This is a genomic window from Microbacterium sp. CFSPD4_SD4, assembly GCF_057364585.1.
In genome coordinates this window covers 1-57,103 of the sequence record NZ_JBNFOC010000013.1, presented here as the reverse complement: position 1 = coordinate 57,103, position 57,103 = coordinate 1, and the positions used below count along the sequence as shown (strand labels likewise).

The following is a 57,103-nucleotide window of genomic DNA, read 5'->3' as shown; positions in this document are numbered from 1 at the left end:
GGCCCCACGTGACGACGCCGACGACGGCCATCCCGACCGCGACGAGCGTGTGTCCGGTGGCGTGCAGCAGGCGGCTCAGCAGCCAGAACACCGCCACCCCGACGATCGCGAGCCCGAACAGGAGCCACTGCACGTCGTGCGCGAAGAGCACCGCGATGAAGATGATGCCGATGATGTCGTCGAGGATCGCGAGGGCCAGCAGGAACACCCGCACCCGGGACGGGAGTCCGCGTCCGAACATCGCCAGCACGCCGAGCGCGAAGGCGATGTCGGTGGCGGTCGGGATCGGCCACCCGGACGCCGTCTCCGGCCCTCCCGCGATCAGCAGGTACACGAGGATCGGCACGAGCACGCCGCCGGTCGCCGCGATGGCCGGCTGCACGGCCTTCCGCGGGGAGTCGAGCTCGCCGTGGGTGAGCTCGTGCCGCAGCTCGATCGCCACGACGAGGAAGAAGATCGCGAGCAGGCCGTCCGACACCCAGTGCGCGATCGACAGGTCCAGCGCCGTCCCCGGGACGGCGAGGTGCGTCTCCAGCAGTCCGGCGATCGCGTCGTGCGTCGGCAGGTTCGCGAAGAGGAGGCCGAGGCCGGCGGCCACGAGCAGGAGGACGGCCGGGAACTGCTGCCCGCGGAGGGGGTTCGCTGTGATGCGCATCCCGTCCATCGTAGGCCGCGGCGTCACACCGTCGTCATGCGTGCAGGACACCCCGATCCACCCGGCTACTCTCGGAGGGTGACCCCCGATTCCCCCGCTTTCTCCGAGCCGACGCCCACCGAGGCCATCCGCGTGATCGGTCGTTTCGAAGCCGGTCGCGGCATCCCCGATGCCATGCGCTCCGACGTGCGGATGCTGGGCCAGCTCCTCGGCCAGGTGCTCCGCGAGGCCGGCGGCGACGACCTGTTCGAGGACGTCGAGCGCCTGCGCCTCGCGACCATCCAGGCCTACGAGGACCACAGCTCCTACGCGTTCGACCGCGCCGCGGCGATCGCCGACTCCTTCACGATCGCCCGTGCCGACGAGGTCGCCCGCGCGTTCACCTGCTACTTCCACCTCGTGAACCTCGCCGAGGAGCACCAGCGCGTGCGCGTGCTCCGGGAGCGGGCGGGGCAGGCCCCTTCGGCAGGCTCAGGGGCCCAGGCGACGGACACGGTCGCGGGGGCGTACGCCCGGCTGCGCGAGGAGGTCGGCGACGACGAGGCCCGTCGTCGTCTGGACGGCCTGCGCTTCCACCCCGTCTTCACGGCCCACCCGACCGAGGCCCGCCGCCGTGCGGTCTCGTCGAGCATCCGCCGGCTCTCCGAGCTGCTCACCCAGCACGACGCAGCCAGCGCAGGCGGCTCCGAGGAGCACCGCGCCCGCCGCCGGATGCTCGAGGAGATCGACACCCTGTGGCGCACGGCGCCGCTGCGCGCGCAGAAGCCCTCCCCGACCGACGAGGTCCGCACCGTCATGGGCGTCTTCGACGAGACGCTGTTCACCACGGTCCCCCACGTCTACCGCCGGATCGACGACGCCCTGCGCGGCGAGGAGTCCGGCGCCAGCGCCCCGGTCGTCCCGGCGTTCGTGCGGATCGGCTCCTGGGTCGGCGGCGACCGCGACGGCAACCCGTTCGTCACCGCCGCAGTGACCCGCGAGGCGTCGCAGATCGCCTCCGACCACGTGCTCCGCGGCCTCGAGCGGGCGCTCGACCGGATCGGCCGCACCCTCACGCTCGCCGCGGACGACACCCCGCCCAGCGCCGAGGTCACCGCGCTCTGGGAGCGTTTCGCGGCCGCGGAGCCGATGGTCGCCGACGAGCTCGCAGCCCGTTCCCCTGACGAGCCGCACCGCCGGGTCGTCCTCGTCATGGCCCGCCGCGTGGCGGCCACGCGCCGCGGAGACGAGGAGGGCTACACGGGTCCGGAGGAGCTGCTCGCGGAGCTGCGCGCCGTGCAGTCCTCCCTCGTCGCCGCCGGGGCCCGCCGCCACGCGTTCGGCGGCGTGCAGCATCTGATCTGGCAGGTCGAGACCTACGGCTTCCACCTCACGGAGCTGGAGGTGCGCCAGCACTCCCAGGTGCACGCGAAGGCCCTGGCCGAGCTCGAGGCCGGCGGTCCGATCAGCACGCAGACCGAGGAGGTGCTGGAGGTGTTCCGCGCGATCGCGGACATCCAGCGCGACCGGGGTCTCCGCGCCGCGGGTCGCTACGTCGTCTCCTTCACGCAGGCGGCCTCCGACCTCGCGAACGTGTACGAGCTGGCCCGTCATGCGCTCGGCGACGACGCCCCGGTGCTCGACGTCGTGCCGCTGTTCGAGACCTTCGCCGACCTCCAGGCCGCCCCGGGGATCCTCGCCGAGGCCGTCACCTTCCCGGAGTTCCGCGAGCGGATGGCCGCGACCGGCAACCGGCTGGAGGTCATGCTCGGCTACTCCGACTCCTCCAAGGACGTCGGGCCCGTGGCCGCGAACCTCGCGCTGTACACGGCGCAGGAGAAGATCGCCCGCTGGGCACAGGAATCGGGCATCGAGCTCACCCTCTTCCACGGCCGCGGCGGTGCACTCGGCCGTGGCGGCGGCCCCGCCAACTCCGCGATCCTCGCGCAGCCCCCGCACTCCGTCGACGTCGGTTCAAGCTCACCGAGCAGGGCGAGGTCATCTTCGCCCGCTACGGCGAGCCCGCGATCGCGATGCGGCACATCGACCAGGTCGCCGCCGCGACGCTGCTCGCTTCCTCCCCCACGGTCGAGGAGCGCACGAGCCGCGCGGCCGCCCGCTACGCCGACGTCGCCGCGACGATGGACGCCGCCTCCCGCGAGCGGTTCTTCGCGCTCGTCAAGGCCGAGGGCTTCGCCCCGTGGTTCGCGACCGTGACCCCGATGGAGGAGATCGGCCTGCTCGCGCTCGGCTCGCGGCCCGCCCGCCGCGGCCTCTCGGTGGAGTCGCTGGAAGACCTCCGGGCCATCCCCTGGGTGTTCGCGTGGACGCAGGCCCGGATCAACCTCGCCGGCTGGTTCGGGCTCGGCACCGCGCTCGAGGCCGTCGGCGACGAGGAGCTGCTCACCGAGGCCTATCGCGAGTGGCCGCTGCTGCGCACGATGGTCGACAACGTCGCGATGAGCCTCGCCAAGACCGACGAGCGCATCGCCCGGCAGTACCTCGCCCTCGGCGACCGCGACGACCTCGCCGCCCTGGTGCTCGACGAGCTCGCGCTCACCCGTCGCTGGGTCATCCGCCTCACCGGAGGCGAGGGCCTGCTGGAGAACAAGCCCGTGCTGCAGCGGGCCGTGCAGCTGCGCAGCCCGTACGTCGACGCCCTCTCCCTCCTGCAGCTGCGGGCGCTCCGCGCGCTCCGGTCGGCACCGGAGCAGCCGGAGGGCTCCGGCGCGGACGCCGAACAGCAGCGCCTGCTCCTCCTCTCCGTCAGCGGGGTCGCCGCCGGCCTGCAGAACACCGGGTGACCGGAGCCCTCCCGCCGCGTGCGCGGAGGCCCTCGTCGCCGACGCTAGAGTGAAACCTCCGCCTCACCCGGCTCTGCTTTCGCGTGCGACACGATCGCCCGCACCCCATCCCCCATCAGAAAGCCCTCCCGCGTGACCGTCACCACCCCCACCGACTTCCACCCGCTCGCCGCCTCCGTGCAGCCCGTCTTCGACACGGTGCTGGCGCGCAGCCCGCACGAGCCGGAGTTCCACCAGGCCGTCCACGAGGTGCTGCACTCCATCGCCCCGGTGCTGGAGCGCCACCCGGAGTACGTGGACGGCGGGATCCTGGAGCGCCTGGTCGAGCCGGAGCGGCAGATCATGTTCCGGGTGCCGTGGGTCGACGATGCCGGGAAGCTGCAGGTCAACCGCGGCTACCGCATCCAGTTCTCCTCCGTGCTCGGTCCGTACAAGGGCGGCCTGCGGTTCCACCCGTCGGTCAACCTCTCGATCATCAAGTTCCTCGGCTTCGAGCAGATCTTCAAGAACGCGCTCACCGGTCAGGGCATCGGCGGCGGCAAGGGCGGCTCCGACTTCGACCCGCACGGCAAGTCCGACGCCGAGGTCATGCGCTTCTGCCAGTCGCTCATGAACGAGCTCTACCGGCACCTCGGCGAGCACACCGACGTCCCCGCGGGAGACATCGGCGTCGGCGGCCGCGAGATCGGCTACCTCTTCGGCCAGTACCGCAAGGTCACCAACCGCCACGAGTCCGGCATGTTCACGGGCAAGGGCACCGGCTGGGGCGGCGCCGAGGTACGGACGGAGGCCACCGGCTACGGCGCGGTGTTCTTCGCGCAGGAGATGCTCGGCGTGCACGGCGACTCCCTCGAGGGCAAGCGCGTCGGCATCTCGGGCTCCGGCAACGTGGCGATCTACGCGATCCAGAAGGCCGCCCAGCTCGGCGCGACCGCGGTGACGGCGTCCGACTCCTCCGGCTACGTCGTCGACGACGCGGGCATCGACCTCGACCTGCTGCGTCAGCTCAAGGAGGTCGAGCGCGCCCGCATCGTCGAGTACGCGAACCGCCGCCCGAGCGCCCGGTTCGTGGAGAGCGGCAGCGTGTGGGAGGTGCCCGTCGACATCGCGGTGCCCTCCGCCACCCAGAACGAGGTCAGCCTCGCCGATGCGGAGGCCCTGATCGCGAACGGGGTGCGCGCCGTGTCCGAGGGCGCCAACATGCCGTGCGTGCCCGAGGCCGTCGAGGCGTTCCAGAAGGCCGGCGTGCTGTTCGCCCCGGGCAAGGCCGCGAACGCCGGCGGTGTCGCGACCTCGGCCCTGGAGATGAGCCAGAACGCCTCGCGACAGCGCTGGAGCTTCGGCGACAGCGAGAACAAGCTCCGCGAGATCATGGGCGACATCCACCGCGCCGCTTTCGAGGCGGCCGAGCGTCACGGCGTCCCCGGCGACTACGTCGCGGGTGCCAACATCGCCGGCTTCGAGCGCGTCGCCGCGGCGATGCTCGCCCAGGGCGTCATCTGACCCATTCGAATCGCCTGAATGGTCCCAAATCCGGCCGAGATGCGACCATTCGGGCGATTCGAAGGGTGTGGGGTCAGACCTGACGGTCGTCGGCGTGCCGCGCGAGGGAGCTGCCGTAGCGCTCCGTGAGCTGCACCATGAGGTCGGGAGTGTCCCGGTCGACGCCGAAGACGTGTCCGGGGAAGTCGAGCTCGGGCTGGGCCGCCGCGATCTCCGCGTCCCGGTCGGGTGAGAGCAGCTGCACCGGATCGCCGACCGCGACCCACCCGATCGGCACCACCGTCCCCGATGGCAGCACGGCCCGGCGATGCACGATGGCGTTGACCCGCACCTCGCACCGATCCCCGACGAGCGCGCCGTTGAAGACCCGGGCTCCGGACGCGAAGAACACCTCCTCGCCCACGGTCGCCCCGGCGATGCTGGCCAGTGTCCCGACGAGGGTGTGCGCCCCGATGTGGACGGCGTTCGCCGCGGTCGCCCGGATCAGCGCGTTCTCCATCACGATGACGTGCGCGCCGAGGGTGATCGGGCCGCCCTCCGCGGTGATGACGGCGCCGTGCAGCACCTGGCAGCCCGGTCCGAGCTCCACGTCACCGGAGATGACGGCGGTGGGAGCGACGACGGCGGTGTCGTGGATGCGGGGGCGAGCCCCGAGGTGCTCGTACAACATGCGGCCAGACTAGTCCGCGGCGTCTGCGGCGTGCACGACTTCGGAGATCATCACCACCGGATCACTCGGGCTTGGCGGGCTCGGGGAAGATGGCGGTGAACAGCTGGTCGACCCAGGCGAGCAGCTCGGCGTCGGGCAGCGGCTCCACGCCCACGCCGACCGCCGCGGGCACCGTGGGCATCGGCACGACCAGGGCCTCCCCGCCGGAGACGAGCTTCGCCTTCGGATACAGCCGCTGCAGCCGGACCTTGATGGAGTCCTCGAGGCGGGCGGGCGCGAGGCGCAGGTTCGAGCCCATGGCCACGACGTCGGTGAGCCCGGCCCTGGCCGCCCGGCGCCGCAGCCGTGCGATCGACACGAGTCCGGTGACCTCCTCCGGCGGCGTGCCGTACCGGTCGACGAGCTCCTCCACCACGAGGTCGATGGCGTCGTCCTTCGCGGTCGCGGCCGAGGCGGCGGAGAGCTTCTGGTACGCCTCGAGCCGGAGGCGTTCGCTGTCGATGTAGTCCTCGGGGATGCGGGCGTCGAGCGGCAGCTCGAGGCGGAGCTCCTGCCCGGTCTCGACCTCCTCGCCGCGGAAGGTCGCGACGGCCTCGCCGATCATGCGCAGATACAGGTCGAAGCCGACCCCCGCGATGTGTCCGGCCTGCTCCGCGCCGAGGAGGTTTCCGGCTCCGCGCAGCTCGAGGTCCTTCAGGGCGACCTGCATTCCGGAGCCGAGGTCGTTGTTGACCGCGATGGTCTGCAGCCGGTCGGCCGCGGTCTCGCTCAGCGGCTTCATGTCGTCGTAAAGGAAGTACGCGTAGGCGCGCTCCCGTCCGCGACCCACGCGTCCGCGGAGCTGGTGGAGCTGGCTCAGCCCGTACTTGTCGGCGCGGTCGATGATGATCGTGTTCGCGTTGGAGATGTCGAGGCCGGTCTCGATGATCGTGGTCGAGACGAGGACGTCGAACTTGCGCTCCCAGAAGTCGTCGACGACCTGCTCCAGCGCGTGCTCCCCCATCTGCCCGTGCGCCACGGCGATCCGCGCCTCGGGGACCAGCTCGGCGAGCTCGGCCGCGACCCGCTGGATCGACTGCACGCGGTTGTGCACGAAGAAGACCTGGCCCTCGCGGAGGATCTCGCGGCGGATGGCGGCGGCGATCTGCTTGTCGCTGCGGGGTCCGACGAATGAGAGGATCGGGTGCCGGTCCTCCGGGGGTGTGGCGAGCGTCGACATCTCGCGGATGCCGGTGACCGCCATCTCCAGCGTGCGCGGGATCGGGGTGGCGCTCATCGCGAGGATGTCGACGTTGGTCTTCATCTTCTTCAGCGCGTCCTTGTGCTCGACGCCGAAGCGCTGCTCCTCGTCGATGATCATGAGGCCGAGATCCTTGAACAGCACCTGCTCGGTGAGGATGCGGTGCGTGCCGATCACCATGTCCACCGAGCCGTCGAGGAGGCCCTGCAGCGTGAGCCGCGCCTCCTTGTCGGTCTGGAACCGCGACAGCGGCCGCACCTTGACCGGGAACCCGGCGAAGCGCTCCGTGAACGTCTCGAGGTGCTGCTTGACGAGCAGGGTCGTCGGGACGAGCATCGCCACCTGCTTGCCGTCCTGGATGGCCTTGAACGCCGCGCGGACGGCGACCTCGGTCTTGCCGAAGCCGACATCGCCCGAGAGCAGCCGGTCCATCGGGATGGGCCGCTCCATGTCGGCCTTGATCTCGTCGATGGTCTGCAGCTGGTCCTGGGTCTCCGCGAACGGGAACGCCTCCTCCAGCTCGCGCTGCCAGGGGGTGTCCGGACCGAAGGCGTACCCCTTGGCGTTCATCCGGGCGGAGTAGAGCTTGACGAGTTCGACGGCGATGTCGCGGACCGCCTTGCGCGCCTTGCCCTTGGCCTGCGCCCAGTCGCTGCCGCCCATCTTCGACAGGGTCGGGGCCTCGCCGCCGACGTACTTCGACAGGAGGTCGAGCTGATCGGTGGGGACGAACAGCTTGTCGCCGGGGTAGCCGCGCTTCGACGGCGCATACTCCAGCACGAGGTAGTCGCGGACGGACTTCGCGGCGTTGCGGCCCCCGGTGGAGACCTCGCGCTGGGTCATCTCGACGAACCGGCCGATACCGTGCGTCGCATGCACGACGAAGTCGCCCTGCTTGAGCTGCAGCGGATCGACGACGTTCTTCCGACGGGAGGCGAGCTTCTTGACGACGCGCTGGTCGCCGCCGATGGTGCGGCCGTAGAACTCGTTGTCGGTGAGGACGGCGAGCTTCGCCTCCGGCACCTGGAAGCCGGCCTCGACGCCGCCGACGGTGAGGGTCGCGACCCCCGGGTCCGGCGCATCCGCGATGGTCTCGACGACCCGCGCCGCGATGCCGCGGTCGGACAGCACGTCCCGGGCGCGGTCGACGAGACCGTGTCCGGTCGCGAGCACGACCACGCGCCAGCCGTCGGCGACCTTCGCGTCGACGAAGGCGATGGCGCCGTCGACGTTGCCGTGGAAGGAGGGGATGACGGTGGCCGCCTCGACGCTCTCCGCGGTCGCATCGCCGATCCCGAACGGGCTCAGCCGCCACCACACGCCGCCCCGGTCGCGGACGACCTCGCGCAGGTCGGCGATGGTGAGGAAGTCGCCGGCGCCGAGATCGATGGGGGCGGAGGCACCGGAAGTCGCCGCGCTCCAGGCGGCGTCGAGGAACTCGCGGTTCGTCTCGCCGAGGGTGAGGGCGCGGGCGGTCGAGCGCTCCGGGTCGATCACGGCGGTCGCCGTGCCCTCGGGCAGGTACTCGACGAGCGACTTGAGGGGGCCGGCGACCGCGGGCAGCAGCGACTCCATGCCCTCGACCGGGATGCCCTCGGCCATCTTCTCGAGCATGCCGCTGATGGCCGGGAAGCCGCCGATGAGCGCCCTGGCGCGCTCCCGCACCTCGGCCGTGAGCAGGAGCTCGCGGCTGGGCGGGAGGTCGACGCGCGGCACGTCGCCGGGGAGCGAGCGCTGGTCCGCCACGGAGAACGCCCGGATCTGATCGATCTCGTCGCCGAAGAACTCCACGCGGTAGGGGTGCTCCGATGTGGGAGGGAAGACGTCGAGGATGCCGCCGCGGACGGCGAACTCGCCCCGTCGCGACACCATGTCGACGCGGGAGTACGCCCGTTCCACGAGCTGCTCGGCGACGTGGTCGAGCTCGTTGCCGCGGCTGCCCACGGTCAGCTCGAGCGGCACGATGTCGCCCAGGTTCCCGGCGATGGGCTGGAGCGCCGCGCGCACGGAGGCCACGACCGCGAGGGGGCGCTCCCCGGACCACTCGGCGACGCGCCGCAGGGTCTGCAGTCGCAGGCCGACCGTGTCCGGGCTGGGGCTGAGGCGCTCGTGCGGCAGCGTCTCCCAGGCGGGGAAGGTGAGCACCTCGGCGTCCGGGACGTACGTCTCCAGGGCCTGCGCGACCGATTCCGCGCGGCGCCCCGTGGGCACCACGGCCAGCAGCGCCGCCGGGTGGCCGGCCGCCGCGCGCTTGGCGAGCAGACCGGCGAGCACGGGCGCGTCGAGCCCGTCGACCAGGCCGAGGTCGGCGTCGGTGTGCGCCCAGGCGAGAGCGTCACGATACAGAGACGCCTCTTCCAAGGCGCGCAGAATCCCCGGAACAGTCACCGGACAAGCCTAATCGCGCCCACCGACACTGCGGTCGGCTTCCCTGCATCCCACCCGTTTCCGTGCCTCCCACCCCGTTACGGACGCGCGGAAGGGGCCGGGGCGAACCGAAGGGGCCGGGTCGAACGTTTTAGGCTGGACGGATGCTTCCGGTCACCCTCACCACCGCACGACTCGTCCTCCACGCCCCGACGGAGGCGGACGTCGACGCGATCACCGAGGCGTGCCAGGACCCGGAGATCGCGCGGTGGACGACGGTGCCCTCCCCCTACTTCCGGCAAGACGCGGAGGACTTCGTCGCCCTCGTCGAGCAGTGGTGGGAGGACGGCTCGCAGACCGTCTGGGGTGTCTACGCCGACGACGTCCTCGTGGGCATGGTCGGACTCCACCACATCGGGGAGCATCCGGCCGGGGGCCATGCCGAACTCGGCTACTGGGTCGTCGCCGACGCCCGCGGCCGCGGCTACCTCGTCGAGGCCGCGCGGGCCGTGCTCGATTGGGGCTTCGCGGAGCTCGGCCTCGCCCGCATCCGCTGGCAGGCCGTCGTGGGCAACGTCCCCTCCGCCCGCGCCGCCCGCGCCCTCGGCTTCCGCTTCGAGGGCACCATGCGCCAGGGACTCACCAGCCAGCGCGGACGGGACGACGGCTGGCTCGCCGGGCTGCTGCGCGAGGACGACCGGACGCCGGTCGAGTGGTCGGTGCTCTGACCGCACGTCCACGCGTGACAGCGTCGGACCCCGGTGACAGGATGGCTGCATGCCTGAGATGCCGGAGGTCGAAGGACTCGTCGCGTTCCTCGGCGAGCGCACCACCGGACGCACGATCACCCGTGCCTCCGTGGCCGCGATCGCCGCGCTGAAGACCTACGACCCGCCGATCTCGGCACTGGAAGGCGCGGCGATCACCGGCGCGGAGCGCCGCGGCAAGTTCGTGGTGCTGTCCTGCGGGTCCGAGCTGCACCTCATCTTCCACCTGGCGAAGGCCGGATGGCTGCGCTGGTACGACACTCTGCCGACCACGCTCCTCAAGCCGGGCAAGTCGCCCATCGCGCTGCGGATCGCCCTCGACGACGGCAGCGGCTTCGACCTGACCGAGGCCGGGACGAAGAAGTCGCTGGCCGTGTACGTGGTCCGCGACCCCGCCGAGGTGCCCGGCATCGCGCGGCTCGGCCCCGACCCGCTCGATCCGTCCTTCACGCGCGACGCCTTCGCCGCGCTGCTGGACGACCGTCGGATGCAGATCAAGGGGCTGCTCCGCGACCAGGGCGTGATCGCGGGCATCGGCAACGCCTACTCGGACGAGATCCTGCACGCGGCCCGCATGTCGCCGTATGCGATCGCCGGCACGCTGGACGACGCCGAGATCGACCGCCTGTTCGCGGCGATGCAGGAGACCCTCGCCGAGGCCGTCGCGGCCGCCGCGGGCAAACCTCCGGCTGATCTCAAGGACGCCAAGCGCCGCGGCATGCGGGTGCACGCCCGCCGGGGCGAGGCGTGTCCGGTCTGCGGCGATGAGGTGCGCAGCGTGTTCTTCGCCGACCGCTCCCTGGAGTACTGCCCCACCTGTCAGACCGGCGGCAAGGTGCTCGCCGATCGGCGGCTCTCCCGCCTGCTCAAGTGAGGGGCGGGGAAGGGCCCCTGCCACGGAATGAAACGGGCGCGGACGCGTTGAGTACACTCAGAGCAGCAACGTGCTCCGGGGTCGGTGGGAATCCGAACCGGCGGTGACAGTCCGCGAGCGTTCCGAGTGATCGGGATGCCGATCCGGTGGAATTCCGGAACCGACGGTGATGCGAGGGACACCTCGCTAGTCCGGAAGGGAGGCAGCACGAGGCGCACGCGCGTGCGTCCGTTCCGCCACCCTGCAGCGACCCCGAGGCCGCAGAGAGGACGACGGATGGCAGTGACCGCGACAGAGCGCCGCGCGATGGATCGCGCGCTCGCCCTCGCGACCCGTGGCCCCCGCGGAGTCAATCCGCAGGTGGGCGCCGTGCTCCTCTCCCCCGACGGCGAGGTGCTGGCCGAGGGCTGGCACCGGGGCTCCGGCACTCCGCACGCCGAGGTCGACGCGCTGTCGAAGCTCACCCCCGGCGCCGCACGCGGCGCGACCGCGGTCGTCACCCTCGAACCGTGCAACCACACCGGTCGCACCGGTCCGTGCGCGCTCGCGCTCATCGAGGCCGGGGTGGCCCGGGTCGTCTACGCCCTCGACGACCCGGGTGACGTCTCCGGCGGCGGCGCAGAGCGGCTGCGCGCCGCGGGCGTCAGCGTCGAGTCCGGCGAACGGGCCGCGGAGGCACGCGCGCTGATCGGCGACTGGCTCTTCGCGGCGCGACGCGGCCGTCCGCACGTCACCGTCAAGTGGGCGCAGAGCCTCGACGGCAGGGCCGCGGCGGACGACGGCACCAGCCAGTGGATCACCGGGCCCGAGGCGCGTGCCGACGTGCACCGGCGACGCGCCGCGGCCGACGCCATCGCGGTCGGCACCGGCACCGTGCTCGCCGACGACCCCGCGCTCACCGCCCGCGCCGGCGACGAGCTCCTGCCGCATCAGCCCGTCCCGGTCGTGATCGGCGCGCGACCCACCCCTGCGGATGCGGCGGTGCACCGTCATCCGCACACGCCGTTGTTCTTCGACACGCACGACCTGTCGGCGGTCCTCGCTGCGCTGCACGAGCGCGGCATCCAGACGCTGTTCGTGGAGGGCGGCCCGACGCTCGCCAGCGCGTTCCTCGCCGCCGGGCTCGCGGACCGTGTGCTCGCCTATGTCGCCCCGGTCCTCCTGGGCGGGAGCCGCCTGGCCGTGACCGACATCGGCGTCCGCTCGATCGACCAGGCGCGCCGCCTCGTCGTGGACGAATGGCTGCCGTTGGGCGCAGACCTGCTCGCGATCGCGCATCCTGCGGACGCGGACGACCCGGACCACGCGGGCCCGGAGAAGGAGGGAAGCCTCTGATGTTCACCGGAATCATCGAGGAGATCGGCGTGATCACCGCCATCGCCGAGTCGGGCGACGGCTGGCGGCTCACCGTCCGCGCCCCGAAGGCGGCCGCCGACGCCGTGCACGGGGAGTCGATCGCGGTCTCCGGCGTCTGTCTGACCGTCGTCGGCTCCACCGCCGAGACCTTCGACGCCGACGTCATGAAGCAGACGCTCGACGTCGCGGCCCTCGGTACGGCGAGCGTCGGGACCAGGGTCAACATCGAGAAGGCGATGCCCGTCGGCGCACGGCTCGGCGGGCACATCGTGCAGGGCCACGTCGACGGGACCGGTGTCGTGCTCGAGGTGCGCCCGGGCGCGCAGTGGAGCGTGCTCCGCATCAGCCTTCCGTACGACCTCGCGCCGCTCGTCGTCGACAAGGGCTCCATCTCGGTCGACGGCACCTCGCTGACGGTGAGTGCGGTGAGCCCGCCGGACCCTTCGACAGGCTCAGGGACCCAGGACGGCTCGGGGGCCCGGGGCGGGCACTGGTTCGAGGTGTCGCTCATCCCGGAGACCCTGGCGGCGACCACCCTCGGCACCCGCGCGGTCGGCGACCGCGTGAACCTCGAGACCGACATCCTCGCGCGGCACGTCGAGCGCCTGCTCGCGTTCCGCGCCGCACCGGAAGGGGGCTCGCGATGAGCCTGGCAACCATCCCCGAGGCCCTGGAGGCGCTGCGCGCCGGCCGGCCCGTGCTCGTGGCCGACGACGAGAACCGCGAGAACGAGGGGGACGTCGTCCTCTCCGCCGAGCTCGCCACCCCCGAATGGGTGGCGTGGACGGTGCGCTGGTCGTCCGGCTTCATCTGCGCGCCGATGCCCACCGACCTCGCGGACAGCCTCAACCTCCCGCCGATGGTCGCGGCCAGTGAAGACGCCCGCTCCACCGCCTACACCGTGAGCGTCGACGCCGCGGAAGGGGTGACGACGGGAATCAGCGCGAGCGACCGGGCGCACACCCTCAACGTCCTGGCCGATCCGTCCTCGACGGCGACGAGCATCATCCGCCCCGGCCACGTGCTGCCGCTCCGGGCCGTCGACGGCGGTGTGCGCGAGCGCAGCGGTCACACGGAGGCCGCGGTCGAGCTCATGAAGCTCGCCGGCCTCCGGCCGGTCGGCGCGATCGCGGAGGTCGTCGCCGAGGATGGCAGCATGATGCGGCTTCCCGGGCTTCTCGAACTGGGCGCCCGCGACGGCGTGCCGGTCATCACGATCGAGCAGCTGATCGCGCACCTCAACGAGATCGACCCGGACGGAGCGACACCGGCCGCCCAGCGTGGACGCCGTGTGAGCCTCCGTGCCGACGCCACCGTGCCCACCGACCACGGCACGTTCCGCTTCCTCGCCTACAAGGACCGCGTCACCGGCACCGACCACATCGCGGTCGTGTCGGGCGAGCCGACCGAGACCGCCCTCGTGCGCGTGCACTCCGAGTGCCTGACCGGCGAGGCGTTCGGCTCCCAGAAATGCGAGTGCGGGCCGCAGCTGGACGCCGCGCTGGACGCGATCGACCGCGAGGGCGGCATCGTCATCTACATGCGGGGGCACGAGGGACGCGGCATCGGGCTCATCAACAAGCTGCGGGCCTACAGCCTGCAGGAGGACGGCCTGGACACCGTCGACGCGAACCTGGCGCTGGGGCTCCCCGCGGACGCCCGCGACTACGCCGCGGCGGCCGGGATCCTCACCGACCTGGGCGTCTCGAAGGTCCGGCTGCTCACCAACAACACCGACAAGGTGAACAAGCTGCGCGAGCTCGGCCTCGACGTCGTCGAGCAGGTGCCGCTGATCGTGGGCGTGGGCCCGAACAACCACCAGTACCTGGAGACCAAGCGCGACCGCATGGGCCACATCATCGGCGAAGCAGAGCTCGCCGAGGCCCTCGCGGCAGGAAAGGACGAGGAATGAGCGGCGCCGGAGCACCGAAGACGGGGAACATCGACGGGCGGGGGCTGGAGGTCGTCGTGATCGCCGGCACCTGGCACGAGGTGATCTCGAACGGCCTGATCGCCGGCGCCCAGCGGGTGCTCGACGAGGCGGGGGCGACGCATCGGCTGGTGCGAGTGCCCGGTTCGTTCGAGCTCGCCGTGGCCGCACAGGCCGCCTTCGCCGGCGGTGCGGACGCGGTGGTCGCCCTCGGGGTCATCATCCGTGGCGGCACGCCGCACTTCGAGTACGTCTCAGCGGCGGCGACCGACGGCCTCACCCGCGTCTCCCTCGATGCCGGCAAGCCCGTCGGGTTCGGGCTCCTCACGCTCGACGACGAGAAGCAGGGGCTGGACCGCGCGGGCCTGGAGGGCTCGAAGGAGGACAAGGGGGCGGAGGCCGCGGACGCCGCGCTGCGCACCGCCCTCGTGATCCGCGAGCTGCGCGGCTGACCCCCTCCGCCTCGCGCCCGATCGCGGGCGCGAGGTCAGGCGTGCCTTGGTGGCGCGGAACGCCGCGCTCTCGTACGGTGAGGGCATGGAGACCCTGCGCCACATCGTGCTCTTCGTCCACCTCATCGGCTTCGCCGTGCTCTTCGGGGCCTGGGCGGCGCAGGCGTTCGGTGGCAAGCGGGTGTTCACGCGTCTGATGACCATCGGCATGACGATCGCCGCGGTCGCCGGCCTCGCCCTCGCCGCCCCGTGGGGCCTTCCCGAGGGCGTCGAGATGAACTACGCCAAGATCGGCACGAAGCTCGTCATCCTCCTCGCGATCGGCGCCCTGCTCGGGATCGGCACGGCGCGCCAGAAGCGCGACCAGGTGGTGCCGCCCGCGATCTTCTGGCTCGTGGGCATCCTCACCGCGGTCAACGCGGCCATCGCCGCGATCTGGCGCTGAGGCGCGGATCAGCGGAGGCCGCGCTCCCAGAGTGCGGCTGACTGCTCCCCGACCTCGGCCGTGCGGATGCGCTGGCCGTTGCGTCCCCCGCGGGCGAACGTGGCCGTGACGCCCGGCGGGACATCGGAAGGCGCCACCGGGCGCGAGGACCAGGTGCAGTCGCGCACATGCACGAGGTCTGCCGCCACCGCCGCCGGATCGTCGTCGTAGCGCCACGGCCCGGTCAGCGTCCCGAGCCAGAAGTACCCGTCGACGTCCTGCGTCCAGACGAGGGTTCCGGTCGGAAGCGCCGCGAACCGCTCCAGCCGCCGCGCCGCCCGCTCGCCATGACGGGCGTCGACGGCCGCGAGCCCCGCGGTCAGGGAGCGAGGCGGGCTGTCGAGCCGCCCGCCCATGCCGCACACACCTCCGGCGAGCGCGCGCTCGACGGCGACCCCCGGGGCGACGGCATCGTCGCGGGAGCGCATCGGGGCCCGGTAGGCGATCGGGACATCGGCTCCGCCGTCGGTCATCGGACCGGCACCAGGGTCGCCTCGACATCGCGTCCGTCGACCACGACGTGCATCATCGTGTGCACCGGCTGCCGGCGCCGGTCGGTGGGAGAGCCCGGGTTGAGCAGCCGCAGCCCGTTCGGTGTCACGGTGTCCCACGGGATGTGCGAGTGTCCGAAGACCAGCAGGTCGGAGTCCGGGAAGGCGAGATCCATCCGCTTCTCCCGCCCCGTCGCGGCGCCCGTCTCGTGGATGACGGCGACGGCGGTGTCCTCCACGGTGAACCGCGCGATCTCGGGCAGCACCCGACGGATCTCAGGGCCGTCGTTGTTGCCGTGCACGCCGTGGAGCACACGCGCGCGGGACTGGAGCAGCTCGACGGTGGCGAGATCGACCCAGTCCCCCGCGTGCACGACGACATCGGCCTCGTCGATCGCCTGGAGCACCGCGTCCGGCAGCCGCTTCGCCCGCTTCGGAACGTGCGTGTCGGCGAGGAGCAGCATCCGCGTGGTCATGGTCCTCCTCCGGCCGGCCTCCCCCGACTCTACGCGGGGCACCGACGCGCTCGACCCCGCCCCGTCATCAACGTCCAGCGAACTCCCAGGAAGGCGTAGACTCGCCCGAGTCCGCTGGTATACCGGCGGAGGATCGGAGACCCCTTGAGCACCGCCACCACCCCCGCGAACCCCCGCTCGCGCGTCATCACCGCGAGCCTCGTCGGCACCACCATCGAGTTCTACGACTTCTACGTCTATGCGACGGCAGCCGTGCTCGTCTTCCCCACACTCTTCTTCCCGAGCACGAACGACACCGCGTCGCTGCTGTCGTCGTTCGCCGTCTTCGGCGCGGCGATGGTCGCCCGCCCGATCGGCGCCGTCGTCTTCGGGCATTTCGGCGACAAGTTCGGGCGCAAGGCGACCCTCGTCGCATCGCTCCTCACCATGGGCATCGCGACCTTCGTGATCGGCCTCCTGCCCACCTTCCAGCAGATCGGCTGGGTCGCCCCGCTGCTCCTGCTGATCCTCCGTCTCGCCCAGGGCTTCGCGCTGGGCGGCGAGTGGTCGGGCGCGGCGCTGGTGGCCACCGAGAACGCCCCGAAGGGCAAGCGCGCCTGGTACGGCTCGTTCCCGCAGCTCGGCGCGCCGCTCGGCTTCATCATCGCGAACGGCATCTTCCTCGCCATCAACTTCGCACTCCCGCACCCGGAGGACCCGGCGCTGAAGTCCGAGGCCTTCCTCTCCTGGGGCTGGCGCGTGCCGTTCCTCTTCTCGGCCGTCATGGTCATCATCGGCCTGTGGGTGCGGCTCCGTCTCGTCGAGTCGGACACGTTCAAGAAGGCGGAGAAGACCGGGGCCATCCGCAAGCTCCCGCTCGCGACCGTGTTCCGGCACCACTGGAAGCAGCTCATCCTCGGCACGTTCATCATGCTGGCGACGTACGTGCTGTTCTACCTGATGACGAACTTCACGCTCACCTACGGCACGAAGGCCGCCGACCTGGAGACCGCCTCGGCCGCCGCCCGTGCTGCCGCGGAGGCCACCGGAAAGGACTTCGACCCGAGCGCCTTCGCGGCGCAGTTCTACCCGGGCCTCGGCTTCGGCTACACGGACTTCGTGCTCATGCAGATCATCGGCGTCGTGTTCTTCGGCATCTTCACGCTGCTGTCCGGGCCGATCGCCGACGCCATCGGGCGCCGCAAGCTGCTGCTGTGGGTCACCGGACTCATCGTCGTCTTCGGCCTGTCGTTCAACATCTTCCTGCTCCCGCAGGCGGACCCGAAGTTCACCGGCGCTCTCACTCAGGCCTTCCTCGTGTTCGGCTTCATGCTCATGGGCACGACGTTCGGCCCGATGGGCGCTCTCCTGCCGGAGCTCTTCCCGACGAACGTTCGCTACTCCGGCTCGGCGATCGCATACAACGTGTCGTCGATCCTCGGTGCGGCCGTGGCGCCGTTCATCGCGGTGGCCCTGTGGGCGGCCGTCGGCGGCGAGCCCTGGCTCGTGGGACTGTACCTCTCGTCGATGGCGGTGCTGACCTTCATCGCACTCATCTTCACCCCGGAGACGAAGGACCACGACTACGAGGACGACCTCGGTCTCGCCTCCGCCGTCGAGCTCTAGGCCGACCGAACGACAGGAACGGCTGCACTCCCTCGGGGGTGCAGCCGTTCCTGTCTTCCTGGCCAGACGCTCACAGCACCACGACGTCGCAGTACCGGGCCGCCGTCTTCGCCAGCCGGCGATCGGCCGTGAGCAGAGGGACGTCGAGGGCCTCCGCGAGCGCGACATAACCGGCGTTGTACGCGGAGACGTCATCGCGCAGCGACCAGATCCGCGGGATGAGCCGACGCAGCGGATGGCGGGTGATCTGCAGCGCTCCGAACGCGTCGAGAGCCTCACGAGCAGCATGCGCCGGCATCGAGGACCGCATCGTGAGGCGTCGGAGCACGGAGAGGACCTCGATATCGAGACCCGCGTGCGCATGGAACTCCTCGCCGTGCGTCCAGACCTCCTCGCCCAGCAGGGCCTCGATCGCCGCCGAGGCATCGAGCACGGCCGCCTCGGATGTCCCGCTCACTCGCGCTCGTCCCGTTCGCGATCACGGGCGGCGAGGATGCCCTCGCGCGTCAGGGAGACGCCGGCCGCGCGCGCCCGTGCCCGCGACGCCTCGAGGACCTCGGCATTGCTGCGGTACCGGACGAGGTCCTCCAGCTCGCGCGCGACGTAGTCCGACAGGCTCATGCGTTCCGCCGCGGCACGCTCTTTGAGCCGGGCGTGAACCTCATCGGGCAGGTTCCTCACTTGCAGCATGCGAGCCATTCTGTCAGCATCGCATGCGTTCCGCATGCGGGCAAGGCCGTGCTGTGGACAACGTACTCGTCAACACTTCTTGACACCAGCCCGCCGCGTCAACGAATATTGACGCGAAGGAGGTCCCCATGTCTCAACCGACCACCATCGCCGCGGCCGAGGGCGGCGAACCCCTCGCCGAGCTCCACCGCCTGGCCGCGCTGCGCAAGGAGCTCGCGCGCGCCGAAGAGGCGCAGGTCCGCCGCGCCCGCACGAGCGGCTACTCGTGGCAGGCGATCGCGAGTGCCCTCGGCGTCACCAAGCAGGCGGCACATCGGCGCTTCGGTCGCACCTGAGCCCATACAGCCGCCCCATAGGAAACGACCGTCCCCCGAGTACGGTCGAAGTACCATCTCCAGATCGAGGTCCCCCATGTCCCGCACGGCGACAGCACGCCGACGCGGACGGGGCGCACCGGCCGACGGGCCCCGCGCCACCTTCCGCCAGCTCCTCCCCTTCCTCTTCGAGCACAAGCGCACCCTCGTCGTCGTCGCCGTCCTCAGCGTGTTCGGCGCCGCGACCTCGCTCGTGCAGCCCCTCCTCGTCGGCCAGGTCATCGAGGCCGTGCAATCCGACGGCACGATCGGCGTGCTCGTGTGGCTGCTCGTCGGCTTCGTGATCGTGTCGTCGATCATCTCGGGGTTCCAGCACTACCTGCTGCAGCGCACCGGCACCGCGGTCGTGTACTCCAGCCGCCGCAAGCTCATCGCCCGCATCCTGCACCTGCCGACATCCGAGTTCGACGCACGGCGCACCGGCGACCTCGTCTCTCGCGTCGGCACCGACACGACGCTCCTCTACGCCGTCCTCACGCAGGGGCTCGCCGACGCGGTCGGCAACGTCGTGCTCTTCGCGGGGGCGCTCATCGCGATGCTGCTCATCGACCCCGTGCTGCTGCTGCTCATCGTCGTGGTGATCGGCGTCTCCGTCGTGGTCGTCGTCGCCCTCAGCGGCCGGATCCGCACGGCGTCCACCGCTCAGCAGGAGAAGGTCGGCGAGCTGGCCTCGGGCGTCGAGCGGGCCGTCGGCTCCATCCGCACCATCCGAGCCTCCGGCGCGACCGAGCGGGAGACCGCGGCGGTGACGGAGCGGGCCTCCGAGGCGTACGGCATCGGCGTGCGGATCGCGAAGATCTCCTCGCTCGTGGTGCCGGTCGCCGGCATCGCCCTCCAGCTCTCCCTGCTCGTCGTGCTCGGCGTGGGCGGCTTCCGCGTCGCCGCCGGAGCCATCTCGATCGCGGCCCTCATCTCGTTCGTGATGTTCCTCTTCCTGCTGGTGATGCCGCTCGCCTCGACCTTCGGCGCGATCACCTCCGTCAACCAGGCTCTCGGCGCGCTCGGCCGCATCCAGGAGGTGCTCGACCTGCCCACCGAGACCCAGGACGACGCGGCCACCGCCGCCGCCCTCCCCCGTGACGAGGAGCCCGGCGCGGACGCCCCCGCGCTTGAGTTCCGCGACGTGCGGTTCCGCTACCCGGAGAACGTCGTCGCGGCCCGCCGTGCCGCCGCGAGGGAGGCACAGACCCTGCTCGCCGACGCGCACCTGGAGCAGGCCGAGGCCGCCGCCGACCTCCAGGACCACGAGGTGCTCCGCGGGGTGTCCTTCGCGGTCCCCCGGGGGGCACGGGTGGCATTGGTCGGCCCCAGCGGGGCGGGGAAGAGCACCATCCTCTCCCTCATCGAGCGCTTCTACGACCCCACGGGCGGCTCCATCCGTCTGAAGGGACACGACACCCGCACCTACGCGCGCGACGAGCTCCGCGCCCACTTCGGCTACGTCGAGCAGGACGCCCCGACTCTCGCCGGCACCCTCGCCGAGAACCTGCGGCTCGCCTCCCCCGACGCCACCGATGCGGACTGCGAGCGCGTGCTCCGCGCCGTGAACCTCGGCGACGTGCTGGAGCGGAACCCCCTCGGGGTCGATGCTCCGGTCGGCGAGGACGGCGTGATGCTCTCCGGCGGCGAACGGCAGCGGCTCGCGATCGCCCGGGCGCTCCTCACCGACGCCCCGATCCTCCTGCTGGACGAGTCGACCTCGTCGCTCGACGGCGTGAACGAGCAGCGCATGCGCGAGGCCATCGACGCGGTCGCCACCGACCGCACGCTCGTCGTGATCGCGCACCGTCTGTCCACCGTCGTCGACAGCGACCTCATCGTGGTGCTGCAGGACGGCGTGGTCGTCGGACAGGGCACGCACGCCGAGCTCGTGGAGTCGACCCCGCTCTACCGCGACCTCGCCCGCCACCAGCTCCTCGCCTGACTCCCCCTCCCCCCTCTCCCCCCACCTACACCGCCGAGACCCCGCGTTTCCGTCGAGACCCCGCCTTCCGCACGTATGCGGGGCGGGGTCTCGACGCGAAACCGGGGTCTCGGCGGAAAGTGGGTGCCACGAAGGCGGGGCGTCGGAGACCACTCAGCCATGGGTTCGTCTCTGATGCCCCGCCTTCGCGGGTCTGTCTCGACCCGGAGGCCGAGGGTGCCGGCTCCCCCGAACCGGCACCGGTCTGGGGGCTACGCCTTCGCGAGGCGGTAGCGCAGCGACGCGAGCTCGGTGCGCAGCGCCGCCGGGACGCGGTCGCCGAAGGTGTCGTAGAACTCCTCCGTGAGGTCGGCCTCGGCCTTCCACGCCTCGGGGTCGACCGAGAAGAGCTCGTCGAGGTCTTCCGCGGGGATGTCGAGGCCGTCGAGGTTGAGGTCCTCCACGCGCGGCAGGCGTCCGATGGGGCTGTCCACCGCCGGCACGTCACCGGCCACGCGGCGGATGATCCAGTCGACGACGCGGGAGTTGTCGCCGAAGCCGGGCCAGAGGAACCGGCCGTCAGCTCCGCGACGGAACCAGTTCACCTGGAAGATGCGCGGTGCACGGTCGAAGCGCAGGCCGCGGCCGACCTTCAGCCAGTGACCGAAGTAGTCGGCCATGTTGTAGCCGCAGAACGGCAGCATGGCGAAGGGGTCGCGGCGCAGCTCGCCGACCGTGCCCTCGGCGGCCGCCGTGCGCTCGGAGGAGATGTTCGAGCCGAGGAACACGCCGTGGGTCCAGTCGGTGGCCTCGACCACGAGCGGCACGTTGCTCGCGCGGCGTCCGCCGAACAGGATGACGTCGAGCGGCACGGCCTCCTCCCAGTCCTCGGAGATCTGCGGGCACTGGGCCGCCGACACCGTGAAACGCGAGTTGGGGTGCGCCGCAGGACGGCCGGAGTCGGGCGTCCAGTCGTTGCCCTCCCAGTCGATGAGGTTCGCGGGCGCCTCGTCGGTCAGGCCCTCCCACCACACGTCGCCGTCGGGGCGGAGCGCGACGTTGGTGAAGATCGTGTTGCCCCACAGCGTCTCGACCGCGGTGACGTTGGTCGACTCACCGGTGCCGGGCGCGACGCCGAAGAAGCCGGCCTCGGGGTTGATCGCCCAGAGTCGTCCGTCCTCGCCCGGGCGGATCCAGGCGATGTCGTCGCCGAGGGTCTCGACCTTCCAGCCGGGGATCGTCGGACGCAGCATCGCGAGGTTGGTCTTGCCACACGCCGACGGGAACGCGGCGGCCACGTGGTACGCCTTGCCCTGCGGGTCGATCACGCGGATGAGGAGCATGTGCTCGGCGAGCCAGCCCTCGTCCCGGGCGATCACCGACGCGATGCGCAGCGCGAAGCACTTCTTCGCGAGGATCGCATTGCCGCCGTAGCCCGAGCCGTACGAGTAGACCTCGAGCGTCTCCGGGAAGTGCACGATGTACTTGTCGTCGTTGCAGGGCCACTCGACGTCCGGCTCGCCCGCCTCCAGCGGAGCGCCGACGGAGTGCACGGTCTTGACCCAGGGCGCGCCCTCGGCGATCTGGCGGGTGACCTCGTCGCCCACGCGGGTCATGATGCCGATCGACGCGACGGCGTAGGCGCTGTCGGTGATCTGCACGCCGATGTGCGACAGGGGGCCGCCGACGCGACCCATCGAGAACGGCACGACGTACATCGTGCGGCCGCGCATCGAGCCCTCGAAGATCTCGTCCATCTTCGCGTGCATCTCGGCGGGGTCGGCCCAGTTGTTGGTGGGGCCGGCGTCCTCCTCGCGCTCCGAGGCGATGAAGGTGCGCGCCTCGGTGCGGGCGACGTCGCTGGGGTGCGAGCGCGCCAGGTACGAGCCGGGACGCCACTCGGGGTTCAGCTTGATGAGCTTGCCCTCGTCGACGAGTCCGCGCAGCAGCCAGTCGTTCTCGGCACGCGAGCCGTCCACCCAGTGCACGGCGTCCGGCTGCGTGAGCGCGCGGATCTCCTCGACCCAGGCGGCGAGCTCCGCCATCGCAGGGGTGTCGTAGGAGGGGGCGGTGCCGAACGTGCGCGTCGGGGCGACAGGGGACGTGCGAGGGGTGAGAACTTCGGCCATGGCCATGACTGCTCCTTCGAAGTGTGGGGCGTTGCTTCCATCTTCTTCGCCCTCGGTGCGGACTTTCGGCCAAATCGAACGATAAGAATCACACTTCTTTCGCTAGACTCAAACTATGGCGTCCTCCGGCATCCACCTCACGACCCTCGGCCACCGCATCCGGCACCGCCGCCTGGAGAAGGGCTACACGCTCGACGAGCTCGGAGCCCTCGTCGGGGTCGCCGGCTCCCAGCTCAGCCTTATCGAGAACGGCAAGCGCGAGCCCAAGCTGTCGCTCCTCCAGGCGATCGCGCAGGCCACCGGCACGGAGGTGACCGATCTCATCTCCGGCGAGCCGCCGAACCGCCGCGCGGCCCTGGAGATCGAGCTGGAGCGGGCGCAGGAGAGTCCGGTGTTCCGTCAGCTCGGGGTCTCGCCCGTCCGCGTCACGAAGGGCATGAGCGACGAGACCATCGAGTCCATCCTCGGGCTGCACCGCGAGCTGCAGCGCCGCGAGCGCGAGGCCATCGCGACCCCGGAGGAGGCCCGTCGCGCCAACACGGAGCTGCGCCTGCGGATGCGCGCGCAGAACAACTACCTGCCGGACATCGAGAAGCTCGCGGAGAAGCAGCTCAAGGCGGCCGGCCATTCGCAGGGCGCCCTGACCCACCGCACCGTGAGCATCATGGCTGAGAAGCTCGGCTTCGAGCTCATCTACGTCAACGATCTGCCGCACTCGACGCGCTCGGTCACCGACCTCGAGAACGGCCGCATCTACCTGCCCCCGGCGTCCATCCCCGGCGGACACGGCCTGCGGTCCATGGCGCTGCAGGCCATGGCGCACCGCCTGCTCGGGCACACGCCGCCGACCGACTACGCCGACTTCCTGCAGCAGCGCCTGGAGATCAACTACTTCGCCGCATGCTGCCTGATGCCGGAGACCGCCGCGGTGGCCTTCCTGCAGCAGGCGAAGAAGGACCGCAACCTCGCGGTGGAGGACTTCCGCGACGGATTCGGCGTGACGCACGAGGCCGCAGGCATGCGCATGACCAACCTGCTCACGCAGCACCTCGGCATGTCGCTGCACTTCCTGCGCGTCGACTCGACCGGGGCCATCACGCGCGTCTACGAGAACGACGACCTGCCGCTGCCGATGGACGTGACGGGGGCCGTGGAGGGACAGCGGGTGTGCCGGAAGTTCCAGGCCCGTTCCGCCTTCACGGAGCAGAACCGCACCGTCGAGCACCACCAGTACACGGACACCCCGTCCGGCACGTTCTGGTGCTCCACGCAGACCGGCTCGTCGAGCGAGGGCGAGTTCTCCGTCACGGTCGGCGTGCCGTTCGACGATGCCCGGTGGTGGCGGGGACGCGAGACGAACGACAGGGCCGTGTCGACCTGCCCCGACGAGGCGTGCTGTCGTCGCCCGTCGCCCGAGCTCACGGAGCGCTGGAAGGGCCGGGCATGGCCGAGCGCCCGCGTGCACACCCACATGTTCTCGCCGCTCCCCCGCGGCATGTTCCCCGGCGTGGACGATAACGAGGTCTACAACTTCCTCGGTCGCCACGCGAGTGAGTGACCCGCCGACCCACCCCCTTGCGTCCACCCCGGCCCGTTACGCGCGGGCGTAAGGGGCCGGGAGGCACGGAAGGGGGTGGGTCGACGAGGGGTCAGGCGAGGAACGCGGCGAAGCGGGCGAGGGCGGCGGTGACGGCGGCGGGGTCCTCGGGGGGCTCGAAGAGAGTCGGAGGGGTGGTGTGGGCGGCGGCGGCGTGGGTCCAGCAGCCGATCACGCGGCCGTGCTCCACCACGGTCGCCCGGACCATTCCGTTCTTCCCCGGGCCGACGGCGGGGAGGTGTTCCGGAGCGCAGACGACGGTGCGGTCGGCGTAGGAGATGTAGTACTCGTCGAAGGCTCCGAGGGCGAACACGGACGGACGGCTCGCCGCGCGCCGGGGTGGGGTGCTCCCGACGAAGACCCCGTCCTCGACCTCGGTCACCCTGGTCGCCGCGCGCTCCGCCGCCTCCCGGGACCGCCCGAGCGTCAGCCCCGACCACCACGCGAAGTCCGCGACCCCGGCGGGCCCGTGTCCCTCGACGTAGCGGACGAACAGCTCGGCCAGCGGGTCCTCCGGGCGGGCGTGATCGCGGATGTGGTCCGCCGCGAGCACGAACCGCTGCTCCCGCGTGATGCCCTCCCGCGGCACGACCGGCCCCTGCACGAGCACGCCGGCGACCGTCAGCGCGAACAGCAGGTGGATGCCGCGCTGCCCTGAGGGGTCGATGCCGATGCCCTCGAGCACCGGGAAGATCTCGCTCCGGGTGAGGCCGCCGTCACGGAACCGCGGCGTGAGCTCCCGGACGACCGCGTCGATCATGGCGTCGTCGATGCCGAGCTGCCGCTGTCGGGAGGCCGCCTGCTGCTGCTGTCGTGCGGCCGTGACCTCCAGCACCCACCCGAGGTCGCGTGCGGGGATCGTGTGCAGCGTCCCCCGCATGGTCCAGGCCCGGACGAGGTCCCCACGGTCGAACGCGGCGTCGACGTCACGAAGCCGTACGCCGCCTTTCGTCCGCACGGCCAGCGCCCACCGTCCGGCCGTGAAGTCCTGGCTCTGCACCGCGAGCAGCCGCGCCGCCGCCCCCGTCACGTCCGCCGCCGGCGCGGTCAGCCCCTGCCACCGCAGCCGCTCCTCCCGCCATCGTGAGGTCTTCATGCCCCTCATCATGCCGCGACCCACCCCCTTTCGCGTGCCCCGGCCCGTTGCGTGCGTGCGCAGGGGGCCGGGTCGAGCGGAAGGGGGTGGGTCGACGGTCAGAGGGTGACTTCGCGGCGGGCGGGGAGGACGACGGGGTGCGACCCCGCCATGGTCTCCAGCACCCGGATCACCTGGCAGGAGTAGCCGAACTCGTTGTCGTACCAGACGTAGAGGATGAGGGTGTCCTCGTCGGCGATCGTGGCCAGGCCGTCGACGATGCCCGCGCGGTGCGAGCCGACGAAGTCCGTGGAGACCACCTCGGGGCTCTCCACGTAGTCGATCTGCTGCCGGAGCTTCGAGTGCAGCGACACCCGGCGCAGGTAGTCGTTGACCTGGTCCTTGGTGGCGGGGCGCTCCAGCGTGAGGTGCAGCACCGCGAGCGAGACGTCCGGCGTGGGGACGCGGATCGCGCTGCCCGTGAGCTTGCCCTCCAACTGCGGGAGGGCCTTGGCCACGGCCTTCGCAGCCCCGGTCTCGGTGATGACCATGTTCAGCACGGCGGAGCGGCCGCGGCGGTCGCCCTTGTGGAAGTTGTCGATGAGGTTCTGGTCGTTCGTGAACGAGTGCACGGTCTCGACGTGGCCCTTCACGACGCCGTAGGCCTCGTCGATCGCGGCGAGCACCGGGGTGATGGCGTTGGTCGTGCACGACGCCGCCGAGACGATGCGGTCCTCGTCGGTGATCGTGTCGTCGTTGATGCCCTGCACGATGTTCTTCAGCGGGCCCTTGCCGGGGGCGGTCAGCAGCACGCGGGCGACGCCCTTCGCGCGGAGGTGCTGGGAGAGCCCCGCCTCGTCACGCCAGCGGCCGGTGTTGTCGACGACGATCGCGTCGTCGATGCCGTAGGCGGTGTAGTCGACGGCGGCCGGGTCGTCGGAGTAGATGACCTGGATGCGCGTGCCGTTGGCGATGATCTGCTCGGCGTCCTCGTCCACCGTGACCGAGCCCGCGAAGCGGCCGTGCACCGAGTCGCGCAGCAGCAGCGACGCGCGCTTGACGAGGTCGTTCTCGGAGCCGCGGCGCACGACGATGGCGCGGAGCCGGAGTCCGCTCCCGCCGCCGGTGTGAGCGATGAGGATGCGGGCCAGCAGGCGGCCGATGCGCCCGAAGCCGTAGAGAACGACGTCGGTCGGCGATGCCGGGACCGCGCCGACGGCCGGGGCCAGGGTCTCGGCGAGATACTCCTCGAGCGGGCGGCCGCTCTCCGCGTACCCTTCCACGAGGCGGGCCACGTCGATCGACGAGGCGCCGGGGGCCAGGGCGTGGATGCCCTCGAGCACGGCCAGGCTGTCCTCGACCTCGAGACGCTCGTGCCCGAGCTGGGCCACGCGCTCGTGCACCTCGACGAGGCCGGTCGCCGAGAGGCCGAGCAGGCGGTGGCCGTGCAACGAGGTGACCACGTCGCGCTCGCGCTTGAGAGCCCCGATGAGCGGGATCATCCGCTCCGCCAGCTCTTCGCTCGCCGTCCATTCGTCGCGGTGTGCCGCGGAATCGTTCATCTGCGTCCTTGCATGTGTGAGCGCGCGCCGAGGTCGCCGGCGCGCACGAGGTTGCCGGGGTGTTCGGGGGATGACTCCAGGGTACAAGCCGCGGAACCGCGTGCCGAATCGGCCGGGGCGGGACCTCCCTGGCACGAGAGTTTTACGTCTACACTGGTGGAATAATGAGCAGCGCACTCCTCGGCGACGACGCCGACCTCCTCGTCCGCGGCGGCCGCATCCACACCGTCGACGCCACCGATTCCGTCGCCACCGCGATCGCCGTCCGGGACGGGGTGATCGTCGCCACCGACGCCGCTGCCGAAGCCCTCCCGGCCCGCGAAGTGGTGCAGCTCGACGGTCGCACCGCGATCCCCGGCCTCAACGACGCCCACCTCCACGCCGCCTGGCTGGGCGCGCGCTGGCCGCACCTGTTCTTCTCCGACACCCCGCCCGAGGAGCAGCCCACCGGCCGCCTCGTGGCCACGGCCGATGAGCGACGTGCGGCCCTGCGCCGGGCCTGGGCACTGCTCGCGGAGCTCGGCGTCACGAGCTACACGGAGCCGGGCATCGGCCCCGGAGAGGACCACGGTGAGACCGGCTGCTTCGGCACCGACATGCTCGACGCGTACGTGGAGCTGCACCAAGAGGCCGCGCAGACCTCGCGCGTGACACTGCTCCGCCTGTTCGGGACGATCGACGGCGAGAGCTCCCTGGACGACTTCGCCGCCGGACTCCCGGTGCCGCCCCCGTCGACCGATTCCCGCTGGCTCGCGATCCCCGGCGTGAAGATCTTCGCCGACGGCATCCCGCCGATGGCCACCGCCTGGACGTCGGACCCCTACCCCGATGGGACGACCGGACACCTCCTCACGCGCGGCGATGCGGATCCACTCAGCGCCTTCCAGCAGATGATCGCCCTGGCTGCGAGTCGCGGCCTCCAGATCGCGGTGCACGCCACCGGTGACCGCTCGATCGAGGAGTTCCTCACCGCACTGGAACGGCACGGCCGGACACCCTCGCCGCCGGCGCCCCACCACATCGTGCACGGGGACCTTGCCACGCCTGCGCAGATCCGTCGCGCGGAACGCCTCGGCGTCGGCTTCGCCGTGCAGCCCCTCATCGCCGCGCACACGCACTCCTGGGCGGCGGTGCAGCTCGGCGAGGCCCGCGTCGCCGCCGCGTGGCCGCTGGCCGAGATGCTCTCCTCCGGGGCGCTGACCACCGTGACCAGCGACGCCCCGATCGCCACGCCGGACTGGCGCCCGAGCCTCGATGCGTCCCTCGCCCTCCTCGCCGCCGACGGCCGCGCGGACGACGCCGCGACGCGGCGCCGGCTGCTGCGCACCATGACGGCCGACGCCGCGATCCAGGACGGCGCCGCGAGCTGGAAGGGCACCCTCGAGCCCGGCAAGGTCGCCGACATCACGGTGCTCGACGAGGATCCGTGCAGCCCGGGGCGCCCGTTCGCCGCCCTCCAGGTCGAGCGCACGATCGTCGACGGCCGCACGGTGTTCGCGCGCGGCTGACCACCCGCCCCACGAAAACGGCGGGCGGCATGTTCACGCATGCCGCCCGCCTCTGATCCCCCTCGGACCAGTCTCGAACCGCGGTCGTCAGACCGCGGTGGCCAGGAGCACGCGCGGGCTCCCCGGCAGGGCGACGGTGTCGCGCACCGCCCATCCGGCGTCCGTCAGCCAGCCGCGGACCTGCGACTCGGGGTACACGACGGTGCCGTCGATCACGAGGTACTCCCCCGCGTGCAGGGCGTCCAGCGCGCGCTGCTCGTCATCGTCGTCGAGGAAGAAGTCGAGCACGGTGAGCGTCGCCCCGTCGACCGCCGAAGCACGGAGCCGCCGGAAGATCTGCGCGTTCTCCTCCGCGGAGAAGCGGTGGATCACGTGGTTGGCGAACACCGCGTCGTAGGCGCCCTCGGGGGCCGCGGTCGCCGTGTCCCCCACCTCGACGGCAGCCCGGTCGGCGACACCCGCGGCCGCGACCGCCTCGGCCACGCCGTCCTCGAATCCCGGGGCGTACACGAACGTCGTGTGCAGCTCGGGGTTGCGCGCCATGACGGCGAGGGCGAACTCGGCGGACAGGCCACCGAAGTCGAGGGCCTTCGTCGCGCCGGCGAGGTCGACGAGCCGGCCGAACTCCTGCGCGTGCAGGCGGTTGTACGTCATGACGCCGGCCATGAACGTGCCCCACCGGGCGTCGTCCATCTGCAGGTCGCCGGGCTCGGTCGTGTCGACCGTGTGCGCGAACTGCAGCCAGTGCGGGTAGCTGATCTCGTCGAGGAACGTCAGGAACGGAGCGAGGTCGATGACCGCGTCGTCCCCCGTGAGGTAGGCGGACGCGTCGGGAGCCAGGGCGTAGCGCCCCTCCGTCCGGACGAGGAGACCCTTCGCGGCGAGGGCGTCGGCGAGCAGCCGGGCGATCCGCTCGCTCACCCCGCAGCGCTCGGCGATCGCCGCGGCCGTGTCGGCGCCGGCGGCGACGGCGGCGAACAGGCCGATGCGGCTGGCCTGGAAGAGCTGCTTCGCGGCCATGTAGCCGGTGGCGATGTCGAGGATGCGGGCGGCATCGGGAGTGGGGGTGTCGGTCATGGCGGATGCCTTTCGGTATGTCTACGAACGTGGGAAATAAAGGGCAGGAAGAGGCCGGGCGGCGGTCGCGGAGGTCAGTCCGCGAGGAACCCGCGCACGGCGTCGCGGAACGCGGCGGTGTGCAACGCCACGAGGTGATCGCCGGGGACGCGCCGCACCCGGACGTCCGGCAGCCGCGCGGCGAGCTCGTCGATGCCCGCGGCCATCGGATCGTCCTCGCCGCCCAGGAGCAGCACCGGCACCGCCGGCGCTCCGGCTTCGGGCGCGAACGGCTCGGTCGCGAGCCCCTCGATGAGGTCGAGCAGATCGTCCGGGCGGTTGCCGGGCAGGCTCACCATGTGCACGATCATCCCGGTCAGCGGGTCGACGGGAGCCGGTCCGCCGGCGAGCGCGGCCCGCGCGGCGGAGAGGTCGACGAGCGCGAAGGGCTCCCCCGCGCTGAGGCCGCCGAGCACGAGGCGCCGCACCGTGACACCCGGGTGCCGCGCGAGGTCCCACGCGAGCCGGGCACCGAGCGAGTAGCCGACGAGGTCGACCTCGTCCGGGCCGATCGCGTCGGCGAGCGCGTCGAGCACCGCGGAGGTCGGCACGACGCCGAGCCCGGGGGCGTCGCCGTGCGCCGGCAGGTCGAGGACCCGGCGCGGCCGGTCGCCGAGCACCGCCGTCCACTCGCTGTCCGGCCAGTCCTGCGTGCCGCGCGAGGCGAGGCCGTGCAGGAACACCACGGGTCGTTCGGGGGGAAGGGTCATGACGGGCCGTCCTCTCGGGACCGGCCCCTCGCCCTCAGCGCAGCCGCGCGAGGAACCGGTCGATGTAGTTCTCGTAGTCGGCGATGCGGTCGCCGTCCGGGTACATGAGGTTGATGACCGTCGCCCCGACCGCCGCGGAGATGTACTCGTCCGCCAGCGGGCCGTAGTCCTGATCGCGGATCGACCCCTCGTCGCGGGCCGCCTCCATGCGCGCGATGAGCGAGGCTCGCCAGGAGCCCAGGTGTCCGCGGTAGAGCTCGGCCAGCGACTCGTTCGCCATCGCGTACTCCCAGAGCGCCAGGAGCACCCGGCCCGCGGCGATCTGCTCCGGGTCGCGCGGCACGGTGGCCTGCAGGAAGCCCCGCAGCGCGTCGTCCGCCGCCACCGGCTCCTGCCCCGCGGCCTCCACGCCCTCGGACATCTGCTGCAGGATCGTCTCGAACGTCGCCGCGACGATGCTCTCCTTCCCGGGGAAGTAGTGCTTCAGCGCACCGTTCGCGAAGCCCGCCTCCGCGGCGATGCTGCGCATGGTCGCCGCCTCGAACCCACCCTTCAGGATGATGCTCTTGGCCACCTCGACGATGTCCCGTCGCCGCTGGTCGTGGTCGATGATCTTCGGCATGGCGTCCTTCCGGCCGAGTCCGGGGTGTGGCGTGTTCCGGCCTGGAGCTACCGTACCGCCGCATCGGGCACCTCCCGCAGAGCGAGCCATTGCGCCCGGCGTTCCCGCTGAGCCACCGGGTCCGCGACGGGCGAGGCCAGCCGCAGGCGCTCGGCGTACGGGTGACGCGGCGCGCGCGTGACCTGCTCCCCGTCTCCGATCTCGACGATCTCGCCCCGGTACATCACGGCGACCCGGTGACAGACCCGCCGGACGACGCCGAGGTCGTGCGAGACGAACAGGTAGGCCACGCCGGTGTCGCGCTGCAGCTCGATGAAGAGGTCGAGGATGGTGGCCTGCGTGGTGAGATCGAGCGCACTGACCGGCTCGTCGCACACGATCAGCCGCGGACCGCGCACGAGGGCGCGGGCGATCGCGATGCGCTGCCGCTGCCCGCCGGAGAACTCGCTCGGGTACCGGTCCATGCTCGCGGAGGGCAGCCGCACGCGGTCGAGCATGTCGCGCACGCGCTTCTCGGCGGCCTTCGCCCCGATCCCCGTCGTCAGCAGCGGCTCGGCGAGGATATCGCCGATGGTCAGTGCCGGGTTGAGGGAGCCGTACGGGTCCTGGAACACGACCTGCACGTCGTCGGCGAGCGCCCGTCGGGCCCGGCCGCCGAGCCGGCCGATGTCCCGGCCGTCGAAGCGGATGCGGCCCGCCGTCACCGGGGCCAGGCCGAGGATGGCCTTGCCGAGCGTCGACTTCCCGGATCCGGACTCGCCGACCAGGCCCAGGCACTCACCGGGGGCGATGTCGAGGGAGACGCCGTGCAGCGCGCGGAAGGCATGCCGACCCCGGCCGTACTCGACCACGAGGTCGTCCACCTGCAGCAGGGGGTTCACCGGAGCGGTGTTCACGCGGGGACCTCCGTCCGCCGTCCGTCGAGCGCGGCGCGACCGTCGGCTTCATCGAGCGACGCGGCGATGAGCTCGCGCGTGTACTCCTGGGTGGGCGCGGCGAAGAGGTCGTCCACAGGCCCCGTCTCCACGATGTCGCCGCCGCGCATGACGATCACGCGGTCGCAGATGTCGGCGACGACGCCGAAGTTGTGCGTCACGATGAGCAGCGCCATGCCGTACTCGGCCTGCAGCTCCCGCAGCAGTTCGAGGACCTCGGCCTGCACGGTGACGTCGAGGGCGGTGGTGGGCTCGTCCGCCACGAGAAGCGACGGCCGACCGGCGATCGCGCCGGCGATGAGCACGCGCTGGGCCATGCCGCCGGACACCTGATGCGGATAGCTGCGCATCACGCGATCGGGGTCGGACAGCCCGACCCGCAGGAGCACCTCCCGCGCGCGCTGCCGGGCGGCGGCCTTCGCGAGCCCGTGCGTGCGGCGCAGCGGCTCGATGAGCTGATGCCCGATCGTGTACGAGGGGTCGAGATTGCTCATCGGCTCCTGCGGCACGTAGCCGATCGTTCGTCCGAGCAGGGCCTGGCGCTCCTTCGGCGTCGCGTGGGTGACCTCCGCTCCACCGACCCAGATCGCGTCGGCGGTCGCCCGGCCGGTCGCGGGGAGCAGGTCGAGCACCGAGAACACGGTCTGCGACTTGCCCGACCCGGACTCGCCGACGATCCCGACGACCTCCCCTGGCGCGACGTCGAGCGTCACGCCGTGCACGACCTCGGTCTCCCCCGTCGGCGTCGCGTGGACGACGTGCAGGTTCTCGACGCGGAGGGCCGATGCCGGAGCCTCGTGGCGGACACTGCCCGTGGCGGGAGCCGCGGCGACCTCGTCCGCGGTCTCGAGCACTCCGCGCCGCCGCCGTCGGGCCGCGCGCGGCGTGCGCACCTGCACGAGCTCGGCGAGCGTGGAGCCCATGATCGCGAGGACGGCGATCGTGAGACCGAGCGCAGCGGAGGGCCACAGCAGCATGAGCGGGTAGGTGAGCATGAGCCGGAAGCCCTCGAGCATCATCGCGCCCCAGCTCGGCACGTTCGAGTCGCCGATGCCGAGGAACTGGAGCCCCGCCTGCATGCCCATGGCGATACCCGCCGTGAGCGCGGTCTGGATGATGACCGGCGGATAGACGGCCGTGATGACGTGGCGGAAGATGATGCGCGCGTCCGACAGGCCCGACACACGGGCGGCGTCGATGTACGCCTCGCCGCGGACGGCGAGCGTCTGCGACCGCGCGATGCGGAAGTACCCCGGGACCATGAAGACGCCGACGGTGACCATCAGCAGCTCGAAGTTGTTGCGGCTGCCGGCGGCGACCACGAGGAGGATGATCATCCCGGGGATCGATTGGAGGGCGTCGCTGATCCAGGTCGCGACCCGGTCGAAGACACCGCCGAAGTACCCGGCTGCGACACCCGACGGAACCCCGATGACGAGCGCCGTGACGATCGTGATGAGCGCACCCCACAGCGTCGTCCTCGTCCCGTAGATGAGGCGGCTGAGGATGTCGCGGCCGGTGGAGTCGCCGCCGAGGAGGTGCTCCGGGGAGGGCGGGTCCTTCGCGGCTGCGAGGTCGACGAGGTTCGGGTCCATCGGCGCCAGCAGTGGCGCGAACACCCCGACGAGCACGATGAGTACGAAGATGGCGAGCGGGATGGAGCCGCCGGGGTGGCGGAGGAAGCGTCGGAACAGGCTCGACCGGCGCTTCTGGGCGGCCCGGTCGAAGGCGACGCGGATGTCTGTCGTGGTCATGCGACGCGCACCTTCGGGTTGATCCAGCCGAGCACGAGGTCGAGCAGGAGGTTGATGAGGACGACGAAGACGATGGAGACCACCGTGATCCCGAGCAGCATGGGGATGTCGCCGTTCTGCGACGACTGGTTCGTGAGCTGCCCCAGACCGGGGAGGCTGAAGATCTGCTCCACCACGATGGCACCGGAGAGCAGGCCCACGAACATCAGGGCGATCACCGTGAGCGCGGCGGGCGAGGCGTTGCGGAGGATGTGCAGGTTCACCCGGGCGGCGGACAGGCCCCGGCTGCGGAGGGTGCGCACCCAGTCCTGGCGGCTCTGGGCGATCACGGCGTTCCGCAGCTGCTCGGACACGGCGACGATGCCGCCCAGGGCGAGGGAGATCGCCGGCAGCGTGATCGAGCGCAGCCACCCTTCGACGGACTGGGTCGGCGGGACGTAGCCGACGGCGGGGAACCACTGGAGCTGCACGGCCAGCCACATCACCAGGACCAGGCTCACCCAGAATCCGGGGAGCGCGAAGAGGACGACGGAGATCCCCTTGATGATCCGGTCGAACCAGGTGCCGGGGCGGAGTCCGGTGATCATGCCGAAGGCGACGCCGATGACCGCGGTGATGAGGGTCGCGAGGGTCACGACGGAGAGCGTGACGGGGACCTTGACCGCGAGCTGCGCACCGACCGGCTGGAAGTTGCGCCACGAGACGCCGAAGTCGAGCAGCACGGCGTGGGAGAACCAGTCCCAGAACTGCACGATCAGGGGGCGGTCGAGACCGATCTTCGCTGCCAGCGCCTCCTGCTGCGCGGGACTCGCCGTGGTCCCGAGGAGCGACGCGGTCGGATCGCTGATCGCGAGGTGGGCGAGGAAGAACGTGCCGATCGAGACCGCGACGAGCAGGAGGATGCCGGACAGCACCCGCTTCGCCGTGAAGAGGAGCATGGGGGCCTCTCGAGGGTGAGGAGGAGGGGAAGGGGTGCCGGGGCGGCCGCGTGGCGACCGCCCCGGCGGGCGTTCAGCCCTGCGTGATGTACCGCAGCGTCGGGAACATCATCCCCACGACGGGCTGCAGCTGGATGCCGGGCGCCGTGTAGTAGATGTTGTTCGCCTGGTACCAGACCGACCACCAGGCCTGGTCGACGAGGGCCTCGTTGAGCTCCTTGATGGCGGCGGTCTGCGCGTCGCCGCGCTCCGTCTGCACCTTCTCGACGAGCGGGGCGATGACCTCGTTCTTCGCGTAGTCGGGCTCCGGGTTGAACCACTGCACGCTCGTCAGCTGCCGGGAGACGGTGGCCACGTCGTTGCCGTCCATCGCGAGGAAGGAGATGAACATCGGGTAGTTCGGTGCGTTGAGCTGGTAGTCCGGCATCTGCATGTTGTCCCAGGTGACGGTGATGCCGAGCTCGTTGAGGGCCTGCTCGGCCGACGGCTTCCACATCTCGAAGATCGGGGACATCGGCATCGAGATGTCGAAGCCGTCCGGGTAGCCGGCGTCGGCCAGAAGCTCCTTCGCCTTGTCCATGTTGAACGCGTAGGCGTCGTTGAGCTCGGGATCGTTGATGTCGCCGCCGTCCGGGAACACCTGGTTGGTGGCCACGCCCGCACCGCTGCCGACCGCCGCGAGGACGGCCGCACCGTCGAACGCGTAGTTCAGCGCCTGGCGCACCTCGAGCTTGCCGAGGGGCTCGCTCTTCGCGCCGGTGTGGTCGGTGATGACGAGGCCCGCCCACCCGGAGACCCGCTGGGCGGTGTTCCAGCCCTGCTGCTCGGCCTGGTCGAGGTTGGCCACGTCGCCGTACTGCACGTTGATCTGGCCGCTGAGCATCGCGTTGTGACGGGCGGTCGCGTCGGTGATCGGGTAGATCGCGAGCTCGGCGAACGGGTACGTCTTCGCGTCCCAGTGGTCCTCGGTCTTGGTGAAGTGGTACTCGGCGCCCGCGACGCTGGTGTCGCTGTCGAGCACATAGGGGCCGGAGCCGACCGGGTCGCTGCCGAGCGTGCCCGCCTCGATGGAGGCCGGGGGCATGACGTAGCTGCGGCCGAGGCCCATCAGGTAGAGGATCGTGTCGTCGCGCTGCGTGAGGGCGATGCGGACGGTGTCGTCGTCGACCTTCTCGAAGCCCTTCGCGTTGACGTAGGCCTCACCGGACCGGGCGCCGGCCTTGAGGTACTCGAGGCTCGCGACGACGGCGTCGGCGTCGACCGGGGTGCCGTCGCTGAACACGGCGTCGGTGCGGATGTCGAGGTCGATGCTGAGGTCGTCGTCGGCCACGGTCCACTTCGTCGCGAGCGACGGGATCGGGGTGCCGTCGGCGTCGAGGGCGATCAGGGCGTCGTACACCGCGGACAGGTAGGGGCCGTCGAAGCCGATGTCGGCGAGGGACGGATCCCACGACGTGACATCGAGGAAGTTGCCGATGTTGAGGGCGTCGGGGCCTTCGGCGCCACCGCCGTCGGACGGCGAGGGCGTTCCGCCGCCGCTGCAGCCGGCGAGCGCGAGGGTCGCGGCGACGGCGGCGGCGACCGCGAGGGGCATTCGTTTCATGGTTCCTTCTCTCGGGTGCAGGGGGTGGTGAAGAAGGTTCGAAGAGCCGCTGACCGGAGACCGGGACCGACGCCACTTCGATGTGTCGTGCTGGTTAGTCTACATGCGTGGAAAAAGAGCGCAAGCGTGTTTCCGCCCCCGGCCGCACGGACCGATGCCTCAGCGCGCACGCACCTTGCTCCCCCGCGCACACCCCCGTCCCCGCGGGTGCCCGTGCCCGTGCCGGCGCCGGTGCCGGTGCCGGTGCCGGTGCCGCACCCGCCCCCTCCCCGAGGGGCCCGTTCTTGATCCCGCCACTGCGCGCACCCCTCCGGCCAGATCAGAAACGCCCCTCCGCGGCGCGTTCAAGGCACTCTTTTCACCCCGCACCGGAGCAAGTGACGGCGAGAACCGTCTCCACCGCCGCTTCCGAGAGAGACCACACCCACCCTCCCGGGATCAAGAACGCACCTCCCATCGCGGTCCGAGGAGCACTTCTGATCCGGCGCGGCGGCGAGGAGCACTTCTGATCCAGCACGGAGGCGAGGAGCGTTTCTGATCCGGGGTGCCGGAGAGCGGTTCGGTCGTGCGAGGACAGCAGACTCGGCGACGGACCCACAGCCGCCACCAGAAGCGGGATCAGAATCGACCACACATCCTCCCCACGCGGCACGTTCTCGAATCGGCGCGCGGAGCGTCGCGCCGTGCGGGATCACAAACGTGCCAGCGGGCCGCCGACGAGGCGCGGAATGGATCCCGCAGCGGGGTGGGGGTGGAGGCGGAGCAAGACGGGATCACAAACGTGCCCGCAGAGCGCGCGCGAGGGGCGGAACTGATCCCGCGGGCGAAGCGGTCCTCAGGGGCACAGGGCGGGGCACCAGGGTCGCCTCCCGGCGCACCCTCTCTTCTCGAGGCACGTTTTCCCGCCGGGACGCAGTAGGTGACACCGTGCGGGATCAGAAGCGTGCCCGTGGGGCGCCCGAGAGGTGCGGAAGTGATCCCGCACGCGGAGTGGGACGCGAGGGCGAGCGAGTGCGGGATCAGGAACGTGCCTGCGGGGCGCGCGGGAGGCGCGGAAGTGATCCCGGACACCGGCGGCCGGGGGCGGGGGCGAGGCGGGGGGAGGTACGAAAGGTCACCAGGTGCCGTCGGGGCGGACGGCGTGGTCGACGCGGCAGTCGGCGAGGGCGGCGCGGACCTCGGCTCCGTGGTCGCGGGCGAGGGCGAGGGCGGCGTGGTTCTCCTCGAGCTGCGCGACGCGGGAGGCACCGAAGAGCACGGTGGCCGTCGCGGGGTTCGCCAGACAGAAGGCGATGCCGAGGGCGGCCGGGGTCACGCCGAACTCCCCCGCGACCCGCGCGACCTCGGGGTACACGGCGAGGATCCGCTCGCGGATACCTCCGACATCGGCACCGATCTTGCGCTGAGGCATCCGTCCCGTGGCGAGGATTCCACCCTCGAACACGTCCGAGGCCTGCAGCGCGAGGGTTCCGTCGGCGAACAGCGGGCCGTACGCGTCACCCTCCGCCATGGCCCGTCGGGCGATGCCGTACTTGAGCTGCGCGAACGAGGGGCCGATCAGCCGCTGCGCGTCCGCCTCGGCGAGCGCCGCCCTGGTGTCCGCGATCCGCCAGTTATTGATCCCCCACGAGTCGACCAGGCCGTCCGCGAGGAGGGCGTTCACGTCGGCGACGAGTCGCGGCATGTCCGGGGCGTCGAGGTAGTCCCCCACCACGAGGGTGTCGAAGCGGTCGAGGCCGGCCCGTTCGAGCGACTCCTCGATCTGCCCACGGAAGCCCTGGTTCGGCCAGTCCCAGAGCCAGAGCTTGCCGCACAGCACGACGTCGGCACGGTCCACCCCGCTCGCGCGAAAGGCCTCCCCGAAGAGGATGTCGGTCCGGGAGTTCTCGGCGTGCGGCCCCATGTTGTAGTACGCGATGTCGAAGAATCCGGCGTCGAGCTCGACCGCCCGGTGGATGAGCTGCACGGCGTCGTCGAACTCCATGCGATCCCAGGTGTTCCACGATCCGAGGGCGAGCGGCGGCACCGTCGCGCCTCCCGGAGACAGCGGCTTGCGGGGGTATGTCGCATCGGGCATGAGGGCTCCTCCGCCGTCTCGGGGCACGGGGTTGTGTTTTTCTATGTTTGTAGAATATAACGGACTCATCCCGTCAGAACACCCGTCAGTGAGGACGACCATGACCGCTTCCCCGCGCCGTATCCTCGTCACCGGAGGAGCCTCCGGGCTCGGCCGCGGCATCGCCGCCGCCTTCCGCGCCGCCGGGGACGATGTCTTCCTCGGCGACGTGAATCTCGATGCCGCCGCAGCCGTCGCCGCCGAGATCGGCGCCACCGCCCTCCCCCTCGACATCGGCGACGAAGCGTCGGTGCAGGCGGCGGCCGGACGGATCCGCGAGGCCGGCGGACTCGACGTCCTCGTCAACAACGCCGGCGTCGTCGCCGGCGGCGGAACACTCCAGGAGGTCGCGGTCGATGCGGTCGATGCGGCCCTGCGCGTCAACGTCCGCGGCACGTTCCTCATGCTGCAGGTCTTCGGCGGGCTGCTCGCCGCGGCCGGTCACGGGGCCATCGTCAACATCTCCTCGATCGGCGCCCGGCAGCCCACTCCCGGCCTCGGGCACTACGAGGCCACGAAGGCCGCGGTCGACGCGCTCACCCGGACGGCGGCCATCGAGCTCGCCGGCTCCGGGGTGCGGGTCAACGCCGTCGCCCCCGGCCCCGTGCTCACGCCCCTGACCGCCGGATTCGCCTCGGACCCCGATGCCCGCGCCGCGTGGGAGTCGCGCATCCCGCTCGGCACCATCGCCGAGGTCGACCAGGTCACCCCGCTCGTGCTGTTCCTCGCGAGCGAGGCCGCCAGCCACATCACCGGGGTCTCGGTCCCCGTCGACGGCGGCCAGCTCCTCGTCTGATCCCGCCCCCTCCGTGGGGATCGATTCCGCCCCTTCCGAGCACCGCGGAGGACCGTCTTCGATCCCGCCACCCGCCCCGCGACTGGAGAACCATGACCCTCCCCACCACCACCCGCGCCGCGGTGCTCACCGCGCACGGCGAGCCGCTCACGCTGCAGGACCTCCCGCTGCCCGCCGAGATCGAACCCGGCGCCGCCCTCGTCCGCATCGCCTGCACCACGCTGTGCGGCACGGACATCGAGATCTGGGAGGGGAAGATGTCGTTCCCCGGCATGCTGCCCATGGTCCTCGGTCACGAGATGGTCGGCGAGATCGTGGCCACCGGACCCGACACCCGCGACGCGCTCGGCCGCCCGCTCTCCCCTGGCGACCGGATCGGCTGGTCGGAGTCCACCTGCGGCGAGTGCCACGGGTGCGTCGTGCTGCGGGAACCGGTCGCCTGCTCCCGCCGCGGCTACGGCTTCCTCCAGCGCGCCGACGTGCCGCCGTTCGCGACGGCCGGGCTCTCCGAGTACGCGTACGTGACCCCGGGTGCCGCCAAGCTCCTGCTCCCGGCGGCGGTGAAGGACACCTGGGCCTCCATGGCCGGCTGCGCCGCGAAGACCGTCCTCCGCGCGTTCGAGCGGGCCGGTCGCATCCGCCCCGGCTCCGGCGTGGTGGTGCAGGGCTCCGGCGCCCTCGGCATCTTCGCCACGGCAGTCGCGAAGATCGCGGGTGCCGGGCAGGTCATCACCGTCGGCGCTCCCGCGGCCCGTCTGGAGCTCGCCGCCCGCTTCGGCGCCGACGCCGTCGTGGACTTCCGCGACGGGCCCGTCGTCGACCAGGTCCTGGCGCTGACCGGAGACCAGGGGGCGGACCACGTGTTCGACTTCGCGGGCGCCCCGAGCGTCGGACCGGACGCCGTCGGCATGGCCGCCCAGCGCGGCACCGTCGCGATCGTCGGCTCCACCGGTCCCGCGGGAGACGGCTTCGCCCTGAGCACGATCATGGGCAAGGAGCTCACGGTGGTCGGCTCGCTCAACGGCGACATCTCCGACTACGCCCGCGCGATCGACTTCTTCACGGCCTTCGCCGACCGCTTCCCGTGGGACGACCTGTTCAGCGCCCCGGTCGGACTCGCCGACGCCTCCGCGAAGATCGCCCACATGCACCACCTCGATGAGGTCAAGGCCGTCATCGACCCGAGCCTCTGAGGAGCATCATGACCACTCCCCTCCCCCTTCGCGAGATCGGCCGCAGCGGCCTGCATGCCTCCCTGTTCTCCTTGGGCTCGTGGCACACCTACGACCGCATGGACTTCGCCGACGCGGTCGCGCTCCTGCGCGAGGCCACCGACCGTGGCGTGAACCTCTTCGATGTGGGCGTGTACTCCGCACCCGGCGCCCCGCCCGTCTTCACCGACGTGATCTTCTCGGCGATGGTGCGCGCGGCGGGGCTGCGCCGAGAGGAGTGGCTGCTGTCGTCGAAGCTCTGGCTGGAGGCCTTCGGCGCCGACGGCTTCCGCCCGCAGCTCGAGAACGCCCTGATGCGGGTGGGCACCGAGCACGCCGACCTCGTGATCCTCGGCGACCTGCGCCGCGACGACCTCGAGCTGCGCGACCTCGTGCTCGACCTCGCCGCCCTCACCGACGCCGGCCTCATCCGCGCGTGGGGCGTGAACAACTGGTCGGCGGGGAGCATCCAGACCCTGATCGACCTCGCCGCCGCGGAAGGCGTGCCCGGTCCGCAGATCGCGCAGCTCAAGTACAGCGTCTCGCGCCGGTCGATCCCGGACGGCGAGCCGTTCGCGCGCCTCTGGGAGCAGGGCCTCACGCTGCAGGCCTCGGACTGCCTGGAGGGCGGGATCCTCGCCGGGACGGTGAACGGCGACAGGCAGATCGGGCGCGACCCCGGCGACATCCGCGAGCGGATCATCGCCGACGTCCCTGCGTTCACCGCGGTCGCGGAGGACCTCGGCGTGACCCCGGCCCAGCTCGGCATCGCCTTCACCCTCACCCACCCCGCCCTGACGACCACCCTGTTCGGCGCGTCCCGCCTCGCGCAGCTGCGGGCGAACCTCGATGCGGTCGCCCTCGTCGACCGCATCGGCGCCGCCGAGCTGCGCCGTCTCGTCGAGCCCTTCTGGGCCGACCGCGGGGTCGTCGACCCCGAAGGCCCCTGACGCCGTCCCACCCGAGGAGAACCATGACCATCCCCGTCCCCTTCGATCCCGACGTGCAGGCCGTGCTCGACGAGATCGCGAAGAACCCGCAGCCCGCGCTCACCCGCGAGACCCTGCCGCGCGACGGCGTCGACCGGATGTTCCCGGACAACGACACCGTGATCGCCGGCCGGGACATCACGTGGGAGGACCGCGTCATCCCCGGCCCGCCCGGAGCCCCGGACATCGAGGTCACGATCTTCCGCCCCACCGGTTCCGAGACCTCGACGCTCCCGGGCTTCGTGAACATCCACGGCGGCGGCATGATCGTCGGCCACCGCTCGTGGGAGACGGCTCGGGTCGTCGACATCGTCGCGGAGCACTGCGTCGTGGCCGTGAACGTCGAGTACCGCCTCGCACCGGAGGACCCGTACCCCGCGGGCGTGGAGGACTGCTACGCGGCCTTCGTGTGGACGCACGCCCACGCCGCGGAGCTCGGCATCGACCCCGCGCGCATCGTCGTGGGCGGAGGCAGCGCGGGCGGCGGTCTCACTGCGGCCGTCGCCCTGCTGGCTCGCGATCGGCGGGGCCCTGTCATGGCCGGGCAGCTGCTGCTGTGCCCCATGATCGACAACACCAACACCACGGTCGCCAGTCGGCAGTATGACGGCATCGGCACCTGGCAGCGCGACATGAACCTCCTCGCCTGGTCATGCGTCCTCGGCGAGGAGCTCGCGTTCAGCACCGAGGCCCCGGCCTACGCCGCACCGAGCCGCGCGACGGATGTCTCCGGCCTCCCGCCCGCGTACATCGAGGTCGGCGAGGCGGAGATGTTCCGCGACGAGGACACCGCGTACGCCCTCCGGATCTGGGAGACCGGCGGTCAGGCCGAACTGCACGTCTGGGGCGGCGGCGCCCACGGCTTCGACATGTACATGCCGGAGGCCGAGATCACCCGCGCCGCCCTCGCCGCCCGTGCCTCCTGGCTGCGGCGGATCTGGCGGGCCGCCGCATGAGCACGCCGGAACCGGTGCCCTACGACCCGGAGCTCGTCGCCGGACTCGACGCCTTCGTCGACCTCGTGGAGGTCATCCCGCTGCGCGCGGACACGATCCACGCCAACCGCGACCACTTCGCCACGATCATCCCGCCGATGGCCGTGCAGGCGGACGGTCGCGCCGTGACCTGGGAGGACCGGGTCATCCCCGGCCCCGTCGGGGCTCCGGACCTCGAGATCACCGTCGTGCGCCCGGCGCCGCGCCCACGGACCCGGCACCGGCGGTGCTGTCGATCCACGGCGGCGGCATGGTGCTCGGCACGCGCTTCTTCGGCACCGCCGAGCTCATCGACCTCGCCGAGCGGCACGGCGTCGTCGGGGTCGCGGTCGAGTACCGCCTCGCCCCCGAGCACCCCGGACCGGCACAGGCGGAGGACTGCTACGCGGCGCTGGAGTGGATGGTCGCCCACGCCGACGAGCTCGGCATCGACACCTCCCGCATCATCGCCTCCGGGCAGAGCGCCGGGGGCGGGCTCTCGGCGGCGGTCGCGCTGCTCTCCCGTGACCGCGGCGGGCCCCGGCTGGCCGGGCAGCTCCTCGGCTGCCCGATGCTCGACGACCGCAACGAGACCCCGTCGAGCCACCAGTACGACGGCTTCGGCGCCTGGGACCGGAACAACAACGACACCGCGTGGGACGCGATCGCCGGGGCGGACCGGTTCACCGATCGCGTGTCGCCGTACACGGCACCGGCACGGGCCACGGATCTGTCGGGACTCGCTCCGGCGTTCATCGAGGTGGGCGCCGCGGAGACCTTCCGCGACGAGGCCGTCGACTACGCGTCGCGGATCTGGGCCACGGGCGGGCAGGCCGAACTGCACGTCTGGGCGGGCGGCTACCACGGCTTCTCCGGGTTCTCCCCCGATGCCGAGGTCTCCCGGGCCGCAGTGGCCGCGCGGGAGAGCTGGCTGCGCCGCGTGCTGCGCCTCGAGGGATGAGTCTTCCGTTCGCCGCTGACGCCCCGCGGCCCCGCATGGGCACTCTGCGGGCGATGCTGGTGCTGGGCATGCTGGAAGCCTTCGGTCCGCTGTCGATGGACCTCTACCTGCCGCAGCTCCCCCAGCTCGCGGCCTCGCTCGGCACGACCGAGGCCCTGGCGCAGGCGACGATGTCGGCGTGCATGATCGGCCTCGGCCTGGGACAGCTCGTCGCCGGTCCTCTCAGCGACCGGCTGGGCAGACGCCTGCCACTGCTGGTCGGCGTCGCGGCGTTCGCGGTGCTCTCCGCGGTGTGCGCCGTCGCTCCGAACATCGAGCTGCTGCTCGTCGCGCGCTTCCTGCAGGGGCTGGCGGGATCGGCGGGCATCGTGATCTGCCTGGCGATCGCCCGCGACCAGTTCGAGGGGGTCGAGCTCTCCCGCATGCTCTCGCTGCTGTTCCTCGTCTCGGGCACCGCCCCGATCATCGCGCCGGTGGTGGGCGGTCAGCTCGCCCGCATCATGGACTGGCGCGGGATCTTCGGGGTGCTGTCCGCGGTCGGCGTGCTGTTGCTGCTCGTGGTGGTGTTCGCCCTGCCGGAGACCCTGTCGCCATGCGCCCGTCACCGCGGGGGCCTCCGGGTCTGGAGCGCGCACGCCGGAGCGGTCGTCCGCGACCGGCTCTTCGTCGCCGTGCTGTGCGCCGCGGCCGGAGGCGGTGTCGCGTTCTTCACCTACCTGTCGATGTCGTCGTTCGTGCTGCAGGACGAGTTCGGTCTCAGCCCGCAGGAGTTCAGCGTCGCCTTCGCGGCCGGCGCCCTGGCGAGTATCGCGGGCAGCCAGTTGAGCCGACTCGTGGTGCGGCGTTGGGGGCCCCTGCGCGTCTACCTGGGCGGGATCACCGCGACGCTCCTGGTGACGACGGCTTTCCTCGTGCTGGCGCTTCTGGGCGTCGGCATGAGGGGTGTCGTCATCGCGTTGGTCGCGTTCATGCTGTGCTCCGGCATCGGCGGGCCCAATGGTCAGACGCTGGCGCTCGCCCATCACGGAGTCCGTGCCGGCACCGCTTCGGCCCTTCTCGGGATGGCGACATTCCTGTTCGGCCCCGTGCTCGCCCCCGTGGCCGCCGGTCTCGGCGGGACCACGGCCATCACGATGGCCGTGACGATGACGGTCGCGGCTGCGGCAGCGGCGTTCGCCGCCTGGGCCTTCGTCCGGCCCGCGGCCCGCGATCAGTAGCGGGCCGAGAAGGCGCCGTCCGCCTGCAGGAGCTGACCCGAGATCCATCGCCCCTCTTCTGAGACGAGGAACTCGACGACGGCGGCGATGTCGGCGGGTCGCCCGAGCCTGCCCAGCGGCGTCATCTCCCCCAGGGAGGTGCGGGTCTCGTCATCCATCCAGCCGGTGTCGATCGGGCCGGGGTTCAGCACGTTCGCGGAGATGCCGCGCGGACCGAGTTCGCGGGCGGCGGAGATGACGAGCCGATCGAGCGCGCCCTTGGAAGCGCCGTACGGAAGGTTGCCGGTGACGTGATCGCTCGTGAGCGCCACGATCGCGCCGCCGTCCTCGCCGACCTGGCGTGCGAACGCTGCGATCAGGAGCAGGCTCGCCCGCGCGTTCACAGCGACGTGCAGGTCGAAGCTCTCCGCCGTGGTGTCGAGGATTCCGGACTCGACATCGTGCGCGTGGCTGAGGATCAGCGCCGAGATCGGACCGTGCTGTGCATTCACCTCCGCCACGAGGGATGCGGGGCCGTCCGGCGTCGACAGGTCCGCCGGGTGGTCGGCGTCGCGCAGATCGCTGGTGACGACCGTCCACCCCGCGGCGCGCAGGCGCGGGACGATGCCGGCGGCGATGCTGTTCGCGCGGGCGGCACCGGTGATCAGGGCGAGGGGCATGCGTTCACGGTAGCGGACCTCCCTCACGCTCCACGATCACATCCCGGCGCACATCACGACGACACCGCCGGCCATCGCCCAGGACTCGACCGTCAGCGACCGCGCCGCTCCCCCGCGGTGCAGCTCAGAACGGCGCCACGAGGCCGCGAACGCCCACCCGACGACCCCGAGAGAACCCACCAGCACGAACGCCGAGAGCACACCGCCGAGACCATGCCCGCCGTGACCAAGAGCGGCCTCGACGCCGGCGACCGACCCCGGGGTCGAGGCGGATTCGAACATGCACGCCGCCATCACGAGCGAGCCCAGCGCCCGGTGGCAGCACGCGGGCGCGGACGGCGTTCCGCGCACCCCCATCGTCCCGAGCATGGCCGAGAGCAGCAGCAACGCACCCCAGATGATGTCGCCCAGCGCGTCGAGGACCCCCGCGGCCATCAGCAGCATCCCCGACGCCATCACCCCTGCCGCCTGGCGTCCCTGCCACGGCACGGCACGGCGCGCAGCGAGGCAGGCGCCGGCCGACACGAGCGCCGCCGCCGCCATCAGCCACGATGCTGTCGGGAGCAGGATGTCCACAACCGAAGTATATTGATCGGTCGCTCAAAAAAACGAGACCCGGTCGCAATGCGACACAATGAGCACGTGCCCCGCATCGTCGACCATGATGAGCGTCGCCGCCAGATCGCCGACGCGCTGCTCGTCGTCGCCGCCAGGGACGGTCATGAGAGCGTGTCCTCGCGGGCGGTCGCGAAGGAGCTCGGCGTCGCGACCGGCTCCCTGTGGCACTACTTCGACGGCTTCGACGACGTCGTGCGCGCCGCGGCGGCCGAGGTCACCCGCCGCACCGACGAGCGCATCGCCGCAGCCACGACCGGGCTCCGCGGACTCGCCCGCCTGCGGGCCCTGATGGGCGAGGTGCTCCCCGTCGACGAGCGCACCCGCACCGAGGCGCACGTGGTCGTCGGCTTCTGGGGGCGCCTGGCCACTCTCGCCCCGGCCCCCGATGCCGGAGCGCCGACTCTCGCGACGTGGCAGGACAGCATCCGGGAGGCCCTGGACGAGGCGGCGACCGACGGCGAGCTGCGCCCCGACACCCCCACCGGCGACCTCCTCGCCCTCCTGCGCTCGATCACCTACGGCCAGCAGGTCGTCGAGGTCACGGAGCCGCAGACGCCGGAGGCGCACTTCGCGGTCCTCGACAGCATCCTCGCTCCCTGGCGACGCTGACCTCGACATCGCCCACACGCCACGGTTGTGCACCCGTGCACGCCGTCGTATCATCGTGCCAACCCGTTTCTTGAGCGTTTGCTCGAAAATAGTGAGGTCAACGATGTCCCCGCACTCCCCGCAGCCCGTCTCCCTCGAGCCCATCGCCGCTCCGCATCCGCTCGATCCGCTCACCGGCGCCGAAATCGCCGCGGCGCGCCGCATCCTCGACGCGGCAGGTCTTCTCACCGAGACCACCCGCGTGCCGATGCTGCTCCCCGACGAAGCCACGAAGGAGGAGCTCGCGGCCTGGCGCCCCGGCTCCCCCATCGACCGCCGGGTGGACGTGACGCTGCTCGACACCGCCACCGGCGTCGCGACCGAGGTGATCGTCTCGATCACCCGCGGCGAGGTCGTGCGCCAGGACCGGGTGCCCAACGACGCCCCGCCCTACGGCCAGCCGCAGTACCTGTTCGAGGAGTACGAGCGGGCCGAGGCCATCGCCAAGGCCTCGCCGGAATGGCAGGCGGCCATGCGCCGTCGCGGCCTGACGGACCACATGGCCCTCGCCTTCTGCTCCCCCCTGGCCCCGGGCTACACGGGCCGGGCCGACGAGGTGGGCCGCCGCGTGATCCGGTCCCTCACCTTCCTCCGATACGACGAGCAGGATTCCCCGTGGGCGCACCCCGTCGAGGGGCTGATCGTGCACATCGACCTCACCACGGACAGCGTGATCCGCGTCGAGGACGAGGGCGACGTGCCGGTCCCGGCCGGACACGGCAACTACTACCCGGAGGTGCAGGGCGCGGCGCGGACGACGCTGAAGCCTATCGAGATCACCCAGCCGGAGGGGCCGAGCTTCGGCGTGTCCGGCTCGCTCGTCGAGTGGGAGGGCTGGTCGATGCGCGTGGGCTTCAACGCCCGCGAGGGTCTCGTCCTGCATGACGTGTCGTTCCAGGGGCGCTCCGTGCTGCACCGGGCGAGCGTGCCGGAGATGGTCGTCCCCTACGGCGACACCGCCCCCGGGCGCTTCTGGATCAGCTACTTCGACGCGGGCGAGTACCTCCTCGGCAAGAACGCCAACCATCTGGAGCTCGGCTGCGACTGCCTCGGCGTGATCCGGTACCTCGACGGCTACGTCGCCGACGACCACGGCCACCCGGTGCGCATCCCGAACGTGATCTGCATGCACGAGGAGGACTACGGCATCCTCTGGAAGCACACCGACCTCTCCGGGCGCTCCGACGTGCGGCGCTCGCGGCGCTTCGTCGTCTCGTACTTCTCCACCATCGGCAACTACGACTACGGCTTCTACTGGAACTTCGGCCTGGACGGCTCGATCGAGGTCATCGCCAAGGCCACGGGCATCGTGTTCGCCGGTGCCGGAGAGCCGGGGGTCCGCCAGAAGCACGCCACCGAACTCGCCCCCGGCGTCTTCGCCCCGGTCCATCAGCACCTGTTCTGCGCGCGCCTCGACGTGGCGATCGACGGCCAGGACAACCGCCTCGTCGAGGTGGATGCGCAGCGGGTGTCGATGGGGCCGGACAACCCGTTCGGCAACGCGTTCACCTGGTCGGAGACGGTGCTGGAGACCGAGCACGCCGCCCAGCGCGAGGCCGACTCCTCCGTCGCCCGGGTGTGGGAGGTGCAGAGCGCCTCGCGGACGAACCACGTCGGCCGCCCGACCGCCTATCACCTCGTGCCGGAGCCGACCGCCCTGCTCATGGCCGACCCCGCGTCGTCCGTCGCGGCGCGCGCGGCCTTCGCCACGAAGCACCTCTGGGCGACCCGGTACGAGCACGGCCAGATCTGGCCGGCCGGGCGCTATCCCAACGCGCACCAGGGCGGCGCCGGCCTCCCGGAGTACACCGCCGACGACCGCCGGATCGACGGCGAGGACATGGTGCTGTGGCACACCTTCGGGCTCACGCACTTCCCCCGGCCGGAGGACTGGCCGATCATGCCCGTGGACTACGCGGGATTCTGGTTCAAGCCCTACGGCTTCCTCGACCAGAACCCGGCCATGGACGTGCCGGAGTCCTCCCAGGCGCACGGCGGTGCGACGGCGACCTCCTGCTGCGGCGGCGGCGACTCCTGCGCCTGCAGCCACTAGCGAGCGTCCGGCGGTGCCACGCCGTCGCGGGTGCGAAAAGGTGCCCCGATGGCTCCGGGCAGGAGCTTTTCGCATCCCCCACCGCGGGGAGAGCGACGACCGACTCAGGTGAGGGCGGCGATCGCGTCGCGAAGGATGCCGTCGGCGTCCGCCAGTGCCGCCGCGGCGGTCTCGGCGGACGCTCCGGTCGCGAGCAGGAGCAGCGCGAGCTTGACGGAGCCGTCCGCGGCCTCCAGCGCGGAGGACGCGGCGTCGACGTCGACGCCCGCGAGCTGCGACACCGTGCGGATCGAGCGGGCGTGCAGCTTCTCGTTCGTCGCCAGCAGGTCGACCATGACCCCGCGGTACGTCTTGCCGAGCCTGATCATCGAGAGCGTCGTCAGCATGTTCACGACGAGCTTCTGCGCCGTGCCGGACTTCAGCCGCGTGGAGCCCGAGATGAACTCCGGCCCCGTGACGACCTCGATCGCGATCTCGGCCTCCGCGCCGATCGCCGACCCGGCGTTCGACGCGATCGCCACCGTGAGCGCGCCGAGGCCCCGGGCGTACCGCAGCCCGCCGATGACGTAGGGCGTGCGGCCGGATGCCGAGATCCCCACCACCGTGTCCAGGTCGGTGAGGTCGAGGTCGCGCAGAGCGACGGCCGCGGCCTCGTCGTCGTCCTCCGCGTTCTCCACCGCCGAGCGGATGGCCGTCTCCCCGCCCGCGATGAGCCCCACGACCATCGACGGGTCGGTGCCGAAGGTGGGCGGGCACTCGCTCGCGTCCAGCACGCCGATGCGTCCGGCCGTGCCCGCTCCGATGTAGATGAGGCGACCGCCGCGTCGGAACCGCTCCGTGATGCCGTCCACCGCCGCCGCGATCTCCGCCGCGCGACCGGCCACGGCCTCGGGCACGCGCCGGTCCTCGGCGTTCATGCGCTCGACGAGCTCGGTCGTGCTCAGCAGGTCGAGGTCGCCGCGCTCGGTGGTGGAGGCCTCGGTGTCGAGGCCCGCGAGCTCGGCGAGGAGGGTGGTCAGACGGGGGTCATTCGGCACGGTGCACGAACCTTTCATGGGGGAGGTCGAGGCGACGGGTCAGCAGCAGGGCCCCGTCCATGGCGCCGCCTCGCGCGGGGACGACGCGGTGGCCGCTCGTCTCCAGGGCGCGGGTCAGGGCGGCGCGGAAGCCGTCGTGGTCGGTGAGGCCGCCGTGCAGCACGACGTCCGCTGTCGCGCCTGCGGCCGCAGCGGTCGTCGCCGCGAGGAGCCGGACGGCCTCGTCCACGATCCCGATGGCGACGGCGTCGTCGTCTGCGGCCGCGGCGAGCACGAGGGGCGCGAGGGTCGCGAGGCGGCGGGCGAGGGCTCCGTCGGCGGCGAGCCAAGCCTGGATGGCCGAGGGCGGGCCGACGGGGGCGGCGAGCGCCGCGGTGAGAGCGGTGGGCGCGGCCAGCCCGTCGTGGGCACGGAGCACGGCGCGCAACGCCTCCCGGCCGAGCCAGGATCCGCTGCCGAAGTCACCCAGCTCGGGGCCCCAGCCGTCGACCAGACGCGCTCCGGAGGGGTCGACGCCCAGCGCCACGGCTCCGGTGCCGGCGATGAGCAGCACGCCGGCCGCGCCGTCGAGAGCGCCTGCATGGGCGGTGACCACGTCCGACGCCACGGCCACGCGTGCGCCGGTCCGTGCGGCGAGCGCGGCGGCGAGTTCCGCGGCCGCCTCCGGGGCGAACCAGGCGCCGGCCGCCCCCACGCCGAGCGTGTCGATGCGCCCGACGTCGTCGAGCAGCGGGAGAATCGCGGTGAGCGCCGCTTCCACTCCGCCCGCCGCGGCGAGGCCCGGGGCTCCGAGCCCGGAGCGCTCCCCGGCCGTCGCGCCGTGCACGACGAGGCGGCAGCGGGACTTGCCGAGATCGACGGTGGCGGTCGTCTCGCTCATCGGCACTCCTCGGATCCGGCGGAAAGAAAGAAAAGCGACTACACAACACGTAGACTCGCTGAAAAGAATTTACCATCCCGTTCCGCCGTTCCGGAGGATACCGTGAGCATCCAGTCGACGATCGAAGCCGCCGCTGCGACCCTGCCCCCGTCCCTGGCCCGCGTCGCGGCCGCCGTGCGGGAGAACCCGAGCCTCGTGATCGACAAGACGATCAGCGAGCTCGCGACGGAGTGCCACACCTCGGTCGCGTCCGTCGTCCGATTCTGTCGGGCGATCGGCTTCACCGGATACGCGCCGCTGCGCATGGCCCTGGCCACCGAGCTCGGCAAGGAGGCCGCCCAGTTCTCCGCCCGCGGCGCCTACGGCTCCGAGATCTCCGACGAGGACTCCCTGGAGGAGGCCGTCTCCAAGCTCGCCGCCCTGGAACTCCTCGCGATCGAGGAGACCGTCGGACAGCTCGACTTCGCCGTGCTGACGGCGGCGGTCGCGGCCATCGACGGCGCCGACCGCATCCTTCTGTACGGCATCGGCGCCAGCCAGTTCGTCGCGGAGGACCTCGCGCACAAGCTGCTCCGCGTCGGCCGCAACGCCCACGTCCTCTCCGACCCCCACGAGGCGATCGCCGCCGCCGTGCTCCCCGTGGGCACGACCGTCGCTATCGGGTTCTCGCACGCCGGGTCGACCATCGAGACGGTGCGGTTCCTCGAAGCCGCCGTCGCCAACGGCGCGACGACGGTGGCCGTCACCTCCGTGAAGGACTCCCCGCTCGCCCAGGTCGCCGACCACGCCCTGTTCACCGAGGTGCGCGAGTCGACCTTCCGCGCCGGGGCGATGGTGAGCCGGATCGCCCAGCTCGCCCTCGTGGACTGCCTGTTCATCGGCGTCGCCAAGCGCCGGTACGCCGAGACCGTCGACGCCCTGCAGCGCACGCGTCAGGCGACGCGCCTCCTCCGCGACTGACGACGCCTCGCCCCGTCAGTCGAGCGCCGACTCCGGGGTCGCACGGGCATCCAGGCGCGTCGCGGAGGGTCCCATCGTGCCGGCGGTGCGCAGGAACACGATGATCCAGCTGAAGATCAGCACGGCCGCGATGAGCTCGACCGCCGTGAGGTTGTAGTAGCCGACCGCGAAGAACGCCCCCAGCAGCACGATGACCAGCACGTACGCCCAGCCGAGCCCCACGAACACCCGCGGGATGCTGCGCACGAACCACGGCAGCCCGACGACGATCACCGCGAACACCACCGCCATGCCCGTCGCGACCGTGTTGTGCAGGCCGAAGAACTCGTCCACCGGGAAGATGCCCACGCACGCGAGGAAGATCCCCATGAGGATGAGGCCCCCGCGCACGATCGTCCGGCCGCGACGGTCGACCGGGTCGTCGACGGGCAGCCCCGCGGTCGCATAGCGGGAGATGGTCGTCACCATGATCCCCGCGATGATGAGGGTCACGTTGAAGGCCACCGAGGCGCTGTTGCTGCTCATGCCCAGCGCGGACAGGTTGTCGCGCCACCAGTGCACGTCGCTCGACGCCAGCATCGCCGCGAACGCACCCACGACGAGGAACACCGCCAGCACCAGCGACAGCACGGTCGGCGTCAGTGCGACGGCGCTGAGGAAGGCGACGTAGCCGGTGAGTGCGAAGGCCACCGCGACGAGGATCGCCCCGGGGAACGGGAAGACCGGGGCGTCGACGAAGCTCTGCTCCAGGAGCTGCGCGATGCCGAGCCAGCCGAGGTAGGCGATGGCGGCGTGCGCGAACGCGATGGCGGCGAGGTCGTACCAGCGGAGCCGGTCGCCGGGAACCGCGAATCCGTCCCTCGCGACCGACGAGTCGGGCTCCGGGGCCCGCACGGCGAGGCGTCCCAGGGCGAAGGCGAGCGCGGCCGCGATCGCACCGCCGTACGCCGCGAACATGCCGATCGATCCGGTGCCGCTGATCGAGAGCTGGTGCCCCCAGAACACCGGCAGGGCCACGAGGAATCCCCCCAGCAGGAACGCCGCGCCGACGATCAGCGCCGTCGCCTCGAACACCGCGTCCGAGGTGGCGGGTCCACGCACCTGACGGAGCACGTGCCGGATCCGCTGCCCCACCGTCGCCATCATCCCGCCGCTCACGGACCACATCCTAGACGGCACCCCGCGCGGCCGTCGCCGGTGGTAGCATCGCGGAACGGATCGTATACAACGTCGTCGTTCCCACCAGCCCGAGGTGATCAGTCATGAACGGTGCCCTCACCACCCCCGCCGAATCGGTGTCGACCCTCGTCGCGCGCAACATCAGCGAGTTCCGCGCCGCCGTCTCCGAGTCGTTCGTCCCCCTGCAGGTGTCCTCCGCGGGCGCCGACCAGTTCCGCGGCGTGATCCGCGGTGCCGCCGTCGACGAGGTGCACGTCAACGACATCCGCGCGACCTCGCACGTCGTCGAGCGCACCACCGAGCTCATCGCCCGCGGCGACCGCTCGTACTTCAAGGTGAGCCTGATGCTCGCCGGGACCGGGCTGCTGATCCAGGACGACCGCGAGGCCGTGCTGCAGCCGGGCGACCTCGCCGTCTACGACACCGATCGGCCGTACTCCCTCGTCTTCGATCAGGACTTCCGCACCATGGTGGTCATGTTCCCGAAGCACCTCATCAGCCTGCCCGCGGACATGATCGGGCAGCTCACGGCCGTCCGCATCTCCGGGCAGGAGGGGCTGGGCGGCATGGTCGTGCCGTACCTGACGCAGCTCGCCGGGAACCTCGACGAGCTCGCCGGCACGACGGGGGCCCGGCTCGCGCACAGCGCCCTCGACCTCGTGACCACCGTGTTCACGCGGGAGCTCGGACTCGACCAGGCCTCCGCCGACCCGCACCGCGCCCTCATGCAGCGGATCCGTGCGCACATCGACCGCAACCTCGCCTCCACCGACCTCGGTCCGGCCTCCATCGCCGCCGCGCACTTCATCTCCACCCGCCACCTGCACGGGCTGTTCCAGGAGCAGGGGGTGACCGTGTCGACGTGGATCCGCACCCGCCGCCTGGAGCAGTGCCGCCGCGACCTCCTCGACCCGATGCTCGCCGACCGCCCCGTCGCCGCGATCGCCGCCCGCTGGGGCTTCGTCGACGCCGCGCACTTCAGCCGTGCGTTCAAGACCGCCTTCGGCGTCTCCCCCAGCGAGTACCGCGCCACCCACTGACCCTCTGTCCCGTCCCGCGCCCGCCCGCCTGGCGCCCGCCCGCCCCGCGCCCGCCGGATCAAAACCGCCCCGCTACCGCTCGCCCCGCGCACGTTCCTGATCCCGCACCGTCCCCCGCCCCGCGCGCGGGATCAAGAACGCACCCCGCCCCCGTCCGGCAGGGGCACTTTCGATCCCGCACCACGGCGACGCCACACGCAGCGCGTCGGGCATGAGATCCCCGGGCGGGATCACGAACGTGCCTCACCCACGTCTGACAGGGACGATCCTGATCCCGCACCGATGCGCCGCGCGCGACGGCACGCGCCGTCCGCGTGCAGGGTCAAGAACGCACCGCACCCGCGACCGATAGGAACCCTTTCGATCCCGCACCGTACGTGGCGGGACGCGTGACTCGATACGGGATCAAGAACGCACCCGACGTGCGTCTGGCGAGGGCACTTTCGATCCCGCGCCGACGAGAGGCACGCCGTGCGCGAGAGGGCACCGCGCCCGCGTGCGGGATCAGGAACGGGCTCCACACCCGTGCGGCAGGGGCGTTTTCCGTCCCGCGCCGGGGTGACCGCAGGCGGAACGTCGGTGCGGGATCAGGAACGGGCCGCCGTTGGGCGCGGCAGGGGCGCTTTTGATCCCGCACGGGGGCCAGGGGCGGGGGCCGGGGACGGAACCGGAGGGCGGAGCTGCCGTGGGGACGGAACCGGTACGGGGCATCCGCGGGGGCGGGACTTGCCCGGGAGGGCACGCCGGTTGACTGTCGGTGCGGGATGGACTCCGCGCGCTTGAGGGCTCCCCCGGGCCGGCCGGAGCATGAGGCAAGCGCATCGCGACGACGCGGTGCCCGGGGCGACGAGGCCCCGCCGTGTGCGACGTCAGGACCCTCATGACCGACATCTCCACCGACCCCGCTCTGGACGAATGGCGCACGTACGACGAGTTCGCCGCGGGCATCGACACGTTCCGCCTGCCGAGCACGACGCTCCCCGGAACCGCGCTCTCGCTCACCCTCGACGACGACACCACGCTCGCGCTCCGCTTCGACGAGGACTCCGTGACCTGGGAGGGACTGGGCTCCTCGGGACGCGACCCCTATGACGCGGTCCGCGTGCGCGACGACGTCGTCTTCGTGAACATCCCCTTCGAGACCCGCGAGCGCGAAGCCCTCACCGTCGTCTTCTCCACCACGACCCACCGCGCCACCGTCATCCGCTCCCGCATCGCGGCGGAGGCCGTCGAGGGCACCCCGCAAGTGGGACAGGACTTCTGGGCCGCGACCACCGACGCCGGCCCCGCGACCGGAGAGGTCCCCGGTCCGAGCCGCGACCTCATCGGCAAGCGGAACATCTACCGCTACAGCCCCCACCATCTGTACGAGCACGTCTACGTCTCCAGCCAGCGCTACGCGTGGCAGTGCCTCGAGGGCGTCCAGCGCGGTCACGGCGACATGGACCTCTCCACGGTGTGGAAGTTCGCGGACGGCCTCTACCTGTTCTGCTTCCGCGAGTTCCGGATCGCGGTGGCGAGCGTCTGGCTCCACGACCTCGGCTACCAGCTCATGACGACGGGGATCTTCCTCGGACTCAACGGCGACGGCGAGTCCGAGCACTCCCGCGCCGGCGGGCACATCTACCCCCTGGGCGCCGTCGCCTACCCCGACGCGCAGCCCGTCTGACCCTTCGACCCTTCGACAGGCTCAGGGACCCCCCTTCGACAGGCTCAGGGACCCAGCTTCGACGGGCTCAGGGACCCACCCTTCGACAGGCTCAGGGACCCAGCTTCGACAGGCTCAGGGACCCAACCTTCGACAGGCTCAGGGACCCACCCTCGACGGGCTCGGGGACCCGGAACGAAAGAGAGCACATGAGCAACGCAGACCTCATCCGCGAGCACTACGCCGCCAACGACCGCGGCGACCTGGACGGCATGCTCGCGCCCTTCGCGGCCGACATCGAGTGGACGGAGGCCGCCGGGTTCCCCTACGCCGGGACCTACATCGGCCCGGACGCGGTCGCCGAGAACGTCTTCGGCCGCATCCAGGAGGAGTGGGACGACTACACCGTCGCGATCGACGAGGTCGTCGACGGCGGCGACGTCGTGGTCGGCATCGGCACCTACTCCGGCACGTACAAGCGCACCGGGCGGTTCTTCGCCGCCCGGGTGGCCCACGTCTGGCGCGTGGCGGGCGGCGAGATCGTCGCCTTCGAGCAGTTCACCGACACGGAGCTCGTGAACCGCGCCCTGCGCGCGCCGTCGACGAGCACCGACACCCAGCCTTCGAGCTGACAGCACGACCCGAACAGGAGAGGCAGGAAGCACATGAACAGACGAGCATCCGGCACCGCGGCGGTCATCGCCGTGGCCGCCCTCGCTCTCGCCGGCTGCGCCGGTGGCGACGGAGCCGGGGGCGAGGGCGCCCCCATCGTCGTCGGCTCCGTGAACACGATCAGCGGTCCGGCGACGTTCCCGGAGGCCTCGCAGGCGGCCGCCGCCGTCTTCGACGCGTTCAACGAGGAAGGCGGCCTGGACGGCCGAAAGATCGAGTACAAGATGCTCGACGACAAGGGCGACCCCGCCACGGCCACCGCCTCGGCGCGGGAGATCGTGGGCAGCGACGAAGCCGTCGCACTCGTGGGCTCCGCGAGCCTCATCGAGTGCGAGATCAACGCGAAGTACTACGAGCAGGAGGGCATCCTCTCGGTGCCCGGCATCGGCGTCGACACGGGCTGCTTCGACAGCGAGAACATCTCGCCGGCCAACGTCGGCCCGTTCAACGACATGACCCTCACACTGCAGTACGGCTCCGAGGTGCTCGGACTCGACGACATCTGCATCCTGCTGGAGATCGCCGGCTCCACCCGTCCGACCTATCAGGCGGCGATCGACACCTGGACCGAGATCACCGGCAAGGAGCCGAAGTACGTCGACGACACCGTGCCGTACGGCGCCTCCGACTACACGCCCTACATCGTCAAGGCGCGCGACCAGGGCTGCAAGGCCCTCGCGATCAACCCGGTCGAGCCCGACGCGATCGGACAGGTCAAGGCCGCGAACGCGCAGGGCTGGGACGACGTGACCTGGCTCTACCTCACGAGCGTCTACAGCGAGAACTTCGCCGACGCGATCGACGACGCGGGCGCCGGCATCTACGTCCCCGCCGAGTTCTACCCGTTCACGGACGACAGCGAGATCAACGCGGACTGGCGGGCGCTGATGGAGGAGAACGACATCCCCCTCACCTCGTTCAGCCAGGGCGGCTACCTCGCGGCGACGTACTTCATCGAGGTGCTGAAGAGCATCGACGGCGACATCACCCGGGAGAGCGTCTCCGAGGCGCTGAAGGGCATGGACCCGATCGAGAACCCGATGGTGGGGACGCCCTACGCCTTCGGCACGCAGAACACCGCGGGCTGGCCGATCATCCTGAAGTCGGGCACGAACGCCTGGGAGAAGGTCGCCGACGACTGGCTCCGGATCGGCGAATAGCCCCGCGCTTCGACAGGCTCAGCGACCCACGCGGGGTCCCCGCGCTTCGACAGGCTCAGCGACCCACCCGGGGTCCCCGCGCTTCGACAGGCTCAGCGACCCACCCGGGGTCCCCG

At 71.6% G+C, this 57,103-nt stretch carries 48 protein-coding genes, 2 pseudogenes and 1 riboswitch (1 of these 51 cut by a window edge); of the genes and pseudogenes, 27 read left to right on the top strand and 23 right to left on the bottom strand.

Annotated elements, in window-relative coordinates:
- Nucleotides 1-655 carry the 5' portion of a Na+/H+ antiporter NhaA gene (gene nhaA, locus AC2W7E_RS15005; protein ID WP_025103912.1) on the bottom strand. It extends 512 nt beyond the left edge of the window, so 655 of the gene's 1,167 nt are visible here — the first part of the coding sequence; its start codon is at nt 653-655; its stop codon lies beyond the left edge, outside the window.
- A gap of 36 nt (nt 656-691) precedes the next feature.
- Here nhaA and AC2W7E_RS15000 point away from each other — a divergent pair.
- Nucleotides 692-3,438: pseudogene (locus AC2W7E_RS15000) on the top strand (phosphoenolpyruvate carboxylase).
- A 132-nt stretch (nt 3,439-3,570) separates the two neighbouring features.
- Entirely contained in the window at nt 3,571-4,941 is a 1,371-nt protein-coding gene (gene gdhA / locus AC2W7E_RS14995) for an NADP-specific glutamate dehydrogenase (RefSeq protein ID WP_485989413.1), read from the top strand.
- 73 nt (nt 4,942-5,014) lie between these two features.
- On the opposite strand, the gene AC2W7E_RS14990 is transcribed toward gdhA, so the two are convergent.
- Together AC2W7E_RS14990 and mfd are read right to left on the bottom strand one after the other, a co-directional pair.
- Complete coding sequence (locus tag AC2W7E_RS14990; RefSeq protein WP_025103909.1) at nt 5,015-5,611, bottom strand: gamma carbonic anhydrase family protein; 597 nt, start codon at nt 5,609-5,611, stop codon at nt 5,015-5,017.
- A gap of 61 nt (nt 5,612-5,672) precedes the next feature.
- Nucleotides 5,673-9,239: a transcription-repair coupling factor gene (gene mfd / locus AC2W7E_RS14985; protein ID WP_485989412.1), complete on the bottom strand. Its 3,567-nt coding sequence runs from the start codon at nt 9,237-9,239 to the stop codon at nt 5,673-5,675.
- A gap of 143 nt (nt 9,240-9,382) precedes the next feature.
- On the opposite strand from mfd, the gene AC2W7E_RS14980 reads away from it, so the two are divergent.
- The 7 genes from AC2W7E_RS14980 to AC2W7E_RS14950 all read left to right on the top strand — a co-directional run bounded on the left by AC2W7E_RS14980 (nt 9,383) and on the right by AC2W7E_RS14950 (nt 15,042).
- Complete coding sequence (locus AC2W7E_RS14980; protein ID WP_085606685.1) at nt 9,383-9,946, top strand: GNAT family N-acetyltransferase; 564 nt, start codon at nt 9,383-9,385, stop codon at nt 9,944-9,946.
- A gap of 49 nt (nt 9,947-9,995) precedes the next feature.
- Nucleotides 9,996-10,859 carry an Fpg/Nei family DNA glycosylase gene (locus AC2W7E_RS14975; RefSeq protein WP_485989411.1) on the top strand — a complete coding sequence of 288 codons (864 nt, stop codon included), beginning with the start codon at nt 9,996-9,998 and terminating at the stop codon, nt 10,857-10,859.
- Between the two features lie 67 nt (nt 10,860-10,926).
- Nucleotides 10,927-11,071: riboswitch (FMN riboswitch) on the top strand.
- 64 nt (nt 11,072-11,135) lie between these two features.
- A complete protein-coding gene (ribD, locus tag AC2W7E_RS14970; protein ID WP_485989410.1) occupies nt 11,136-12,194 on the top strand; it encodes a bifunctional diaminohydroxyphosphoribosylaminopyrimidine deaminase/5-amino-6-(5-phosphoribosylamino)uracil reductase RibD in 1,059 nt (352 codons plus the stop codon).
- Complete coding sequence (locus tag AC2W7E_RS14965) at nt 12,194-12,862, top strand: riboflavin synthase (RefSeq protein ID WP_485989409.1); 669 nt, start codon at nt 12,194-12,196, stop codon at nt 12,860-12,862. The genes ribD and AC2W7E_RS14965 overlap by 1 nt, the downstream gene beginning before the upstream one ends.
- Complete coding sequence (gene ribA, locus AC2W7E_RS14960) at nt 12,859-14,127, top strand: GTP cyclohydrolase II (protein WP_025103904.1); 1,269 nt, start codon at nt 12,859-12,861, stop codon at nt 14,125-14,127. The genes AC2W7E_RS14965 and ribA overlap by 4 nt, the downstream gene beginning before the upstream one ends.
- Nucleotides 14,124-14,597 (top strand): 6,7-dimethyl-8-ribityllumazine synthase, encoded by a 474-nt coding sequence (ribH, locus tag AC2W7E_RS14955; RefSeq protein ID WP_025103903.1) that lies wholly within the window; start codon nt 14,124-14,126, stop codon nt 14,595-14,597. Before ribA ends, ribH begins: the two co-directional genes overlap by 4 nt.
- 85 nt (nt 14,598-14,682) lie before the next feature.
- Complete coding sequence (locus tag AC2W7E_RS14950) at nt 14,683-15,042, top strand: Fe-S protein (protein WP_071328707.1); 360 nt, start codon at nt 14,683-14,685, stop codon at nt 15,040-15,042.
- Nucleotides 15,043-15,050: 8 nt separating this feature from the next.
- On the opposite strand, the gene AC2W7E_RS14945 is transcribed toward AC2W7E_RS14950, so the two are convergent.
- Together AC2W7E_RS14945 and AC2W7E_RS14940 are read right to left on the bottom strand one after the other, a co-directional pair.
- A complete protein-coding gene (locus AC2W7E_RS14945; RefSeq protein WP_366216033.1) occupies nt 15,051-15,554 on the bottom strand; it encodes a GAF domain-containing protein in 504 nt (167 codons plus the stop codon).
- Complete coding sequence (locus AC2W7E_RS14940) at nt 15,551-16,048, bottom strand: metallophosphoesterase family protein (protein WP_485989408.1); 498 nt, start codon at nt 16,046-16,048, stop codon at nt 15,551-15,553. Before AC2W7E_RS14940 ends, AC2W7E_RS14945 begins: the two co-directional genes overlap by 4 nt.
- Before the next feature lie 144 nt (nt 16,049-16,192).
- On the opposite strand from AC2W7E_RS14940, the gene AC2W7E_RS14935 reads away from it, so the two are divergent.
- Entirely contained in the window at nt 16,193-17,653 is a 1,461-nt protein-coding gene (locus tag AC2W7E_RS14935) for an MFS transporter (protein WP_060923458.1), read from the top strand.
- 70 nt (nt 17,654-17,723) lie between these two features.
- On the opposite strand, the gene AC2W7E_RS14930 is transcribed toward AC2W7E_RS14935, so the two are convergent.
- Together AC2W7E_RS14930 and AC2W7E_RS14925 are read right to left on the bottom strand one after the other, a co-directional pair.
- On the bottom strand, nt 17,724-18,110 hold the full coding sequence (locus tag AC2W7E_RS14930) for a type II toxin-antitoxin system VapC family toxin (protein ID WP_485989407.1): 387 nt from the start codon (nt 18,108-18,110) through the stop codon (nt 17,724-17,726).
- Nucleotides 18,107-18,352 (bottom strand): FitA-like ribbon-helix-helix domain-containing protein, encoded by a 246-nt coding sequence (locus AC2W7E_RS14925; RefSeq protein WP_126894495.1) that lies wholly within the window; start codon nt 18,350-18,352, stop codon nt 18,107-18,109. Before AC2W7E_RS14925 ends, AC2W7E_RS14930 begins: the two co-directional genes overlap by 4 nt.
- 119 nt (nt 18,353-18,471) lie before the next feature.
- Between AC2W7E_RS14925 and AC2W7E_RS14920 the strand changes: the two genes are divergently transcribed.
- Both AC2W7E_RS14920 and AC2W7E_RS14915 read left to right on the top strand, forming a co-directional pair.
- Nucleotides 18,472-18,678, top strand: a complete 207-nt coding sequence (locus AC2W7E_RS14920; RefSeq protein ID WP_060923460.1) for a hypothetical protein — start codon at nt 18,472-18,474, stop codon at nt 18,676-18,678.
- 76 nt (nt 18,679-18,754) lie between these two features.
- On the top strand, nt 18,755-20,641 hold the full coding sequence (locus AC2W7E_RS14915; RefSeq protein WP_485989406.1) for an ABC transporter ATP-binding protein: 1,887 nt from the start codon (nt 18,755-18,757) through the stop codon (nt 20,639-20,641).
- A 251-nt stretch (nt 20,642-20,892) separates the two neighbouring features.
- On the opposite strand, the gene AC2W7E_RS14910 is transcribed toward AC2W7E_RS14915, so the two are convergent.
- Complete coding sequence (locus tag AC2W7E_RS14910) at nt 20,893-22,755, bottom strand: phosphoenolpyruvate carboxykinase (GTP) (RefSeq protein WP_025103894.1); 1,863 nt, start codon at nt 22,753-22,755, stop codon at nt 20,893-20,895.
- Between the two features lie 109 nt (nt 22,756-22,864).
- On the opposite strand from AC2W7E_RS14910, the gene AC2W7E_RS14905 reads away from it, so the two are divergent.
- Entirely contained in the window at nt 22,865-24,307 is a 1,443-nt protein-coding gene (locus AC2W7E_RS14905; protein WP_025103893.1) for an XRE family transcriptional regulator, read from the top strand.
- A 91-nt stretch (nt 24,308-24,398) separates the two neighbouring features.
- Here the strand turns inward: AC2W7E_RS14905 and AC2W7E_RS14900 are convergent, their stop codons facing one another.
- A complete protein-coding gene (locus AC2W7E_RS14900) occupies nt 24,399-25,442 on the bottom strand; it encodes a winged helix DNA-binding domain-containing protein (RefSeq protein WP_303708320.1) in 1,044 nt (347 codons plus the stop codon).
- Between the two features lie 98 nt (nt 25,443-25,540).
- A complete protein-coding gene (locus AC2W7E_RS14895) occupies nt 25,541-26,983 on the bottom strand; it encodes a glyceraldehyde-3-phosphate dehydrogenase (protein WP_315107646.1) in 1,443 nt (480 codons plus the stop codon).
- 164 nt (nt 26,984-27,147) lie between these two features.
- Between AC2W7E_RS14895 and AC2W7E_RS14890 the strand changes: the two genes are divergently transcribed.
- Nucleotides 27,148-28,491, top strand: a complete 1,344-nt coding sequence (locus tag AC2W7E_RS14890) for an amidohydrolase (RefSeq protein WP_485989405.1) — start codon at nt 27,148-27,150, stop codon at nt 28,489-28,491.
- Between the two features lie 87 nt (nt 28,492-28,578).
- On the opposite strand, the gene AC2W7E_RS14885 is transcribed toward AC2W7E_RS14890, so the two are convergent.
- The 8 genes from AC2W7E_RS14885 to AC2W7E_RS14850 form a co-directional block, all read right to left on the bottom strand.
- Nucleotides 28,579-29,568: a methyltransferase family protein gene (locus tag AC2W7E_RS14885; protein WP_338565650.1), complete on the bottom strand. Its 990-nt coding sequence runs from the start codon at nt 29,566-29,568 to the stop codon at nt 28,579-28,581.
- Nucleotides 29,569-29,642: 74 nt separating this feature from the next.
- A complete protein-coding gene (locus AC2W7E_RS14880; protein ID WP_029989394.1) occupies nt 29,643-30,317 on the bottom strand; it encodes an alpha/beta fold hydrolase in 675 nt (224 codons plus the stop codon).
- A 34-nt stretch (nt 30,318-30,351) separates the two neighbouring features.
- Nucleotides 30,352-30,939 carry a TetR/AcrR family transcriptional regulator gene (locus AC2W7E_RS14875; protein WP_025103887.1) on the bottom strand — a complete coding sequence of 196 codons (588 nt, stop codon included), beginning with the start codon at nt 30,937-30,939 and terminating at the stop codon, nt 30,352-30,354.
- 47 nt (nt 30,940-30,986) lie between these two features.
- Entirely contained in the window at nt 30,987-31,835 is an 849-nt protein-coding gene (locus AC2W7E_RS14870; protein WP_029989391.1) for an ATP-binding cassette domain-containing protein, read from the bottom strand.
- Nucleotides 31,832-33,628, bottom strand: a complete 1,797-nt coding sequence (locus AC2W7E_RS14865; RefSeq protein WP_485989404.1) for a dipeptide/oligopeptide/nickel ABC transporter permease/ATP-binding protein — start codon at nt 33,626-33,628, stop codon at nt 31,832-31,834. The genes AC2W7E_RS14870 and AC2W7E_RS14865 overlap by 4 nt, the downstream gene beginning before the upstream one ends.
- Nucleotides 33,625-34,566 (bottom strand): ABC transporter permease, encoded by a 942-nt coding sequence (locus AC2W7E_RS14860; protein ID WP_025103884.1) that lies wholly within the window; start codon nt 34,564-34,566, stop codon nt 33,625-33,627. Before AC2W7E_RS14860 ends, AC2W7E_RS14865 begins: the two co-directional genes overlap by 4 nt.
- Before the next feature lie 73 nt (nt 34,567-34,639).
- Nucleotides 34,640-36,169: an ABC transporter substrate-binding protein gene (locus tag AC2W7E_RS14855; RefSeq protein ID WP_315107658.1), complete on the bottom strand. Its 1,530-nt coding sequence runs from the start codon at nt 36,167-36,169 to the stop codon at nt 34,640-34,642.
- Between the two features lie 1,114 nt (nt 36,170-37,283).
- A complete protein-coding gene (locus AC2W7E_RS14850) occupies nt 37,284-38,246 on the bottom strand; it encodes an aldo/keto reductase (protein WP_485989403.1) in 963 nt (320 codons plus the stop codon).
- A 100-nt stretch (nt 38,247-38,346) separates the two neighbouring features.
- On the opposite strand from AC2W7E_RS14850, the gene AC2W7E_RS14845 reads away from it, so the two are divergent.
- From AC2W7E_RS14845 to AC2W7E_RS14820, 6 genes and pseudogenes are all read left to right on the top strand, one after another.
- On the top strand, nt 38,347-39,081 hold the full coding sequence (locus AC2W7E_RS14845; protein WP_485989402.1) for an SDR family NAD(P)-dependent oxidoreductase: 735 nt from the start codon (nt 38,347-38,349) through the stop codon (nt 39,079-39,081).
- A gap of 92 nt (nt 39,082-39,173) precedes the next feature.
- A complete protein-coding gene (locus AC2W7E_RS14840) occupies nt 39,174-40,274 on the top strand; it encodes a zinc-binding dehydrogenase (RefSeq protein ID WP_485989401.1) in 1,101 nt (366 codons plus the stop codon).
- Nucleotides 40,275-40,282: 8 nt separating this feature from the next.
- Nucleotides 40,283-41,242 carry an aldo/keto reductase gene (locus AC2W7E_RS14835; RefSeq protein WP_485989400.1) on the top strand — a complete coding sequence of 320 codons (960 nt, stop codon included), beginning with the start codon at nt 40,283-40,285 and terminating at the stop codon, nt 41,240-41,242.
- A gap of 23 nt (nt 41,243-41,265) precedes the next feature.
- A complete protein-coding gene (locus AC2W7E_RS14830) occupies nt 41,266-42,237 on the top strand; it encodes an alpha/beta hydrolase (protein WP_485989399.1) in 972 nt (323 codons plus the stop codon).
- Nucleotides 42,234-43,216: pseudogene (locus tag AC2W7E_RS14825) on the top strand (alpha/beta hydrolase). Before AC2W7E_RS14830 ends, AC2W7E_RS14825 begins: the two are co-directional and overlap by 4 nt.
- Nucleotides 43,213-44,433, top strand: coding sequence for a multidrug effflux MFS transporter (locus AC2W7E_RS14820; RefSeq protein ID WP_231729416.1), 1,221 nt, complete (start codon nt 43,213-43,215; stop codon nt 44,431-44,433). The pseudogene AC2W7E_RS14825 and the gene AC2W7E_RS14820 overlap by 4 nt, the downstream one beginning before the upstream one ends.
- On the opposite strand, the gene AC2W7E_RS14815 is transcribed toward AC2W7E_RS14820, so the two are convergent.
- Together AC2W7E_RS14815 and AC2W7E_RS14810 are read right to left on the bottom strand one after the other, a co-directional pair.
- Nucleotides 44,427-45,092, bottom strand: coding sequence for an SDR family oxidoreductase (locus AC2W7E_RS14815; RefSeq protein WP_017204020.1), 666 nt, complete (start codon nt 45,090-45,092; stop codon nt 44,427-44,429). The two genes, AC2W7E_RS14820 and AC2W7E_RS14815, sit on opposite strands and share 7 nt — an antisense overlap.
- A 36-nt stretch (nt 45,093-45,128) precedes the next feature.
- On the bottom strand, nt 45,129-45,668 hold the full coding sequence (locus AC2W7E_RS14810; protein ID WP_485989398.1) for a hypothetical protein: 540 nt from the start codon (nt 45,666-45,668) through the stop codon (nt 45,129-45,131).
- A gap of 66 nt (nt 45,669-45,734) precedes the next feature.
- Here AC2W7E_RS14810 and AC2W7E_RS14805 point away from each other — a divergent pair, with 66 nt between their 5' ends.
- A complete protein-coding gene (locus AC2W7E_RS14805; RefSeq protein ID WP_126894337.1) occupies nt 45,735-46,319 on the top strand; it encodes a TetR/AcrR family transcriptional regulator in 585 nt (194 codons plus the stop codon).
- Nucleotides 46,320-46,422: 103 nt separating this feature from the next.
- A complete protein-coding gene (locus AC2W7E_RS14800) occupies nt 46,423-48,411 on the top strand; it encodes a primary-amine oxidase (RefSeq protein WP_249520551.1) in 1,989 nt (662 codons plus the stop codon).
- A gap of 104 nt (nt 48,412-48,515) precedes the next feature.
- Here the strand turns inward: AC2W7E_RS14800 and murQ are convergent, their stop codons facing one another.
- Nucleotides 48,516-49,448 (bottom strand): N-acetylmuramic acid 6-phosphate etherase, encoded by a 933-nt coding sequence (gene murQ / locus AC2W7E_RS14795; protein ID WP_485989397.1) that lies wholly within the window; start codon nt 49,446-49,448, stop codon nt 48,516-48,518.
- Nucleotides 49,438-50,328, bottom strand: a complete 891-nt coding sequence (locus tag AC2W7E_RS14790; protein ID WP_085606737.1) for a BadF/BadG/BcrA/BcrD ATPase family protein — start codon at nt 50,326-50,328, stop codon at nt 49,438-49,440. Before AC2W7E_RS14790 ends, murQ begins: the two co-directional genes overlap by 11 nt.
- Before the next feature lie 102 nt (nt 50,329-50,430).
- Here AC2W7E_RS14790 and AC2W7E_RS14785 point away from each other — a divergent pair, with 102 nt between their 5' ends.
- Nucleotides 50,431-51,288, top strand: a complete 858-nt coding sequence (locus AC2W7E_RS14785; RefSeq protein ID WP_025103870.1) for a MurR/RpiR family transcriptional regulator — start codon at nt 50,431-50,433, stop codon at nt 51,286-51,288.
- A 15-nt stretch (nt 51,289-51,303) separates the two neighbouring features.
- On the opposite strand, the gene AC2W7E_RS14780 is transcribed toward AC2W7E_RS14785, so the two are convergent.
- Entirely contained in the window at nt 51,304-52,446 is a 1,143-nt protein-coding gene (locus tag AC2W7E_RS14780; RefSeq protein ID WP_485989396.1) for a DUF998 domain-containing protein, read from the bottom strand.
- Nucleotides 52,447-52,550: 104 nt separating this feature from the next.
- Between AC2W7E_RS14780 and AC2W7E_RS14775 the strand changes: the two genes are divergently transcribed.
- From AC2W7E_RS14775 to AC2W7E_RS14760, 4 genes are all read left to right on the top strand, one after another.
- Nucleotides 52,551-53,507, top strand: coding sequence for an AraC-like ligand-binding domain-containing protein (locus tag AC2W7E_RS14775; RefSeq protein ID WP_025103869.1), 957 nt, complete (start codon nt 52,551-52,553; stop codon nt 53,505-53,507).
- An 880-nt stretch (nt 53,508-54,387) separates the two neighbouring features.
- Complete coding sequence (locus AC2W7E_RS14770; protein ID WP_485989395.1) at nt 54,388-55,176, top strand: MoaF C-terminal domain-containing protein; 789 nt, start codon at nt 54,388-54,390, stop codon at nt 55,174-55,176.
- A gap of 188 nt (nt 55,177-55,364) precedes the next feature.
- Nucleotides 55,365-55,787, top strand: coding sequence for a nuclear transport factor 2 family protein (locus AC2W7E_RS14765; RefSeq protein ID WP_025103867.1), 423 nt, complete (start codon nt 55,365-55,367; stop codon nt 55,785-55,787).
- Nucleotides 55,788-55,820: 33 nt separating this feature from the next.
- On the top strand, nt 55,821-56,987 hold the full coding sequence (locus AC2W7E_RS14760; RefSeq protein WP_485989394.1) for an ABC transporter substrate-binding protein: 1,167 nt from the start codon (nt 55,821-55,823) through the stop codon (nt 56,985-56,987).
- The last annotated feature ends 116 nt before the right edge of the window (nt 56,988-57,103 follow it).

Coding starts and splice junctions, on each gene's coding strand:
- AC2W7E_RS14865 (WP_485989404.1), bottom strand. CDS start 33,628: ATGACCACGACAGACATCCGCGTCGCCTTCGACCGGGCCGCCCAGAAG.
- AC2W7E_RS14845 (WP_485989402.1), top strand. CDS start 38,347: ATGACCGCTTCCCCGCGCCGTATCCTCGTCACCGGAGGAGCCTCCGGG.
- AC2W7E_RS14760 (WP_485989394.1), top strand. CDS start 55,821: ATGAACAGACGAGCATCCGGCACCGCGGCGGTCATCGCCGTGGCCGCC.
- AC2W7E_RS14910 (WP_025103894.1), bottom strand. CDS start 22,755: ATGGCCATGGCCGAAGTTCTCACCCCTCGCACGTCCCCTGTCGCCCCG.
- AC2W7E_RS14990 (WP_025103909.1), bottom strand. CDS start 5,611: ATGTTGTACGAGCACCTCGGGGCTCGCCCCCGCATCCACGACACCGCC.
- AC2W7E_RS14765 (WP_025103867.1), top strand. CDS start 55,365: ATGAGCAACGCAGACCTCATCCGCGAGCACTACGCCGCCAACGACCGC.
- AC2W7E_RS14900 (WP_303708320.1), bottom strand. CDS start 25,442: ATGAAGACCTCACGATGGCGGGAGGAGCGGCTGCGGTGGCAGGGGCTG.
- AC2W7E_RS14980 (WP_085606685.1), top strand. CDS start 9,383: ATGCTTCCGGTCACCCTCACCACCGCACGACTCGTCCTCCACGCCCCG.
- AC2W7E_RS14875 (WP_025103887.1), bottom strand. CDS start 30,939: ATGCCGAAGATCATCGACCACGACCAGCGGCGACGGGACATCGTCGAG.
- AC2W7E_RS14775 (WP_025103869.1), top strand. CDS start 52,551: ATGAACGGTGCCCTCACCACCCCCGCCGAATCGGTGTCGACCCTCGTC.
- AC2W7E_RS14895 (WP_315107646.1), bottom strand. CDS start 26,983: ATGAACGATTCCGCGGCACACCGCGACGAATGGACGGCGAGCGAAGAG.
- AC2W7E_RS14945 (WP_366216033.1), bottom strand. CDS start 15,554: ATGACCGACGGCGGAGCCGATGTCCCGATCGCCTACCGGGCCCCGATG.
- AC2W7E_RS14850 (WP_485989403.1), bottom strand. CDS start 38,246: ATGCCCGATGCGACATACCCCCGCAAGCCGCTGTCTCCGGGAGGCGCG.
- AC2W7E_RS14880 (WP_029989394.1), bottom strand. CDS start 30,317: ATGACCCTTCCCCCCGAACGACCCGTGGTGTTCCTGCACGGCCTCGCC.
- AC2W7E_RS14800 (WP_249520551.1), top strand. CDS start 46,423: ATGTCCCCGCACTCCCCGCAGCCCGTCTCCCTCGAGCCCATCGCCGCT.
- ribA (WP_025103904.1), top strand. CDS start 12,859: ATGAGCCTGGCAACCATCCCCGAGGCCCTGGAGGCGCTGCGCGCCGGC.
- AC2W7E_RS14905 (WP_025103893.1), top strand. CDS start 22,865: ATGGCGTCCTCCGGCATCCACCTCACGACCCTCGGCCACCGCATCCGG.
- AC2W7E_RS14915 (WP_485989406.1), top strand. CDS start 18,755: ATGTCCCGCACGGCGACAGCACGCCGACGCGGACGGGGCGCACCGGCC.
- AC2W7E_RS14885 (WP_338565650.1), bottom strand. CDS start 29,568: ATGACCGACACCCCCACTCCCGATGCCGCCCGCATCCTCGACATCGCC.
- ribD (WP_485989410.1), top strand. CDS start 11,136: ATGGCAGTGACCGCGACAGAGCGCCGCGCGATGGATCGCGCGCTCGCC.
- AC2W7E_RS14770 (WP_485989395.1), top strand. CDS start 54,388: ATGACCGACATCTCCACCGACCCCGCTCTGGACGAATGGCGCACGTAC.
- AC2W7E_RS14835 (WP_485989400.1), top strand. CDS start 40,283: ATGACCACTCCCCTCCCCCTTCGCGAGATCGGCCGCAGCGGCCTGCAT.
- AC2W7E_RS14790 (WP_085606737.1), bottom strand. CDS start 50,328: ATGAGCGAGACGACCGCCACCGTCGATCTCGGCAAGTCCCGCTGCCGC.
- AC2W7E_RS14920 (WP_060923460.1), top strand. CDS start 18,472: ATGTCTCAACCGACCACCATCGCCGCGGCCGAGGGCGGCGAACCCCTC.
- AC2W7E_RS14975 (WP_485989411.1), top strand. CDS start 9,996: ATGCCTGAGATGCCGGAGGTCGAAGGACTCGTCGCGTTCCTCGGCGAG.
- AC2W7E_RS14855 (WP_315107658.1), bottom strand. CDS start 36,169: ATGAAACGAATGCCCCTCGCGGTCGCCGCCGCCGTCGCCGCGACCCTC.
- AC2W7E_RS14840 (WP_485989401.1), top strand. CDS start 39,174: ATGACCCTCCCCACCACCACCCGCGCCGCGGTGCTCACCGCGCACGGC.
- AC2W7E_RS14965 (WP_485989409.1), top strand. CDS start 12,194: ATGTTCACCGGAATCATCGAGGAGATCGGCGTGATCACCGCCATCGCC.
- AC2W7E_RS14815 (WP_017204020.1), bottom strand. CDS start 45,092: ATGCCCCTCGCCCTGATCACCGGTGCCGCCCGCGCGAACAGCATCGCC.
- AC2W7E_RS14890 (WP_485989405.1), top strand. CDS start 27,148: ATGAGCAGCGCACTCCTCGGCGACGACGCCGACCTCCTCGTCCGCGGC.
- AC2W7E_RS14860 (WP_025103884.1), bottom strand. CDS start 34,566: ATGCTCCTCTTCACGGCGAAGCGGGTGCTGTCCGGCATCCTCCTGCTC.
- AC2W7E_RS14950 (WP_071328707.1), top strand. CDS start 14,683: ATGGAGACCCTGCGCCACATCGTGCTCTTCGTCCACCTCATCGGCTTC.
- AC2W7E_RS14925 (WP_126894495.1), bottom strand. CDS start 18,352: ATGGCTCGCATGCTGCAAGTGAGGAACCTGCCCGATGAGGTTCACGCC.
- ribH (WP_025103903.1), top strand. CDS start 14,124: ATGAGCGGCGCCGGAGCACCGAAGACGGGGAACATCGACGGGCGGGGG.
- AC2W7E_RS14830 (WP_485989399.1), top strand. CDS start 41,266: ATGACCATCCCCGTCCCCTTCGATCCCGACGTGCAGGCCGTGCTCGAC.
- AC2W7E_RS14820 (WP_231729416.1), top strand. CDS start 43,213: ATGAGTCTTCCGTTCGCCGCTGACGCCCCGCGGCCCCGCATGGGCACT.
- AC2W7E_RS14940 (WP_485989408.1), bottom strand. CDS start 16,048: ATGACCACGCGGATGCTGCTCCTCGCCGACACGCACGTTCCGAAGCGG.